Genomic DNA, 56096 nt, shown 5'->3' on the forward strand with positions numbered 1-56096 from the left:
CAGGATGACAGCAGGGGGGGCGGCGCGGGTGCGAGCCGGGCGGCTCGTGTTGCGTGCGCCGTCCGGGGGCGGACGCTTCGCCGCAGTCGTTGGGTCGAGGTCCTTCGCGCCGCCTGAGCGGCGCTCAGGATGACAGCAGGGCGGTCGGCGCGGGTGCGAGCCGGGCGGCTCGTGTTGCGTGCGGCGTCCGGGGGCGGACGCTTCGCCGCAGTCGTTGGGTCGAGGTCCTTCGCGCCGCCTGAGCGGCGCTCAGGATGACAGCAGGGCGGGCGGCGCTCAGGATGACAGCAGGGTGGTCGGCACGGGTGCGGACATGTGGCCCGGCCGCCCGGCGGCCCATCCGCCGCAGGCGCGCGCCCGTCAGGCCCGGGGGTGCGCGCGGTCGTAGGTTGCCTTCAGGTCCTCGTGCGAGAGGTGGGTGTAGATCTGGGTCGTGCTCAGGTTCTCGTGTCCGAGCAGCTCCTGCACGGAGCGCAGGTCGGCACCGTTCGAGAGCATGTGTGTGGCGAAGCTGTGGCGCAGGGCGTGGGGGCTGAGTTCGGGGTTCAGGCCGGCCGTCAGCGCGTGCCGCTTCAGGATGCGCCGCACGCTGCGTGGCGTCAGGCGCCGGCCGCCGCGGGCGTTGAGGAACAGCGCGTGGGAGTCGTTGCGGCGGGGCGTGTCGGGTGCGGCGGTGCCCAGGTAGGCGCCGATGGCCTCGACGGCGCAGCGGCCGACGGGCACGATGCGCTCCTTCTTGCCCTTGCCGCGTACGCGCACCAGGCCGTCGCCGGCGGCGACGTCGGCCAGGTCGAGGGCCGTCAGTTCGCCGACGCGCAGCCCGCCGCCGTAGAGCGTCTCGAGCATGGCCAGGTCGCGGCGGCCGGCCCAGGTGGCGGGATCGGGCGCGGCCAGGAGGCGTTCGACCTCGCTGATGGTCAGGAAGCGCGGCAGCCGCTGCTCGCGGCGCGGGGAGCGGAGGATGACCATCGGGTTGTCCTGGCGCAGGCCCTGCCGCTGGAGGAACTTGTGGAAGCTGCGCACTGCGGCGGTGCGGCGCGCGAGCGTGGCTCGGGCCAGGCCGCGCGCCTGCAGTCCGGCCATGAACGCGCGGACGTCCTGCAGGCCGACCTCGAGCATCGTGCGGCCGCGCCGGTCCATGAAGTCGGCGAACATCGCCAGGTCCGTGGCGTAGGCGCGGATGGTGTGGGGCGAGCAGCCGCGCTCGACCGCCAGGCGATGCAGGAAGTCGTCGATCAGTTCGTCCATGTCGGGCCTCGTCGGCCATGATAGGCGGGTGTGCGGGGCGGCTGCAAATACCGTCCCGGTCAGCGGGGGGCGTTCCGGCGCTTGACACGGGGGGCGGGCGGCGATAGGTTGGGCGCTCCGGCCGCCCGGGGACGGCGGCTCACGCAGGGGCGGGGAGACGATGGACATCGACGCACTGGAGGCCGGGCAGCTCATCACCGACGAGGTCTTCCTGGTCGCCGAAGCGCGGCTGCAGGTCGACCGGCGCGGGCAGCAGTACTACACCCTGACGCTGAACGCCGAGGGCGGCCGGCCGATCGAGGCCAAGGTCTGGTCCGACAGCATCGGGGCCGCCATCGAGGCCGGCCGGGGGCTGGAGGTGCTGGCCCGGATCGACGAGTTCCGCGGCAAGAAGCAGCTTAACGTCCAGCGCTACAAGGTGCTCGATGCGGCCGACTACGACCTGTCGGCGTTCGTGCGCACGGCCGACATCGACGCGGACGCGGCGTTCGAGACGCTGTTCGACTGGGAGCGCGAGGGGTATGTCGACCCGCTTCTGAAGCGCCTGATGGCCGAGTTCCACGGCAACGCGGCGTTCGCGGCCGAGTTCAAGACCTGTCCGGCGGCCAGCCACAACCACCACAACTACGCGGGCGGCCTGATCGAGCACACGCTGGAGGTCTGGCGGCTGGCCGAGGCCATCCTGGGCGCCGGGGTGGGTGCGTTCGACCGCGAGATGGTCCTGTGCGCCGCGGCGCTGCACGACGTCGGCAAGGTCCGCAGCTATCGGCTGGTGGCCGGCATCAGCCAGCGCACGGAGGTGGGGGAGCTGCTGGATCACATCTTCGTGAGCGCCTCGATGGTGAGCAACGTGTGGGACGCTGCCGTGCGGCCGGAGGTGCCGGCCGAACGGCAGGAGGCCGCCGCGCGGCGCAAGGGGTTGCTGCTGCACGCCGTCCTGAGCCATCACGGCAAGCGCGAATGGGGCGCGCCGGTGGTGCCGCGCACGCCGGAGGCGGTGCTGGTGCACTACTGCGACGTGATCAGCTCGACGATGCGCATGTGCTTCGACGCGCTGGGGAACGCGCCGGAAGGCGAGCCGTGGACGGACAACGTGTACATCATGGACCAGGCGCGCCGCCTGTTCGTGCCCCGCGATCCGGTCTGACGCACCCGTCGGGCTTCGCACTGCCGTCCCCGCATCCTCTGTACTGGAGACATCCATGAGCGATCGTGACGTTGTGCGGGAAGCCGTCGCCCGGATCCGTTCGGGGCCCGTGACGACGGGCGTCATCGGCCTGGGCTACGTGGGGCTGCCGCTGGCGCTGCTCTGCGCCCGGCGTCTGGGCACCGTGGTGGGGCTGGAAGCGGACCCCGAGCGCGTCGAGGCGGCCCGGGCGTGCCGGCCCTACATCGACGACGTGACGGCGGCCGAGCTGCAGGAGGCCGCCCGCGCGGGCTTTCGCGCGACCACCGACCCCGCCGAGCTGGCGGGGTGCGACGTGATCGTCATCTGCGTGCCCACGCCGCTGCGCAAGACGCGCGACCCGGACCTCTCGTACATCATCCAGAGCGTCGAGGCGGTGGCCGCCCACATGCGGCCCGGCAAGCTCATCGTGCTGGAGAGCACGTCGTATCCGGGCACGACCGACGAACTCGTCCGTCCCTACCTGGAGAAGGACGGGCTGACGGCGGGGCGGGACTTCTTCCTGGCCTTCAGCCCCGAGCGCATCAACCCGGGCCCGGCCTACCGGAAGTTCAACCTGGTCAACACGCCGAAGGTCGTCGGCGGCATCACCCCGGCGTGCACGGAGGTGGCCGCGGCCTTCTACGGGAAGATCGTGCAGACCGTCGTGCCCGTGTCGAACAGCCGCGCGGCGGAGATGGTGAAGCTGATCGAGAACACCTACCGCAGCGTCAACATCGCGCTGGCCAACGAACTGGCGCAGATGTGCAACGAACTGGGCGTGGACGTCTGGGAGGTCGTCGATGCCGCCCGGACGAAGCCGTACGGCTTTGAGGCCTTCTACCCGGGGCCCGGCCTGGGCGGGCACTGCATCCCCGTGGACCCCTTCTACCTGGCCTGGAAGGCGCGCCTGCACGGCATCGAACCGCGGTTCATCGACCTGGCCGGACGCGTCAACGCCGAGATGCCCCGCCACGTGGTGAGACTGGTCACCGACCTGCTGAACGAGGCCGCCCGACCCGTGCGCGACTCGCGCGTGCACGTGCTGGGCGTCGCCTATAAACCCGACGTGGCCGACACGCGCGAGTCGCCGGCCCTGCCCATCATGGAGTCGCTGAGGCGCAAGGGCGCGTGCCTGTCATACACCGACGCGCACGTGCCGTCCGTGCGGCTGGCCGGAGGCGAGGAACTGCGCTCGGTGCCGCTGGCCGACGCCGACCTGCCCGGGGCGGACCTGGTGCTCATCGTCACGGACCATGCGGACTTCCCGTGGGGCGAGATCGTGTCGCAGTCGCGGCGCATCCTGGACACGCGCAACGTGCTCAAGGACTTCCGCGAGCCGCACATCCGGAAGCTGTAGGGATACCCCGGGGACGCTTCCCGCCGTGGAGGGGCACGCTCCGTCGTGCCCGCTCCTGCAATCACCGGCCGCTCGCCATCCCCGGCCGCGACAGAGCGCGGCCCTCCACTTGCACGGACGGTTCACGCCGCTGGAGGGGCACGCTCCGTCGTGCCCGCTCTCGCAATCACCGGCCGCCTGCCATCCCCGGCCGCGACAGAGCGCGGCCCTCCACCGATCCCCGGCCGCGACAGAGCGCGGCCCTCCACTTGCACGGACGGTTCACGCCGCTGGAGGGGCACGCTCCGTCGTGCCCGCTCTCGCAATCACCGGCCGCCTGCCATCCCCGGCCGCGACGGAGCGCGGCCCTCCACTTGCACGGACGGTTCACGCCGTTGGAGGGGCACGCTCCGTCGTGCCCGCTCCACGCCACCGGGCGGGGGCGCCCGGCGCTACCCATTGGGGGGGGCGGCCATGCGCGGGCGGGCCGTCAGGACTGCTCGCCGGAGGGTGCCTCGGCGGCCAGGGCGTCGTACTTCGCCTGGATCGCCTTGAGGATGGGGACGTTGTAGAGCCACCAGGAGCAGGCGGGGATGCTGCGGACCTCGCCGGTGTCGACGTCCTCGTAGGCGAAGCCGGAGGCACAGCGGACCAGGCGGGCCGATTCGAGCGAGTGGGTCTCCTCGAAGGGCAGCACGATGACCCTGAGCGGGTCGCGCAGGTGCGTGTGCGCGCGCAGTTGGTCGGCCAGGGGCTTGCCGGCCAGCAGGCCGGTGAAGAGCCGCAGGAGCGCGAGCTTCGGCGAGCCCTGCATCACCCGGCGGGTGTCGCAGGATCGGTGCCACCAGCCGTTCATCGCCCGGAGCGCCCTGAGGCGGCCCGGGCGTTCGCCCAGCGTCTCGGCGACGTCCAGCGCGTCCCGGGCGGCCTCGGCCAGCGGCCTCTTGAGGAAGTGGCTGACGGGCCGGTAGCGTTCGCCGTCGCTGATCAGCAGGGTGGCGGACTCGCAGTTCGGGTGCACGCTCTGGAACGTCTCGCGGTGGCCGGCTCCGACGCTGGACAGGATGCCGGTGAACTCGTTCTGCATGCCCAGCGGCAGGAACTCCACCGGCTCGTCCAGCGCGGCGTCGACCATCTGTTCGACGTCCTCGATGGTGGTGACGGCCGTGGTCTCGTATCGGTCGTTGTCCCACGTCTCCGTCAGGGGCAGCAGGTAGAGGCCCTTGAGGTGGCTGCGGTGCTCGTGGCAGAAGGCGATCGTGTCGGCCATGTGCCGGTCGTTGATGCCGCGGGCGCAGCAGCACATGATGATGTTCTGTCGGCGCTTGCTGAAGCGGCGCATGTTCTCCAGGGCCTGGATCTTCTTGGCGGCGACGCTCGTGTTCTTGCGCATGCCCGCGTAGATCTCCGGCGCGCGTCCGTCGAACCCGAGCAGGATGGGCACGTCCTTCTCGCAGAGGCGGCGGCAGTAGTCCTCGTCGGCCAGCTTCAGCCCGTTGGTCACCACGAAGATGGTCAGGCCGAACGAGCGCCCGAGGTCGATCAGCTCGAACAGGTCGTCGCGGCAGGTCGGCTCGCCGCCGAAGAAGTGGACGACCGGCTTCGGCTCCCACTGCGACAGGCCCTTGAAGATGCGCTCGAAGTACTGTCGCGGGGGGTAGAACTCGAACCGCATCGACGGGACGTTCGCCACGCAGATCGGGCAGTTCATGTTGCAGCGGTTCGTCACGTCCAGGAACACCATGCGGGGCGAGCCGTGGGCGAAACAGGTGTCGCACGTCAGGCTGCAGGCGGGCACCCGGGCGGGGTCGAAGCGCGCCAGGCGCCGCTTCGCCTGCCAGGCATCCGCGTCGTTGCTCACCACCGCCTCGCTGTAGCCGCAGGTGGGACAGGTGCGGGCCAGGTAGACCTGCCCGTCGCGGATGACGTGTTCGACGGGCACGCGGGCACGGCACTTCTCGCAGACGCCGTAGTTCATGGGCGACCCCTGTATGTGCGACCCCGACCGGGGGGGGCGTGTTCTGTAGAGAAACGGCGGAACCCCCTATGGTAGTGCGGGAGGGCGGGCCGCCGCAAGGACAGGGCGGGCCGTGCGCGCCGGGCGTGGCTCAGGGCGGATCGGCCGGCGCCAGGAGGGTGCGCCATTCGGAGTCGGCGGCGGCCAGGTCGGCCGGCTCGCCGCCGCTGCGGAAGGTGGCCGTGCGGCCGGCGGCGACGCGGAGGTCCTGTCCGCCGGCGGAGACGTGTGCGGTGCCCTCAAAGACGGTGACGGTCAGCGTGTCCGGGTCGGGAGAGTGGAACTCCGCGCGGCCGCCCGCCAGCTCGGCGCGTGCCGGGGCCGTGCGGACCGACACGGCCGGGCCTCCGCCGGGGCATCGTACCAGGCAGCGGCCGGCATACAGGCTCACGCCCGTCGCGCCGTGCACTTGCAGGCGCCCGCCGGGTGCGAGGTGGATGCGCGCCTCGCCGTCCGCCGGCGCGATCTCTGCCAGCCCCTGCGGCCCGGTGCGGCAGACGGCACCGCGCCGCAGCCGCACGGCGGTCCCTGCCGCCAGGACGGCATCGTTCATCCGGACCTCGCCCCGAACGGCGGCCAGTTCGCCGACGGGCCAGAGGTGGAACCAGGCCAGCGCCACGGCGCCGGCCAGCAGGATGGCGCCCGTGAAGCCGAGGAACCCACGGAAGGCCGTCCGGCTGGGGGCCGCCGCCAGGCCGCCCAGGTCGTAGAGCACGATCAGGGTCACGGCCATCATCAGTTGCGTCACAAGGTCGGGCGGCGTCAGGATCGCTCCGACGATGAACGCCGTCAGGACGAACCCCTTGCGGCAGCGCTGCAGGGCGGCCGGTTCGAGCACGCCCCACCGGATCAGGTAGAAGATGATGACGGGCGTCTGGAACACGATGGCGAGCGCCACCGTGAGCGTGAACACGAGCGAGAGGTAGCTGCCGATCATCAGCACCGGCTCCGCCCAGCCGCCCGACAGGCTGATGAGGTAGCGCAGCGCGACGGGCAGGAATACGAAGTAACCGAAGCCGACGCCGGCGGCCAGGCAGAGGAGGCAGGCGGCCGCCAGCCGGACGCCCCGGCGGCGCTCATGCGGGAACAGGCCGGGGGCAATGAACGCCCAGAGCTGGTAGATGACGACGGGCGAGACGAGCACCAGGCCGAAGGCCATGCACGTCTTGATCTGCGCGATGAATGACTCGAAGTGGCTGCTGTACTTCAGCAACGTGTCGAGGTCCAGCGCCTGCATGGCCAGCACGTGCGGCCGTTGGACGATCAGCCAGATCCGGTGGCGGAACTTCCAGCAGAGGACGAACGCGGCCCCCACGGCGACCAGGCAGATGATGAGGCGGCGGCGGAGTTCCTCCAGATGCTCGCCGAGCGGCATGACGGCCATCCCGTCCTGGTCCCGTCTGCGCGGCGGCCGTTCCTGTTCTGGCATGCCCCTCTCACCCGTTCGCGACCCGCAGGGCATTATACAGAGGCCCCGACGGGGCGCCAAATGCGGCCGCAGGGCGGCCACCGTCGCACCCGCACACGGGTGGCGCGGCCGTCTCGGCCGCGGGTTGTGGTGCCCTGCGGGGGGTGTGTACAATCGCGGTCCGTCGGCGGTTCGCGTGGACGAGGGAGACGAGCATGGCGAGCGTGGACGAGAGGCTGAAGGAGCTGGGCCTGGAGTTGCCGCCGGCGGCTGCGCCGCTGGCGCAGTACGTGCCGGCGAAGCGGCTGGGGGAGGGGGTGTCGGTCGCGCAGGGGCGCGAGTGTGCGCGGCTGTGCGCGCTGAACGCACTGGCGGCCGTGAAGCAGGCGGCCGGGAGTCTGGAGTCCGTGGCGGAGGTGGTGCAGCTCCGGGGGTTCGTCCGCAGCGCGCCGGACTTCGGGGACCAGCCGGAGGTGGTCAACGCGGCGTCCGAGCTGATGGCGGCCCTGTTCGGCGAGGCGGGCCGGCACGTGCGTTCGGCGGTGGGCGTGAGCGCCCTGCCGCGGGGCGTGCCGGTGGAGCTGGAGCTGATCGTGCGGCTCAAGGCGTAGCGGCCCCCGGCCGGGGGCGGTCAGTATTCCTTGCGCCGGCGCGAGGACGGGATTCCGAGCACCTTTCGGTATTTGGAGACGGTGCGGCGGGCGATCTCGATGCCCTGCGCGGCCAGTTGGGCGGCCACCTGGTCGTCGCTGAGCGGGTTGGTCTTGTCTTCGTTCTCGATGATCTGCAGGAGCTTCTGGCGGACGACCTCCCAGGACTCGACCTCTCCATCGTTCTTCTCGACGCCGCCGGTGAAGAAGTGCTTGAGCGAGAAGACGCCGCGGGGCGTCTGGACGTGCTTGCCGGCCAGTGCGCGGCTGACGGTGGAGACGTGCACGCCGACGCGGTCGGCGATCTCCTGCATCCTCAGGGGCTTGAGGGCCATCGGGCCCTTGTCGAAGAATGCCTTCTGCTCTTCGACGATGGCGGAGGCGATGTTGTAGATCGTGCTGCGGCGCTGCTGGATGGCGTCGATGAGCCAGCGTGCGCCCTGGAGCTTGTCCTTCAGATAGGCCTGGGTGCGGGCGTCGAGGTCTTCGCGCTGGAGGCGCCGGGCGTAGTAGGCGGCGATGCGCAGGGGGGGCAGGTCGGCGTCTTCGAGCATGACGCGGTATTCGCCGTCCACGAGTTCCACGCGCAGATCGGGCACGACGTGGGGTGCGGTCTGCTCGCCGAAGAGGGCGCCGGGCATGGGGTTGAGGGCGCCGATCTGGTCGATGGCGTGCTTGAGTTCCTCCATGGTGCAGCCGAGGGCACGGACGATGCCGGGGTAGCGGTTCTTGAGGATGTCCTGGAAGTGCTCGGAGATGAGTTGCCGCAGGAGCGGGTAGTCGGGGGCGTGTTCGTCGAGCTGGAGGAGCAGGCACTCTTCGAGCGTCCGGGCGCCGACGCCGGGGGGCTCCAGGCCCTGGACGACGCGCAGGGCCTGGCGGGCCAGTTCGATGTCGACGGGCTCGTCCATCGACTCGACGATCTCCTCGAGGGGGTATTCCAGGTAGCCGCGCCAGTCCAGGTTGGCGATGATGTTCTCGCAGGCGGCGAGCACCTCGGGGGCGAGGTCCAGGTAGGTGATCTGGGACTGCAGGTGGTCGGCCAGGGTGATCTCGGGGGCGGGGGAGTTCTCGATGGCTGCGCGCTTGCCGTCTTCATCGTCGGCCGGGGAGCCGCGCACCCCCAGCTCCGTCGCCTCCCCTTCGGCCTGCCGGATGATCTCCTCGACGGCGTCGTAGTCTTCGTCTTCGAGGGGCTCGGGCTCGGTCTCGGGCTCCTCCTGGAGCGGTTCGACCACTTCGAGGTCCTCGACGGGGCCGTCTTCGGGCGCCTCGCCGTCGGCGGCGTCTTCCGGCCCGGCGACCTCCAGCAGGGGGTTCTCCAGCAGTTCCTGGTCGATGCGTTCGCGCAGTTCGAGCAGCGGGAGCTGGAGGATCTCAATGGACTGGATGATCTGCGGGGCGAGCTTGAGCCGCATCTCCTGGCGGGCCTGCAGGCTGGCTTCGAGTCTCATCGCTCGCTCACTGTGTCTATCGCAACGCTATCGGGGCATCTCGCGCCGCCCCGTCAGGGCATCGGTCAGCACGGCAGAGTCGGCGTATTCCAGGCGGCTGCCGCTGGGCAGGCCGCGGGCCGGGCGGGTGACGCGCACGCCGGTGCCTTCCAGGGCCTGGCGTACGTAGAGCGCGGTGGCCTCGCCCTCCATGTCGGGATCGGTGGCGACGATCACCTCCTTAACCTCGCCGCCGGCGACCCGCGTGCGCAGGCTGCGCACGGTCAGATCCTCGGGCTCAATGCCGTCCAGGGGGGCGAGCCGCCCGCAGAGCACGTGGTAGAGCCCTCTGTAACCACCGGTCTGCTCGATGGATACGACGTCGCGCGCGTCTTCCACGACGCAGAGCACGGAGCGGTCGCGGCGCGGATCCGAGCAGACGGGGCAGGGGTCGGTCTCGGCGAACTGGTGGCAGGTGGAGCACTGCCGGACGCGGTGCTTCACCTCCCGGATGGCGTCCGCCAGGGCGAGCGCCTCCTGGTCCGACGAGCGCAGCACGTGGTATGCCAGCCGTTCGGCCGTGCGTTCGCCAATGCCGGGCATCCGGCCCAGCAGGTCCATCAGCCGGGCGATGGACTCTGTGTAGCCCCGTGTCACCTGCCCGTCGCTCCCTCTCGCTCGGTCTCTCCGATGGTATTGTACCGGCCGCCCCCCGAGTTGGCAATCCGTCAGAGCAGCCCTTCGAGCCCCGGGATGCCCATGTTGCCGGCGACCTTGCCCCGTTCGGCCTCCTCGAGTTCCTGGGCCTTCTTGAGCCCCTGGCGGATGGCCGCCAGGACCATCTCCTGGAGGAACTCGGGGCCTTCCTCCTCGAAGACGGTCTGGTCAATCTTGACGTCCAGAGGCTCCCGGAGCCCGTTGAAGACGACCTTGACCATGCCGCCGCCGGCGGTGCCCTCGACGGCGCGTTCGCGGAGGTCTTCTTCCACCTCGCGCATGCGCCGCTGCATGTCCTTCATCTGCTTCTGGGCCTGTTTCATCAGACCGCCCAGATCGCCGAGACCTCCGAGTCCTCGCATGTCGTCTGCTCCGTTCTGCGGATAGTGCGCACTGCAAACAGCCGGGGCCGTCACTCCTCGGTTTCGTCCGGAGGCGGGGCCTGGTCCTCAACCTCCGGCCCGCCGTCGGGGGGGGCGGTCCGTTCCAGCCGCACCGGATTCAGCCCCAGGGCCTTTTCCCCTTCCAGGAACGCCGTGCGCAGCGGGCCCTCGGCCATGGCCTCGCGGGCCGTCTCCGGTGCGTCGGCGCAGCTCATCATCTCGCGGAACTTCCGGTCCGGCACCCCGGCCGGCGGCGCCGCCGAGAAAGGGGGCGGGGCGTCGTCCGGCGCTCCGGGCGGCTTGGCGGCCGCCCTGGCTCCGTTGTTCAGGCGTTCCTTCAGGCGCGCGATCGAGGCGGAGGCCCCTGAGCCGGCCGTTCCGGGCGCGTCGGCCGGGGGGCGGGCCGGCCGCCGCTGCGGGGGCGGGTCGGGGCGGCCGGCGTCGGTCGCCCCGGAGCCGGCGAGCCGTTCGACGGCCTCGGCCAGGGGCAGCAGGTCGGCCAGGCGCGCCATCTTGACCACGGCCAGTTCCAGCGCGATGCGTCCGGTCGTGTCGCGCCGCGCGCGCAGCCGGGCCTCGCGCAGGAGCTGCAGCATGTAGGTGAGCTGATCGGGCGAGAAGAGGTCCGCCTGGGCCTTGCGCGTCTCCGCGTCGGCCGCCGCGCCGGCCAGCATGGGGTCGTCGGGGCCGCAGTAGCAGGCCACGAGCAGGTCGCGCAGGTACTCGCTGAGCTGGTCGGCGAAGTCCTCCGGGGCGGTGCCTCCGAACAGGAGCGCGTGCAGAGCGCGCAGGGCGGCGGCCACGTCCTGGCGGGCGAAGGCGTCCACCATGCGGCTCAGCGCCTCGCGGTCGACCGCGCCGAGCACGCCGAGCACGTCCTGCATGCGCACGGTCTGGCCGGCGGCGGCCACCTGGTCCAGCGTGCCCAGGGCGTCGCGCATGGAGCCGCGCGCGGCGCGGGCGACGGCGGCCAGCGCGCCGGGCTCGGCCTGCAGGCCCTCGTCCGCGCAGACCTTCTCCAGCATGGTCACGATGCCGGCGTCGGGTATGCGGCGGAAGGTGAAGCGCTGGCAGCGGCTCGTGACCGTCTCGGGTATCTTCTGCGGGTCGGTGGTGGAGAAGATGAACTTGACGTGCGCGGGGGGCTCCTCGAGCGTCTTGAGCAGCGCGTTGAACGCCGGCTCGGTGAGCATGTGGACTTCGTCGATGTAGTAGACCTTGAAGCGGCCGTGCGCGGGGGCCAGGCGCACGTTCTGTCGCAGGCTGCGCACCTCGTCGATGCCGCGGTTGGAGGCGCCGTCGATCTCCATCACGTCCATGTCGTCGCCCGTGGCGATACGGCGGCAGGATTCGCATTCGCCGCAGGGGTCGGGCGTGGGGCCGTCCTTGCAGTTCAGCGCCATGGCCAGCAGGCGCGCGGCCGTCGTCTTGCCCACGCCGCGGGAGCCGCAGAAGAGGTAGGCCTGGGCGACGCGGCCCGTGCGGACGGCGTTGCGGAGGGTGGTGGTCACCGGCTCCTGCCCGATGACGTCCTCGAAGCGGCGCGGGCGGTACTTGCGGGCGAAGACCACGTACATGTCCGGGCCCCGGAACTCAGAGGGGAGAGGCCGCCGCGCACGCCGGGCGCCGGCCCGACAGCGCCGAAAGAAAGGGGCCGTGCGCTCCGCTCGAAGTCTGCTGCGCGGCAGTAACGCCAGGGCGACTCAGGGCAGGCGATCCCACGGCAGACGGGGTACTGCTTATGGCTGCTGGCTTCCGCCCCTGACCAGGTTCGCAGCCGCCCGACTCCATGGGACCCACCCCTCAACGCCGTCCCTGAGGTCCTTATCCAACACAGAGACAGAACTCCTCCCGGAGTGGTCAGCCCTGCTCAAGCGGTTTGCAGGTTACAGGGCACCGCTAGCGCCCCGCTTAGCACGGCCCCATCATGTTCAGTCCGCTGCGCCGTCGCGCTCCGCGAGGGCACACCGCGTAGCGTACCACAGACGGCCCCCCGGGGCAACCGAATCCCGTGCGGCTGCGCCGGGCTCGCACCGGCGCAGCCCGCCCTGCTGTCATCCTGCCCGAGCAGGGTCTCGTGGCTGATCTCATCGACCCTGCTCGACCGGCGCAGCCCGCCCTGCTGTCATCCTGAGCGCCGCTCAGGCGGCGCGAAGGACCTCGATCCGGCAACTGCGGCGACGCGTCCGCCTGCCGGACGCCGTACACAACACGCACCGCCGCCGGGCGTGCACCCGCGCCGCCGGCCGCACGGGGCGAGGTTCTTCGTCGCTCCGCTCCTCAGAATGACAAAGCTCGTGTGTGCCCGTCCGTGTGAGGCACCGCGGCCGCACCTGCACCCGCGCCGGCGGCCGCACGGGCGAGGTTCTTCGTCGCTCCGCTCCTCAGAATGACAGGAGGGGACGATGCCCGGCGCCCCGCCTTCCCAAGCGGCCGAGGGCGGCCATTTGATTTGACCGGCGGCCGCTCCTATACTCGCAGGCGATATCGGGTTCCACATTCTCGCTCCAGGGGATGTCTCCATGCTTGTGATCGCCGAACGCATCAACGCCACGCGACGCCGCATCGCCCGGGCCTTCGAAGAGCGCGACGCCCGACTGCTGGCGCGCGAAGTGCGCAGGCAGGCCCAGGCGGGGGCCGACTTCATCGACGTGAACGCCGGCAGCGATCCCGCTCGGGAGGTCGAGAACCTCTCGTGGGCCGTCGAGGTGGTGCAGGACTGCACCGAACTGCCCCTCTGCCTGGACTCGGCCAACGCCGACGCGTTGCGGGCCGCCGTGCGGCTCGTCCGCGGCGAGGTCGTCATGCTCAACTCCGTGACCGGCGAGCGCGAGAAGATGGCCCGGGTCCTGCCCCTGGCCGCCGAGTGCGGCGCCCGCCTCGTCGCCCTGGCCATGGACGACCACGGCCTGCCGGAGACGGCCGAGCGGCGCATGGAGGTCACCGCCTCCCTGGTCGAGGCGGCCGGGCAGCACGGCATCCCAGCCGACCGCCTCTACGTGGACCCCTGCATCCAGCCCGTCAGCACCAGCCCCGGCCAGGCCATGGAGGTGCTCTCGGCGGTGTTCCGGATCATGCAGGCGTTCCCGGGCGTCCACACGACCTGCGGGCTGTCCAACATCAGCTTCGGCCTGCCGGGGCGGGCGCTGGTCAACCGCACCTACCTGGCCTGCCTGATCATGGCCGGGCTGGACTCGGCGATCGTGGACCCGACGGCGGAGGGGCTGATGGACGCCGTTCGGGCGGCCGAGGCGCTGGCCGGCCGCGACGAGTTCTGCATGAACTACATCCGCGCCGCCCGTGAGGCCGGCGTGTGAGCCCGGGGCGGCGGGCGAATGCCGATGGATGAACAGGTCCTGATCGAGACGCCGCGCGGCCGGCTGGTGGGGATGCTCCACCGTCCGCCGGGGCCGGCGTCGGCCCCCGGCGTGGTGTTCTGCCACGCGTTCGGCGAGGAGCGCAAGTCCAGCGCGCTGGCCATGGCGCGGCTCGCGCGGGCGGTGGCGGCGACCGGGCGGCCCGTGCTGCGGTTCGACTACTACGGCTGCGGCGACAGCGAGGGGGCGTTCATCGAGTCCGACGCCGCCACCCGGCTGGACGACGTGCGGGCGGCGGTGCGGTTCCTTCAGCACGCCGGCGGCCGGGAGGAGTTCCTGTTGCTGGGCCTGCGGCTGGGCGGCACGCTGGCGGCCCGGGCGGCCGAGGAGGCGGCCGGATGCGCGGGCCTCGTGCTGGTCGAGCCCGTGGCCGACGGGCGTGCGTACTTCGACGGCCTGACGCGCCGCAGCCTCGTGCGCGGCATGCTGACGCGCGGGAGCGGCGGCGCCCCGGAGGGCGGGGCGCACCGGGAGGCGGCCGGCGAGGGCGATGTGCTGGACCTGGACGGTTTCGCCATGCGGCCGGCGGCCGCCCGTTCGCTGGGCGCGCTGGGGATACGGAGCGGGGAGGTGGCCTTCGGCGGCCCGGTGCTCGTCTGCCAGGTGCATTTCAGGGACGCGGCGCGGCCGGACATGGAGGGCGTCTGCGCGGCCTATCGCACGGCGGGCGCAGCAGTTACGTTTGAGCGCCTCGTGCTGCCGCCGTTCTGGAACCGCGTCGATGTCGCCGTGGCCCCCGAGCTGGACCGGGTCGTCTGCGCCTGGCTTTCCCACTGAGGCGGCCGGGTTCGGAGGCCTCGGCGGCGGGAGAGCGGGGCGGGGTCAGGTCATTCGCATGCGGGGGGCGCGCCGGCCGCCCGGGCGTGGCGCTCCTGCAGGTATTGGTCGATGGCGGCGGCGGCCCGCTTGCCGGCGCCCATGGCCTGGATGACCGTTGCGGCGCCCGTGACGATGTCGCCGCCGGCGTAGACGCCGGGCAGGCTGGTGGCGCCGGTCACCTCATCGGCCGCGATCGTGCCCCACTTCGTGACTTCGAGCCCGGGGGTCGTCTGCGGCACCAGCGGATGGGGCCGGTTGCCGAAGGCGACGATGACCATGTCGACGGGGATGTCGAACTCGCTGCCTTCGACCGGGAAGGGGCGGCGGCGTCCGTCGGGGCCGGGCTCGCCCAGTTCCATGCGCACGCAGCGCAGCCCGCAGACCCAGCCGTGCTCGTTGCCCAGGACCTCTACGCTGTTGGTGAGCCACATGAACTTGAGGCCCTCGTGTTCGGCGTGCTTGAGTTCCTCGGCGCGGGCGGGGGCCTCCTCGATGGTGCGGCGGTAGACGAGCGTGACCTGCCGGGCGCCGAGCCGCATGGCCGTGCGGGCCGCGTCCATGGCCACGTTGCCGCCGCCGAGCACGGCCACGCGTTCCTTGACCATGATGGGCGTGGCGTAGTCGGCGCTGTAGCCGCGCATGAGGTTGGAGCGGGTGAGGTACTCGTTGGCGCTCAGGACGCCGTTGAGGTTCTCGCCCGGCACGCCGGCGAAGATGGGCGTGCCGGCACCGGAGCCGATGAAGACGGCCTCGTAGCCCTCGCTGAACAACTCCTCTATGGTGGCCGTCTTGCCCACCACGAAGTTGCGTTCGATCCCCACGCCCATCTGGTGCAGCAGGTCGATCTCGGCGTGCACGATGTCCTTGGGCAGGCGGAACGCCGGGATGCCGTACATCAGCACGCCGCCGGGCTCGTGCAGGGCCTCCAGGATGGTCGGGGAGTAGCCGCGCCGGGCCAGCTCGCCGGCGGCCGTGAGGCCGGCGGGGCCGGAGCCGACGACGGCGACCTTGATGCCGCGGGATGGCGCCAGGGCGGGGACTTCGACGTGGCCGCCGTTGCGTTCGAAGTCGGCGGCGAAGCGTTCCAGGTTGCCGATGGCGACGGGATCGCCCTTGCGCCCGAGCACGCAGAGCGCCTCGCACTGGGTCTCCTGCGGGCAGACGCGGCCGCAGACGGCCGGCAGCGTGTTGTCTTCCTTCAGTTTGCGCGCGGCGCCCAGGAAGTCATCCTCGGCGATGAGTCGGACGAAGCCGGGGATGTCCACGCCGACCGGGCAGCCCTCGACGCACCGGGGCTTCCTGCACTGCAGGCAGCGGCGCGCCTCGAGCACGGCCTGCTCCGGCCGGAGCCCGAAGGGGACCTCCTCGAAGTTGCGCACGCGGCTCTCGGCCGGCTGCTCCGGCATGGGCTGGCGCGGGATCTCGGCGGACCGCGCGGCGTTGCGGCCGGCCTCGATCATGGCGTCCTGCAGGGCCGTGTGCTTCCGGTCGCAGGAGTGGGCGGATTCGTACCTCGGCAGGTTGCGCTTGTGCGGGTCGCCTTCATACTGCTTCAGGCGGTGGGCCAGCTCGGCGAAGTCGACCAGGTGGCCGTCGAACTCCGGGCCGTCCACGCAGGCGAACTTCGTCTGCCCGTCCACCGTCACGCGGCAGCCGCCGCACATGCCCGTGCCGTCCACCATGATGGGGTTGAGGCTCACGACGGTGCGGACGCCGTAGGGGCGTGTGACCTCGGCGACGGCGGCCATCATCGGGACCGGGCCGACGGCGTAGACGGCGTCGAGCGTCTCGCCGGAATCGAGCAGTTGCCTGAGCAGGTCGGTGGGGAAGCCGTGGTGGCCGACCGAGCCGTCGTCCGTGGCCAGCTTCAGGTCGGTGCAGACGCTCCCGATCTCGTCCCGGAGGATGAGCAGTTCGCTGGTGCGGGCGCTGAGGATGCCGGTCAGGCGGCGGGCATGGCGGCTGAGGGCGTCGGCGATGGGCCAGATGAGGGCGATGCCCACGCCGCCGCCGACGGCCACGGCGTGCTCGCAGGGCTCCATCTCCGTGGGCATGCCCAGCGGGCCGGCGATGTCCGGGATGCGGTCGCCGGGCTCCATGGCGGCCAGCTTGCGGGTGCTGGCCCCGACGGCCTGGAAGACGATGGTGATCGAGAGGGCGCGGGGGTCGGCGGCGGCGATCGTCAGGGGCACGCGCTCGCCCGTCTGGTCGGGGCGCACGATGACGAACTGGCCGACCTTGCGTGCGACGGCGATGCGGGGGGCTCGGATGGTGGTGCGGTAGATGTCGGGCGCGAGGCGGTCCTTGGCCAGGATTTCGAACATGGGGCTCTCCGATCGGCAGGGCGGCCGGCGGGCGGTACGGGGGTCTGTCGAAGAAAAGCGCCGGCAGGGCCCCTCCAAAGGGGAAGCCTGCCGAGCAGGCTCCAAACACCCCCTGCCAGCGCCTCGTACGATTCTCGGCACCGGCCCGGTGGCCGACGCCGACGTTTGTCCGGAGGATTGTAAACCAATCGGAACCCCGTGGCAAGCCCATAAAAGGGGGATCCGGCGCCAGGATGCCGGAGCCCCGTCGGGGCCGCAATCCTGATTTGCATGATCCGGCGCAAGCGGCTATAGTGATGCCGATCCCTTCGGCCTGGAGGAACCGCCGTCATGAAGCGCCTGACGCTCTGCTGCCTGGTGCTGGCGTGTTGCTGCGCGGCGTCCGCCGGAGCCGAGACGGTGCGGCTGAAGACGGGCCACGTCCTGACCGGCGACGTGCTGGCTCAGAAGGCCGAGTTCCTGGTGCTGGACATCGGCTACACGGTGCTGGAGGTGCCTCGCGACCAGATCGAGGCGGTGGAGGCGTCCGAGGAAGCGGCGGGGCCGGGGCCCGAGGCCGGCAAGACGGGCGTGCTCTACCGGACCGCCGCCCTGAAGCCCGGCACGGTGCGGGATCTGGTGGAGACGTTCGGCACCGGCGTCGTCAAGGTCCACACGCCGAGTGGGAGCGGCAGCGGCCTGATCATCAACGAGCTGGGCCATGTCATCACGAACGCCCATGTCATCGAAGGGGAGACCCGCGTCTCGGTGATCCTCTTCGCGCGCGAGGGCGGCTCGACGGCCCGCCGCACGGTCGAGGACGTGCAGATCGTGGCCGTCAACACGTCGGCCGACCTGGCGCTGCTGAAGATCGAGCCGCCGGACGACGTGGCGCTGACCCCGCTCTACTTCGGCAGCATCGACCGGGTGCGTGCCGGCGAGCCGGTGTTCGCCATCGGCAACCCGTTCGGGCTCGAGCGCAGCGTCAGCGAGGGGATCGTCAGCCACCGGGCGCGCCTTGTCGACGGCATGCTGCTTCTGCAGACGACCGCGCCGATCAACCCGGGCAACAGCGGCGGGCCGCTGCTGAACATGCGCGGTGAGGTCGTCGGCGTGACGAACATGAAGCTCACCGGCATGGCCGAAGGCCTGGGCTTCGCCGTGCCGATCCACTGTGTGCGGGACTTCCTGAAGTTCCGCGACGCCTACGCGTACGACAGGAACAACCCGAACACCGGGTACCACTACCTGAAGCCGCCGCATGCCGGCGGGGAAGGGGCGCGAAGCGATGAGGAGCAGCCGGAGCGTGAAGACGAGCAGGCGTAGTCGGCGTGCCCTTGCGTGGTCGGTCGCACTGGCGGCGGTGCTGGCCGTTGCCTGCGTGCGTGCGGCGGAACCGTTCGAGAACCTGATGCCCGAGGGCGTCATCGTCTGCGTCGCCGCGCGGGACGTGCCGGGCTCTGTCGAGTCGGTGAAGGCCTCTCCGCAGTGGGAACTCTGGTCCGAACCGGGCATGGAGTTCTTCCTGGGCGATGTCACCGAGGCGATCGAGGACATGCGCACCGAGCTGCTGGGCGACCTCGGCGTGTCTCCGGAGGAGTTGCTCGCCATGCTGGGCGGACAGGTGTGCGTGGGCGTGTACCCGCGCGGGGACGGCGACGCCCACTTCCTCCTGCTGGCCGACGTGAGCGGCAGCCCGGAGACGGCCGCCAGGCTGGTTCGCGAACTGGTGCGCAGGGAGCGCGTGAGCGGCGAATACGATGTGACCGAGGAGGAATTCCGCGGCCACACGATCCACCACGTGCAGCCCGTAGAGGACGAGACGGCCGAGGAGGAGGAACCCGAATGGTGGGAACCGGAGCCTCGCCGCGAGTACCCGGGCTACCTCGCCCTGAGCGACAACGTGCTGGCGAAGGCGTCCAGCCCGGACCGGTCGCTGCTGGAACGTCACCTCGTGCTGCGCGCCGGCGAGACGGCCGTGCCGAGCGTGGGCCGGTCGGACGATTACCGGCGCCTTCAGCCGCACGTGGGCGCGGACGCGGACGTGGTCGCATTCGTGGACATCCGGACGGCGGCAGGGCTCGAGGACGGCGAAGGCGCCTCCGTGCCGCCCGCGCTGGGCCTGGGGTTCGACGTGGATGCCGACGGGAGCGAGGCCGTGCAGGGACTGCTGCTGATGCCGCGTCCGCGCACGGGCTACGTGCGGGCCTTCATCCCGGAGGGCGGCTCGGTGCAGGTGCCCGCGTTCGCCGATGCCGACGGCGCCCTGATCGCGGCGCTGCACTTCAGCATGCCGGTGCTCTGGGAAGAGATCGTGGCGACGATGCAGCGGGACGCCCCCGAGGCGTACATGAACATGCAGCAGGGCCTGCAGGGCCTGCCCTTCAACCTGGAGAACGACATCATCAACGCGCTCGGCGACCGCGTGTTCTTCTACATGGCGTCGGCGGATGCCTGGGAAGAGCGCTCCATCCTGATGCCCATGGCCCTGGTGGCGCGACTGCGGGACGCAGCGGCCTTCGGCACCGCCTGGAAGCAGATCCTGGCCATGGTCCCCCCCATGTTCCGGGTGGAGACCGTCGAGTTCATGGGCGTGGAGATCCAGCAGTTCGGCATGGCGATGGCGGAACCCGGGATGCCCATGCCCCGGCCGTGCGTGGCGGTGACGGCCGACAAGGTGGTCCTGGCCAGCGGGCTCCAGGTGGTCAGGGACATCATCCGGAACGACGCGCGTTCGGCCGGCGCCGTGTCGGAGACGGAGGACTTCCGCCGGCTCGCCGGCCTGACGATGGAGGATCCCGACGCGGTGGTCTACGCCAACGGCCAGGCCATGGGCCGGCTGGTGAAGGGTCAGGTCGAGCGGCAGAAGCAGATGATGCGCGACATGGGCTTCGACGCGGAAGACGACGAGATGCCCGACGAGATGCCTTGGGACCTCCTGGACAAGTACTACACCAGCAGCATGCTGACGGCCCGATGGACGGACGACGGACTGCTGATCAAGGCCCGATCGCTTGCGCCCGCCGCCGGCCGGTAGGCGGCCGGCGGTCCGGTGGGGCCGCGGAGCCTCCGCGGCCCCGATCAACCTGACTGTTCCCCCGGAACGCGGGGCAGCGGCCCCGCAGGAGAGACCGTTCATGCCCCCGAAGCCGGTTGTGGACCTTGCCCGCGTGGACCTGGCCAGAGTCGTGGCCGGACCGGAGGAGATCCGGCGCCGCAACGCGCAACGCTACGAGATGGAGCACCTGGACGCCATCTGCCACATCGACCTGGAGGAGGGCGTCATCGTCGGCTACAAGGACGTGCGGGAGGATGAGTTCTGGGTGCGGGGCCATATCCCGGGCCGCCCGCTGCTGCCGGGCGTCATCATGTGCGAAGCGGCGGCGCAGCTCTGCAGCTACTACTACAAGGAGGCGGTGCCGGCGGACAGCTTCCTGGGCTTCGGGGGGCTGGAGGGCGTCAAGTTCCGCGCCGAGGTGGTGCCGGGCCAGCGGCTGATCCTGGCCGCCCGGAGTCGCGACCTCCGCCCGCGCCGCGCCGTGTTCGACTGCCAGGGCTTCGTCGACGGCCGCATGGTCTACGAAGGGACCATCATCGGCATGCCGATGTAGCCGCACCCGCCGGCGCCCGCCCGGCCCCCCCATGGAACACGCCCATGTCTGACCTGCTCTACGAGATCGGAACCGAGGAGATACCGGCCGGCTACCTGCAGCCCGCGCTGCGGCGGCTGGTGGACGAGTTCGCCGCCCTGCTGGCCGCCAACGGGCTGGAGGCCCGGAGCGTGCGCGGCGCCTGCACGCCCCGGCGGCTGACGCTGGCGGCCGGCGGCCTGCCGGAGGCGCAGGCGGCCCGGCGCACGAAGGTCGTCGGCCCGCCCGCCTCGGCGGCGTTCGACCGCGACGGGCGCCCGACGCCCGCCGCGCACGGCTTCGCGCGCAGCAAGGGCGTGCCCGTCGAGTCCCTGCAGATCGAACAGAGCCGCAAGGGGCCCTACGTGGCCGCCGTCGTGGAGGAGCCGGGCCGCCCGGCGGGCGAGGTCGTGCCGGGGCTCCTGGCGCAGGCGACGGCCGGGCTGCGCTTCCCCAAGTCGATGCGGTGGGAGTCGGGCGGGGCCACCTTCGCCCGGCCCATCCGCTGGCTGGTGGCGCTGCTGCGGCACGAGGTGCTGCCGCTGGAGATCGCCGGGGTCCATGCGGACCGCCGCACGCGCGGGCACCGGTTCCTGGCTCCGGGGGAGATCGAGCTGCGTGACGCCTCGTACGAGGACTACCGCGCCGCGCTCCGACGGGCGTACGTGATTGTGGACGACCGGGAGCGGCGGGACATCCTGAAGGGCAGGATCTCGGCCATCCTGGGTGCGCATGGCTCGGAACTGCGTGACGAGGCCCTGCTGGACGATGTGACGGGCATGGTCGAATGGCCGCACGCGGTCGAGGGCTCCTTCGACGATGCCTTCCTGGCCGTGCCCGCGCCCGTGCTGGTGGCGGCCATGAAGGGGCACCAGTACGACTTCCCCGTGTGGGGTGCGGACGGGCGGCTGCGGCCGCGCTTCGTCGCCGTCTCCGACCGCACGGAGGAGCACGACGACCTCGTGCGGGCCGGCAACGAGCGCGTGCTGCGCGCCCGGCTGGACGATGCGCGCTTCTTCTGGGAGCACGACCGCGGCCGGCCGCTGGACGAACTGGTTCCCCGGCTGGAGGGCGTGGTGTTCCTGGGCGGGCTCGGCACGAACCTCCAGCGTACGGAGCGGCTGGCCGGGCTCTCGGTGCGCATCGCGCAGCACCCGGGCGGCGGGGCGCCGGTCGAGCACGTGCAGCGCGCGGCCCGGCTGTGCAAGGCCGACCTGCTGACGGGCCTTGTCGGGGAGTTCCCGGCCCTGCAGGGCGTGGTGGGGGGGGAGATCGCGCGCGTGCAGGGCGAGCCGGAGCCGGTCGCGCGGGCCGTCGCCGAGCACTACCGGCCCGCCGGCCCCGACGATGCGCTGCCGGAGACGCCCGCCGGACGCGTCCTGGCGTTGGCCGACAAGCTGGACGTCATCGTCGGGTGCTTCGCCATCGGCCTGCTGCCCAGCGGCTCGCAGGACCCGTATGGCCTGCGCCGCGGTGCGCTGGGCATCCTGCGCATCCTGGAGCGGGACGTGGCCGTCCCGTACGAGGCGCTCCTCCGGATGGCGGTGGAGACGTACAGGGAGCACGGCGTCGAGACGTCCGAGGAGGCGCGGGCGGCGCTGGTCGCGTTCGTGCTGGAACGATTGGAGCAACTCGCGCGCGACCGCGGGTTCCGGCACGACTTCGTTGCGGCCGTCCGGGCGAGCGGCTGGCGGCGGGTCGACGACTTCTGGAGGCGCCTGGAGGCGCTTGTGGAGTGTGCGACGCGCCCCTGGTGGCCCGAGCTGGTGGAGCTGGTCGACCGCACCCACCGCATCACGTCCGACGACGGCGACGGGGCGGAGCTGCGCGAAGACCTGCTGAGCGAGCCCCTGGAGAGGCAACTGGCCGCCGCGCTGGCCGAGCACGCGGGCGGCATCCGGGAGCGCTTCGCGGCGGGCGACTACGTCGGCGGGGCCGAGGCGGGCTGCGCGGCGTTCGCCCGGCTCGTGCACGAGTTCTTCGACCAGGTGTTCATCAACGTCGAGGACCGGGCCGTGCGGGCCAACCGGAAGGCGCTCTGCCGCCGGGTCTGCACGCTCTTCTCGCACAACCTGGCCAACCTGTACTGGATCCAGACGACCGAGGGGCAGGGGGAGTCGGCTCAGTCCTCCGGGGGCTGCTGCGGGTAGACGATGACGCGGTCGTGGACCACGATGGCGATGTCGGTGAGGGCGTCGCCGGTGACGTCGGCGGCGACGATCTCGCGGGGCTCCACCGGGGGCGTGTCCGTCCGTTCGTAGATGGGGCCCTCGTAGACGCGGAAGCGCAGGGCGCGCTTCCAGTCGCCGTCCGGCGCCTGGGCGATCACCTCGATCTGGTGCTTCTGCACCTCTCGGAGCAGCAGTTCGTTGCGGCTGTCGCCCGTCAGGTCGGCGATCAGCGCCTCGGCGTAGGTGGTGTCCTTCTGGTCGGTCTCGTAGGCGGCCACTTCCTTCAGCTCGGGTGCGCCCTGCTCCAGGAACAGCACGCCCACCTTCTCCTGGCCCACCAGGAGGACCTCGGCGGTGCCGTCTCCGTCGGTGTCGGCGGTCGTCAGCCCGAGCAGTTCGAACGGCCCGATGTCGACGTCGCGGGCGACCTCGTAGAGGTCGTTCGCGCCGCGCCGGAGGATCGACAGGCGGCTCGACGCGGAATCGCACGCGAGGAGTTCGGCCTGCCCGTCGCCGTCCAGGTCGGCGGCGGCCAGGGCCGCGTAGGACGCGCGGGGGTTGGCGTGGCTGTACTGGTCGTCCACGTGCAGGTTCGTGCCGTCGTAGCGGACGGCGCGCACCAGGTTGCCCTTGCCCAGGAACAGGGCGGGCGCCTGGGGGCCGGAGGCGACGGCGGCGGGCTTCAGGTCGCGGAGCATGTGCCGGTAGAAGCCCGGCTGCTCGCTGACGTCCGTGAACAGGCCGTCGGGCCCCTGCATGAGCAGGGCGGGGGGGGCGTACTGGGGGAAGGCCAGCAGGTCGGCGGCGCCGTCGCCGTCCGCGTCGACGGCCACCAGGGCCGCCGGGGGCTCCTTGAACGTCTCGACGGGCTGGCGGCGCTTGACCTCGTAGCGGTCGGGCGTGCGCTCGAGGGTGACGATCTCCACGGGGCCCCGGTCGGCGCCTTCGGGCGGGGTGCCGCGCACGGCGCAGTAGACGAACGGGCCCGCGGCGGCCGGCCCGGCGCCCACGGCGATGCCGTGCGGCTCGCCGTTGACGGGGATCGGGGTCGGATAGGTCAGCCGGCCCGACTCGGCGTCGTAGCGGGAGACGCCCAGTATCCCCTCCTTGCGGCTGCCCACGAGGATCTCGGCCGGTCCGTTGCGTGGCTGGAACGCGGCGAGCGCCGAGGGCTCCTCGAGGGCCGGGAAGCTTTCCGGCGGGGCCATGCCGCCGCCCGCGCGGCTGAGCACGAGGCTCAGGCGCGCGGTGCTGGGGTTGCTGACGATCACGTCGGGCAGGCCGTCGCCGTTCACGTCGGCCACGACGGACGTACGGTTGCGGCTCTTCTCGTCGCGTGGGAAGGCGATCAGGTGCAGGTCGCCCGCCGGCGTGCCGGCCGGCCCGGCGTCGTCGTGCTCCACCGACCACCGGAGCACCTTGATGCGGTTCGTCGTGGACTCGACGACGACGATCTCGGGGGCGCCGTCGCCGGTGCAGTCGCCGACGGCCACGTGGCGCGGCGGCGGCATGCGGAAGCGGTATTCGGGCCCCGGCGTGCCGTCCGGCAGCGTGGGACGAACGCGCAGCGGGTAGCGCGTGCCCGGGGATCGGAAGACCATGTCCGGCCGGCCGTCGCGGTCGACGTCGCCCAGGACCAGTCCGAACGACCGTTCGATGGCCACCGGATAGTGCTGCGGCTCGGCCAGGCGGCCCTCGTCGTCCTGGAAGAACACCAGGAGGTCGTCCTGGGCCAGCAGGACCAGGTCGGCCCGCCCGTTGCCGTCCAGGTCGGCCTGCTCGAAGCCGCCGGCGAACTTGGACGGCAGGTCCGGAAGGAAGCTCTGTACGGTCTCCCAGCGGCCCTCGTCGTCGGGGCGGGTCACGAGCACCTCCATGTCGGCCGTCAGGTAGACGATGGCGGCCGGGGCGCCGGCGAAGGCCCCGACCTCGCAGCCGACGATGCTCTCGTTGAGCCGGATCTCGTCCTCGAACAGGAGCCTTTCGGGCGCCAGATCGTTCAAGCCGTCCGGCTCGAAGGCCTCCGGCGTCTCCCCCGGCTCCCACTGGCGCAGGATGTGCACCTTGCCGGCGCGGTCGTTGACCAGGACCAGGTCCGTGCGGCCGTCGCCGTTCATGTCGTGCGCGGCGAGCGCCCCGATGCCGTGTCCGCACGGGAAGAGGTGCGGCCCGGTGAATCGAAGGCGGGGGCCGCCCGCTCCCGGTGCGTCCGGGGCTTGCGGAGCCTGTGCTGCCGCACCGGCGGCGACGGCCGACGCGAGCAGGAGTGCGAGGACGATCGGCGCAGTCTTCATGCCGGAGCATCTCCCCCTGGGGAATCGGGACGGGCCAGCATCCGGGCCGCATTCTACCACCGGGCGCGCGGCGGCGCCAGCCGGTCGGCGGGGAGATTGGGCCGCCGATTTTGGCCGGGCGAAAACCGGGGGCCGGCGGGATGCCCGGGGGCGCTCAGAGGGGCTTTGGAGGCCCTCCGGAGCCGTCTGAGACGGGTGGCGGGGGGCGCCCGGCCGGCGGATTGAGGGCGCCCTCGGCCTTGTGGTAGAGTGGCGGCGTCCCCGGTACCGGTGTCGGGCCCCGCCCGGGACCGGCGTCGTTTGGGGAGCGATGGGACCATGGTCAAGCTTCTGTGGGACAGCGGCGAGTCGCGAGGGGCCGGCCCGGAGGTCTTCCGCCCGGAGGACTACCGGGACCTGCTTGCCCGCCTCTCGGCCCTGGCAGGGGTGAGACTGGCCTTCGAACGCGAACGAGAGGCCCGCAGCCCGGACAGGGCGCTGGCCCCCGTGCGGCTCGGCAGCACCCGCACCGGCTGGGTCGTGGCGGCCCGGGCGGACGGCCCGGCCGCCGCGGCGGCCGCCGAGGCGGTCGTCGAGGCGGCCGCCGAGGTGACCAGCCGGCTGTTGACGGCCGAGCGGGACGTCTCGGCCCTGGCCGCCGAGGTGGCCGATCACAGCGAGGAACTCAACTTCCTCTACGAGATGAACTTGCGCGTGGGCGGGCTGACGGACGAGGACGAGATCTGCCAGTACGTGGTCAAGGAGGCGGCCTATCTGCTGGACTGCGAGCGTGCCTCGCTGATGCTGGAGGACAGGGCCACCGGGGTGCTGAAGATCCGCGCCGGGGTGGGCCTGCCGGAGGACATACCCGAGGACCTGGCGGTTCAGCCGGGCCAGGGGATCAGCGGCAAGGTCTTCCAGAGCGGCACGAGCCTTTTCGTTCGGGACGGCGATCCCCTGCCGGCGGACTCCCTGCAGGTCGGCAACCTGCGCGACGCCAAGAGCTTCCTGAGCGTGCCGCTGAAGATCACCCCGCAGGAGGACGAACAGGAGCACATCCTGGGCGTGTTCAACCTGACCCGGAAGCGCCTGAGCGACCGGTTCACGGCCAGCGACCTGAAGCTGGTCAGGGCCGTGGCGGCCTCCGCCGCCATGCAGATCCACAACTGCCGCCTGATCGATGCCGAGCAGCGCCGCCGCGAGCTGGAGCACGAGCTGCAACTCGCCGCCGGCATCCAGTTGAGCCTGCTGCCGGAGGCCCCCCTTCGGTTCGGCGCCGTCAAAGTCGGCGGCCACTGCCGGCCCGCGCGGCACGTGGGCGGCGACCTGTTCGACTACTGGGTCCGGGGCGACCACCTCTGCCTGGTCATCGCCGACGTGTCCGGACACGACCTGGGCGCCGCGCTGATGGCCGCCGCGGTGCGGAGCGTCATGCGCAGCGAGTCGGCCCACAGGCGGTCCGTGGCCGGCCTGCTGGAGCAGGTGAACCGGGCGCTCTTCGACGACCTGGCCAACGCCGAGCTGCTCGTCAGCGCCTTCTACGCCGAGATCGACCGGGCGTCGGCCGTGATGACCTTCGGCCGCGCGGGTCATCCGAAGCCCCTGCGGCTGCAGTCGGGCCGGGCCGAGAACCTCGACACCGCGGGCACGCTGCTGGGCCTCTGCGAGGATGGGCAGTTCGAGGAGCGGGCCGTCCGGCTGACCCCCGGCGACGCGATCGTGCTGTACACCGATGGGCTGGCCGAGGCCCAGGACGCCGAAGGGCGGAGTTTCGGGCCGGAGGGCGTGGCGCGCGCCGCCCTGGAGAGCCTGGGCCGGCCGTCCGGGGACGTGGCCGCACACATCGTCGGGACGGCGGCCCGGCACTGCGAGCCGTCGCCGGGCTCGGACGACATGACGGCGCTGGTCGTGCAGTTCGGCGGCAAGCAGGAGGAGTGATCCATGAGGGACGAATCCATCCATCCTCTCCAGACCCGGTTCTTCTACGTCGGGTCGATCTTTGCGATCAGCCTCGGCCTGGCCTGCCTGATGTGGCGGTTCCGAGACGTGAACCTGATCCTGATCGCCTTCGGCCTGACCTGGGCGGTGCTGGTGACGGCGCTCACCTGGGAGGTGGTGACCCGCGCCGCGCGCCTGCAGGCCATGGTCCGGTCGCGCACCTACGCGCTGGAGCGGTCCAACGGCGACTGGGCGGCCCTGCTGGACCAGTGGAAGGCGTTCCACACCATCAGCAGCGAGATCAACCAGAAGACCGGGGCCGACGAGATTGCGCAGACCTTCGCCCACCGGCTGTGCACGAGCCTGCCCGGCGTGGACGGGGCCTGGGTCTGGCTGGAACCCGGCCTTCTGCCGGACGGCGGCGGCGGGGCATCGGCCGGCGAGGGGTTCGCACTGGCCGCCCGTTGCGGCCCGGACTTCGGCATGCCGGAGCCGCTGTGCGTCCTGCGTCCGGACAACCCCCTGACGAGCCGATGCTTCGAGGCGCCCGGCGTGACGATGGGCCATCACCTGGCCCTGCGGGCGCGCGCCTGGGGCTGGCCCTGGCTGGAGGCCGCGCGCATGGAGTCGTTCGCCGGCATGCGGCTGGAACTGGACGGCCGGCTGCTCGGCGTGCTGGGGCTGTTCAGCCGCCGTACCCTCACGGTGGAGTTCGTCAGCCGCCTGGACCTGAGCGTCAACCAGCTCACGGTGGCACTGGAGAAGGCCCGGCTGCTCCGGGAGGCGGCGGGCCGCGCCGACGAACTGGCCGCGATGGACGACGAACTGGGGCGCCTCGGCGCCATGAGGGACTGGCTGGTCTCGTCGGCCGGGCGCGACCTGCGCGGACCGCTGGCGAACATCCGCTCCATCGGCGAGATCCTGGAGCACTGTGAGGACCTGGCCGGGCAGGAACGGCGGGAGTTCGGCCGCGTGATCCGCCATGAGAGCGGGCAGGTCTGCGGGCTGCTGGCCGACATGGTGGACCTGGCCCGCATCGCGGCGGGCGACCTGGCCCTGGCGCCGCACACGCTGGACCTGGCCGGAGTGGTGGCCCGATGCTGCGAGTCGTTCGCCCCGGAGGCCGAGGAGCGCGGCATCGTGCTGGAGACGACCGTCTCCGGCGCCGTCCCGGCGCACGCCGACGGGCAGGCCGTCGGCCGCGTGCTGAACAACCTGCTGGCCAACGCCCTCAAGTTCACCCCCGGCGGGGGGCGCATCCGCGTTGCCCTGGACGTGCTGGGCGGCAGCGACGAGCCGCTGGACGCCGTGGTGAGGGTGAGCGACACGGGCGTGGGCATCGCGCCCGGCGAGCAGGCGCGCATCTTCGACCTGTTCGCGCAGGTCGCCGCCGAGTCGGGCGAGCGGCCGGCGGGTGCCGGGATCGGGCTGGCGATCTGCCGCGAGATCGTCGAGGCGTCCGGAGGCCGCATCTGGGTCGACAGTCGGCCCGGGGACGGCAGCACGTTCGCCTTCACGCTGCCCCTCGGGGCGGCCGCTGCGGCCGCCGCCCGGCGCGTGGCCTGAAGCCGCCCGGGCGTCCCGCGTATCGTCCGGCCCTGCGCCGCGCACGGGGGCGGCGCCGTCAGGGCCGCTCCTGCTCGCGCAGGCGGCGCACGATCTCCGTCAGGTGCGTCAGGGCCTCCAGGGGCGTCATCGCCTCGGGCTCCAGCGCCAACAGATCCTGCCGGATGCGGTCGTCCAGGGGCCGGAACAGGGGCATCTGGACCGGGCGCGGTCGGGGTCCTGGCCGGCGCGGCTGCGGGGCGAACCGGGGCTGATCGTTCGGTCCGACCGCGTTCTCCTCCAGGTGGGCCAGTATCTCCCGCGCCCGGTCCTGCACCTCGGGCGGGACGCCCGCCAGCCGGGCCACGTGGATGCCGTAGCTGCGGTCCGTGGCGCCGGGCACCACGCGGTGCAGGAAGACGACGTCCGTCTTCCATTCCCGCACGGCCACGTTCAGGTTGCGAACGCGCTCCAGCGTGTCGGCCAGTTGGGCCAGCTCATGGTAATGGGTGGCGAACAGCGTGCGCGCGCCCAGGTGGTTGTGGATGTACTCCGCGGCGGCCCAGGCGATGCTGACGCCGTCGAAGGTGCTGGTGCCGCGGCCCACCTCGTCCAGGATGATGAGGCTGCGCTCGGTGGCGTTGTTGAGGATGTTGGCGACCTCGACCATCTCGACCATGAAGGTGCTCTGGCCGCGGCGCTGTTCGTCGGTGGCGCCCACGCGGGTGAAGACGCGGTCGACCAGGCCCACCTCGGCCTGGCCGGCGGGCACGAACGATCCCATCTGGGCCATCAGCACGATCAGGGCCGCCTGGCGGATGTAGACGCTCTTGCCGGCCATGTTCGGGCCGGTGATCACGAGCAGGCGGGCGCGTTCGGGGTCGAACTCCAGGTCGTTCGGCACGAACTCCTCGTCCAGCATCTGCTCCAGCACCGGATGGCGTCCGTCCCGGACGCGCAGCGCGAGCCCCTCGTCGATCCGCGGGCGCACGTAGCCGGCCTCGGCCGCGACGGCGGCCAGGGAGAGCGCCACGTCGAGCGCCGCCAGGGCCTCGGCCGTGGCCTGGAGCCGCGCCGTGTGCTCGGCCACCTGGCGGCGCACGTCCTGGAACAGGTCGTATTCGAGCTGCCGGGCGCGCTCCCCGGCCGTCAGAACGGCCGATTCGCGTTCCTTGAGTTCCGGCGTGATGTAGCGTTCGGCGTTCTTCAGCGTCTGCTTGCGCACGTAGTCGGCCGGCACCTTCTCCTTGTGTGCGTTCGTGACCTCGATGTAGTAGCCGAAGACCTTGTTGAAGCCCACCTTGAGCGACGGGATGCCGGTGCGCTGCGTCTCGTCGGCCTCGAACCGCGCGATCCAGTCGCGGCCCTGGCGGGCGGTCGCCCGCAGGTCGTCCAGTTCGGGGTGGTAGCCGTCCTGGATCAGGTCGCCGTCGGTCAGCGTCGTCGGCGGATCGGGGCGGATGGCGGCTGCGATCAGGCTCTCGGCCTCCGGCACGGGGTCCATGGCCCCGCGCAACTCCGCCAGCAGGTCCGCCGTGCAGGGCGCCAGCAGCGTCGCCACCTGTGGGATCCGCATCAGCGAGCGGCGCAGGCCCACCAGGTCGCGCGCGTTGGCGCGGCCGCAGCAGACCCTGGCGGTCAGGCGTTCGATGTCGTAGATGCCCTCCAGCGTCCCGGCCAGTTGCGCACGCAGGGGGCCGGCGGCGAACAGCTCTTGCACGGCCTCCAGGCGGCGCTCGATCAGGGCGGGGTCGCGCAGCGGCGTCAGGATGCGCCGGCGCATCAGGCGGCTCCCCATCGGCGTGCGGGTGCGGTCCAGCACGCCCAGCAGGCTGCCGTCGCGGCCGCCGCCGCGCATCGGCTCGACCAGCTCCAGCGCGCGCTGGGTGGTGGCGTCCAGCACGAGGTAGCGGTCGGGGAGGAACCGTTCGATCCTGCGGACCTGCCCCACGGCGGCGCGCTGGGTCTCCTGCAGGTAGACGAGGACCGCGCCGGCGGCGCCCAGCCCGGGCCCGAGGTCGTCGCACCCGAACCCCTGCAGCGTCGCCGTGCCGAAGTGCTCGTTCAGGCGGCGGCGGCCCTCCTCGCGGCCGAACTGCCAGGGCGCCAGGCGCGTCACCAGGCAGCCCTCGGGCAGGCAGGGCAGGGCGGGGTGCCCGCCGGAGTCCTCGTCCCTCGATGCCTCCGAGAGGAGGCATTCGGCCGGTCGGACACGCGCCAGGCTGTCGGCCAGGCGGCCGACGGGTACCTCCTCGACCTCGAACCGGCCGGTCGAGAGGTCGACCCAGGCGACGCCCGCCTCGGCGTCCGAGAGCGCCACGGCGGCCAGGTAGTTGTTCGAGCGGCTGTCCAGGATGTGCTCTTCGGTCAGCGTGCCCGCAGTGATGATGCGCGTCACGTCGCGGTCGACCAGGCCGCGCGCCTCGGCGGGGTCCTGCACCTGCTCGCAGACGGCCACGCGGTGCCCGGCGCGGATGAGGCGCCGGATGTAGCCGTCGGCGGCGTGGTGGGGGAAGCCGGCCATCGGCACGGCGCCGGCCCCCTTGTCGCGACTGGTGAGCGCCAGGCCCAGGTCGCGCGCGCAGGTCCGGGCGTCCTCGAAGAAAACCTCGTAGAAATCGCCCATGCGGAACAGCAGAACGGCGTCCTGGTGCTTCCTCTTGAAGGCCAGATACTGCTGCATGACCGGCGTGTGGGGAGACTTGGCCATCGACCGCCTGCTCAAGGGGGGCACGGACGGCGACAGGATACGGGCTGTCCCCGGCGTTGTCAATTCGGGAGCCTGGGCCGCACACGGACGCACACGGACGCACACGGACGGGCACCGACGGGCACGGACAGCGGGGCCGCCGTCAGCGCCTGAGCCAGAAGAAGGCCGCCGCCCCCGCCAGCGCGGCGAGGACGGCCAGGGCCAGGAGGACGCGGCGGGCCGTGGCCCCCGGCGATGCGGGGTGCACCCGGCGGCCGCAGGAGGGGCACTGGGCGCTGCGGAGAGCCGTGTACGTCATGAACTCCTCCCGGCAGTGCGGGCAGGTGGCCGTGCGGCCGCGGGTTCGTTTGGGGTCCTTCCCGCGCATGGTGGCGTGAATCCCTTTGACAAGTGGGCACGCTTGCCCTATAGTAGGTGGTTCGTCCCTCCCGGGGCAAGGGGAATTGTATCCCGACGCTTTTTCCGGACTCCGTCGATGAAGACGCGCTTTGCGCACAAAGAGGACTACAAGGACAACCGCCGCTGGTTGCACGTCGATGCCAGCGACCAGGTGTTGGGCCGCCTGGCCACCCGCGTGGCCGTGGCGCTGATGGGCAAGGACCGCCCGGATTACACGCCCAACGTGGATACCGGCGCCTACGTGGTGGTGACCAGTGCCGAGCGGGTGCGCCTGACAGGGCGGAAGATGGATCAGAAGGTCTACCGCCATCATTCCGGCTACCCCGGCGGGCTCAAGGAAGTGTCCGTGGCCGAGGTGCTCCGGAAGCACCCCGAACGCGTCATCAAGGAGGCCGTGCGCCGCATGCTCCCCAAGAGCAAGCTCGGCGACGCCATGCTGACGAAGCTGAAGGTGTATGCGGGGCCCGACCATCCGCATACCTACCACAAGCCCCAGGAACTCCCGCTGTGAGCGTGACGGGGCAGCGCCCCGAAGGAACGCCAGAACTCGAGGTGAGCAGGACGAATGGCTGACGATTACATCTGGGGAACCGGCCGGCGCAAGAGCGCCGTCGCCAGGGTGCGCATCCGACCCGGCACCGGCGTGATCCGCGTGAACGGACGTGACGTGGAGGATTACTTCCCGCGCGAGGGGCATCAGTTGGCCATCAGGGAGCCTCTGCGCGTCACGCACAACCAGGGGCGCTATGACGTGTGGATCGGCGCCCGGGGCGGCGGACTCACCGGCCAGGCCGAAGCCGCGCAACTCGGCGTGGCCCGCGCGCTCCTGGTCAGCGATGCGTCCCTGCGCGAGGTGCTGAAGGGGGGCGGCCTCCTGACGCGCGACAGCCGCAGGGTCGAGCGCAAGAAGTACGGAAAGCGCGGCGCGCGGCGGTCCCCGCAGTTCAGCAAGCGCTGATACGGCCGCAAGCCGAAGACGAAGACAAGGGCGCCCGCCGCATGCCTCGTGCCTGCGGCGGGCGCTTTTTCGCGGCCCCCGGGCGAGGACGCCCGGGGCTACGCATCGTCCAGTTCGGCCATCAGCTCCGGCGGCAGGTTGAAGTTGGAGTAGACGGCCGTCACGTCCTCGTCGTTCTCCAGGTCCTCCATCATCTTGAGCACCTTGCGGCCGTCATCGACGCTCAGGTCGACGTAGGACTGCGGGACCATGGTGACCTCGGCCGACTCCACCTCCAGGCCGGCCTCCCGCAGGGCGTCGCGGACGGCGTGCAGGGAGCGGGCGTCGCAGCTCACCTCATAGTCGTCCCCGGCCTGTTGGAAGTCGTCCGCCCCGGCCTCAATGGCGATCTCGAACAACTCCTCTTCGGACCGCCCGCCGGCGGCCAGCAGGATGAGGCCCCGGGTCTCGAACGACCACGACACGCTGCCGCCGGCCGCGAGTTGACCGGCGTGGTCCCCGAATATCTTCCGCATGTTCGGCGTGGTGCGGTTGCGGTTGTCGGTCAGCGCGTCCACCATGACGGCGGCGCCGCCCGGCCCGTAGCCCTCGAAGCGCACGGCCTCGAGCTGGCTCCCTTCGAGTTCTCCGGCGCCCTTCAGGATGGCGCGCTCGATGTTGTCCTTCGGCATGTTGACGGCCTTGGCCGCCTCGATGGCGTACTTCAGGTCCAGGTTCATGTCCGCGTCCTTGCCGCCGTGGCGCACGGCGGTCATGATCTGCTTGGCGACGCGGCTGAACGTCTTGCCGCGCCGGGCGTCTTCCTTCGCCTTCTTGTGCTTGATTCCGGCCCAATGGGAATGCCCAGACATTTGTTCCTGCTCCGGTCGGGACGATGCGGGATGTGCGCGACGAACGCCGGGAGGGTCAGGCACCGGGGGGCGGAGGCTTGCGCCGGCGCCGGCGGGCGGGACGGCACGCGCGCCGCGGCACGGGATGGCGGAGGATGTCGATCATGATTCGGCCGTCTTGCGAGGGGAATATACCTCGATTATACGGCATGGCGCGCGCCGTGCCAAGCCCGGCGCGCGGCCGTGCCAAGCCCGGCGCGCAGCCGTGCCAAGCCCGGCGCGCGGCTGGCATCCCGGGTCGGCGCCCCCCTATAATGAGGTCCGAGGCCACGGTTGGGGGGCCCTCGGTCTCCGAAAGGGGTGTCCGTGAAGACCTGCCGGGTGACGATCGCCGATACCGACGGCGTGCTGCTGGACCGGGCCGAGGTGGCCCTGGGGAGCCTGCAGCGCCTGCGCGGCCTGATGGGGCGCCGAGCCCTGCCGCCGGGCGAGGGCCTGCTGATCCCGCACTGCAGCTCCGTGCACACCTTCTTCATGCGCTTCCCGATCGACGTGGTCTACCTGTGGCGGGACAACCGCGTCCTGAAGATCGTCCACGCGATGCGGTGCTGTCGCGTCTCGGCCTGCTGGTCGGCGCGGTCCGTGCTGGAGATGCCGGCGGGCTGGGCAGAGGCACACGACCTGCGCGCCGGAAGGACCCTGACGTTCCACGACATCGCACCGTGACGGCCACGCGGGGCGACGCGTCGGCTGGAGGGGCACGCTCCGTCGTGCCCGCTCCTGCAATGACCGGCCGCCTGCCATCCCCGGCCGCGACGGAGCGCGGCCCTCCATTTGCACGGACGGTTCACGCCGTTGGAGGGGCACGCTCCGTCGTGCCCGATCCTGCAATCACCGGCCGCTCGCCATCCCCGGCCGCGACGGAGCGCGGCCCTCCACTTGCACGGCCGGTTCACGCCGTTGGAGGGGCACGCTCCGTCGTGCCCGCTCCTGCAATCACCGGCGGCCTGCCATCCCCGGCCGCGACGGAGCGCGGCCCTCCACTTGCACGGACGGTTCACGCCGTTGGAGGGGCACGCTCCGTCGTGCCCGCTCCTGCAATCACCGGCCGCTCGCCATCCCCGGCCGCGACGGAGCGCGGCCCTCCACCGACTCCCGGCCGCGACGGAGCGCGGCCCTCCACCGACTCCCGGCCGCGACGGAGCGCGGCCCTCCACTTGCATGCACGCCGCCGCCGGGCAGGTAGCGCGGCTACTTGCCCCAGTTCTCCGGGCGGAGGCTGCGGACGGCCGCGCCCGCGCGCCACATCTCCGAGTTCTTGATCTTGTCCAGCTCGACGCGCAGCTTCTGCTGGTAGTCGGGGCGGCTGTTGCTCTCCAGGACGATGCGCGTCTCGGTGCCGTTCTTGACGCTCTCGTAGAGCTTCTTGAAGACGGGGGCGACGGCGTCGCGGAAGCGGTCCTTCCAGTCGAGCGCGCCGCGCTGCGCGGTGGCGCTGCAGTTGGCGTACATCCAGTCCATGCCGTTCTCGGCCACCAGGCGGATGAGGCTCTGGGTGAGTTCCTCGACCGTCTCGTTGAATGCCTCGCTCGGCGTGTGGCCGTGGGCGCGCAGGACGTTGTACTGCGCCTCCATGACGCCGGCCAGGGCGCCCATCAGGATGCCGCGTTCGCCCGTCAGGTCGCTCCACACCTCGTGCTCGAAGCTGGTGGGGAACAGGTAGCCGGAGCCGATGGCGATGCCGACGGCCAGGCAGCGCTCCTCGGCGCGGCCGGTGGCGTCCTGATGGACGGCGTAGCTGGAGTTGATGCCGCTGCCGTCCAGGAAGTTGCGGCGCACGGACGTTCCGGATCCCTTCGGGGCGACCAGGATCACGTCGACGTCCTCGGGCGGCACGACGCCGGTCTGCTCGCCGTAGACGATCGAGAAGCCGTGCGAGAAGTAGAGGGCGTCGCCGGCCTTGAGGCAGCCCTTCAGCGCGGGCCAGACGATCTTCTGCGCGGCGTCGTTGAGGAGATACTGGACGATCGTGGCCTTCCGGGCGGCCTCCTCGATGGGGAAGAGGGTCTTGCCGGGCTCCCAGCCGTCGGCGACGGCCCGGTCCCAGTCCGCCTTGAAGTCGGGCGACTGGCCGATGATCACGTTGAATCCGTTGTCGCGCATGTTCAGCGACTGGGCGGGGCCCTGCACGCCGTAGCCGATGACGGCGATCACTTCGTCCTTGAGTACCTCGCGGGCCTTCTCCAGTGGGAACTCGTCGCGGGTCACCACGTCCTCGACCACGCCGCCGAAGTCTATCTTCGCCATGTCGGTGCTCCTTAGCTCAATGGAGGATCGCGCGTTCACGCGCCCACACGGCGATCGGCCGCGGGACGGGTCTCAGAGCGACATTCTGCCCTGTCCCGGCCCGTTTTTCAAGGATACGGAGGCCCCGGGTCTCCGCGATTGCGGCGGCGGCGGCGATGTGGTCTAATCGCCGGAACCGCCGGCCGCGGCGGGCATCATCGGGGAGTGCGAAGGGACCGAGATGAAGATCGGCTATCTGGACTGCTTCAGCGGCATCAGCGGGGACATGTGCCTGGGTGCGCTCGTGGATGCGGGCGTGCCCCTGGAGGCCATCGCCGAGGCGCTCGGGACGCTGCACCTGCACGGGTACTCGCTGGAGGCGCACACCGTGCACCGGGCGGGGATGCGGGCGACCAAGGTCGACGTGGTGCTGGAGCACGACCACCACGGCGACCACGGCCACCATCACCACCACCCGCACCGCGGCCTCAGCGACGTGCTGGCCATCATCGAGGGCGGCGCGCTGCCGGACAGGGTGGTGGCCGACAGCTCGGCGGTGTTCCGCGCGCTGGCCGAGGCGGAGGCGTTCGTGCACGGCTCGGACCCGGAGCAGGTGCACTTCCATGAGGTGGGCGCCGTGGACGCGATCTGCGACATCGTGGGCACCGCGGTGGGGCTGCACGTGCTGGGGCTGGAGGCGATCAGGTTCTCGACCGTCAGCCTGGGCGGAGGTACCGTCCGGGCGGCCCACGGCGTGCTGCCCGTGCCCGCGCCGGCCACGGCCGAGCTGCTCAGGGGCCTTCCGACCGCCGGCGGGCCTGTGGACTTCGAGCTGGCCACGCCGACCGGCGCCGCCATCCTGAAGGCCCTGGGCGAGCCCTCGCCGCGCTGGCCGGCCATGACCGTGGAACGGATCGGCTGCGGCGCCGGCGGGCGCGACCTGCAGGAACTGCCCAACGTGCTGCGGCTCGCCGTGGGGACGGCGGCGGAGGGCGGCGGCTTCGCGGCGGACATCGTCTGGGTGCTGGAGGCCAACCTGGACAACATGACGGGCGAGGAGGTCGGCTACTGCACGGAGCGGCTGCTGGCTGCGGGCGCGCTCGACGTCTTCACCGTGCCCGTGCAGATGAAGAAGAACCGCCCCGGGGTCGTCCTGACCGTCCTGTGCGCCCCCGAGAAGCTGCAGGAGATGCAGGCGCTGGTGCTGAGGCATTCGGCGACGCTGGGCGTGCGGTGCGCCCTGCACCACCGCGCGAAGCTGCGCCGCCAGGTCCGCTCCGTGACCACGCCGTGGGGCGAGGTGCGCGTCAAGGAGGGGTATGTGGACGGCCGCCGGGTGCACTGTGAGCCGGAGTACGAGGACTGCCGGCGAATCGCGGACGAACGCGACCTGCCGTTGCGGCAGGTCCGGCGTGCGGCGCTGCAGGCCGCCGACGCCTGAGCGGCGCGCCGGCCGGGGGTGAGGGGCCTCGGTCAGGCGGCCCCGGCCGGATCGGGGGCGGGCGGCTTGGGTTCAGCGTCCTCCCCGGCTTCCTCCACGGCGCGACCGTAGCGCAGGGACAGTCCGACCAGGCACAGCCCCCCCAGGCCGATTCCATAGGTGTAGAACAGGACGCGGCTGATGAGTGTCACGGCGGCCGCTTCCCCCGGGGAGATGCCGAAGGCTGCGCAGAGCGCGATCATGGCCGTCTCCATGACGCCCGCGCCCCCCGGCGAGACCGAGATGTCGCCGATGAACGTCGAGATCGTGACGATGGCGACCACCCGCAGGTACCCGGTATCCGCGCCGAGCCCGCGAAACAGCATGTAGTGCGCCAGGCAGAACAGCAGCCACGCGACTGCCGAGAGCAGGAAGGCCGTGAGCAGGGCGGTCGTGCTGCCGGCCATTCGGGCGATGGGTGCGGAGATGTTCCGCACCTTCCGCGTTAGGTACTCCTCGAATTCCGCGCACGTGGCGAACCGGAGGCGCAGGATGCCCATGGGGCGGCTGCGGTAGAGCAGCGGCAGCAGCCGGCGCAGGGCCAGAACCGCACCCTTGACGACCTGCCGGCGCAGGATCACCAGCGTCACAGCGGCGGCCACGACCAGGAGGACGCCGACCTCCATGGCGAGCTTCGAGTAGAGCCCGATGCCGACGAACAGCACCACGAAGTTGACCGTCGCCATCAGGAAGAGCAGGAAGACGGCGCCGTTGCTGATCTTGTCGGCCAGAATGGTGCCCAGGTGTGCGGTCTTCTCCCCGCCGAAGGCGCGGCTCATGTAGTAGGCGCGGATCGGTTCGCCGCCCACGCGCGCCCCGGGTGTGACGACGTTGCCGAAGACGCCGGCCATGTAGATGGGCAGAAGGGCCGCGACGCTGCGGCGGTCGCTCCGGGGCATCAACTGCTGCCAGCGCAGGCACCAGAGCAGGAACATGGCCATGAAGAGGGCGGCGGCCGAGCCGACGGCGGTCCACTCCATGCGACCCGCCGCCTCCAGGATGCGGCCGAAACCGATGTGCCGCAGCACGAGGAACAGAAGGCACAGCACCAGCGGCACGGCCAGGGCCTTCAGGGCGTGGAGGAATGTGCGCGCGGTGTTCATCTTCTGCCTGCCCTCCCTGCATGGCTGAGGCCCGCGGAGCAGACGGACGCGCGCGGATGCACACGGACGGACACGGACGCACACGGACGGACACGGACGCACGCGGATGCACACGGGCGCACGCGGGCGCACACGGACGCACGCGGATGCACACGGACGCACGCGGACATCGCCGCCCGGCGGTGCGGGCGCAGTGGAAGCGCGCGAAGGAACATGACGTCGGCCACCTCAGCGTCGCAGGCGGGCGATCGCCGCTGCGTGGTAGACGGTCGCCCAGGTCAGTTGGAGCTTGTCGCAGAGCCGGATGCGGCTGGGGGCGTCTTCGTAGGAGCAGGGCACGGGCACCTCGGCGATTCGGAAGTCGCGTCTGCGGGCGCGGGCCAGCCGGGCGAACAGGAGCATGGACGAGTGCTCGAAGGCGTAGCGTCCGGCCTCGGGCAGGTGCCGCGCCAGGTACGCCGCCGTCTCCCGCGAGTAGACGCGGTAGCCGCTCTGCACGTCGCCGATCGGCACGCCGGCCAGCAGGGCATAGGGGGCGCTGGCCAGCAGGTTCGCCGCGCGCCGGACGGCCGGCATGTGGTCCTGATGCCGGCGGCCGACGACGAGGTCGTAGGGCCCGATCAGGCCGCAGAGCCGGGGCAGGAGGGCGGGGTCGTTCTGCATGTCGGCGTCGAGCACGGCCACCGCGTTCCAGTGCGTGTGGCGCGCGGCCGCCTGCAGTCCGTGCACGACGCCCGCCTGTTTGCCGAGGTTGACCTCGTGGTGGACGGCCTGCACACGGGGATCACACGCCAGACGGTCGAGGATCGCGCCGGTCGAGTCGGTGGAGCCGTCGTTGACGACGACCACGAGGCCCAGGCCGCAGGCCAGGGCCGCCTCCACGCACCGGGCGAGGTGCCGCTCCTCGTTGTAGGCGGGGAAGACGGCGGCGACGTGGGCCATGGCCCGCTCGGCGCGCTGCCCTGTCCGCTGCTCCACCCGTATCCGCATCGTCCCCCCGGCGTCGTGTTGCCTGTGCGACGGTCTGCTGCGGCATTATACCAGGGGGGCCGGGGGCGGGGAAGGGCGTTCGCGGCCCCCGGACAGGCGCTCAGAGCCGGTCGAGGATCTGGGACCGGTTGCGGTCCTGCCACCGGTAGAAATCGGCGCGCCGGAGCCGGGCGGCAGCCGCTTCGTCGACGATGGCCACGGTGTCCGGGTGCATCTGGAGGGCCGAGGCCGGCACCTGGCTCGTGAGGGGGCCCTCGATGGCGGCGGCGACGGCTTCGGCCTTTCCGGCGCCGCCGGCCAGCAGGATGCACCTGCGGGCGTCCAGGATCGAGGCGATGCCCATGGTGACGGCAAAGCGGGGGACCTCCTCGGGGCCGGCGAAGTAACGGGCATTGTCCTCGATCGTCTCGGGGGCCAGGGCCGCTACGTGGGTGCGGGACCCCAGCGAGGTGCCGGGCTCGTTGAAGCCGATGTGGCCGTCGCGCCCGATGCCCAGGACCTGCAGATCGATGCCGCCGGCCTGCCGGATCGCCTCCTCGTATGCGGCGCAATGGGCCCGCAGGGGTTGGGCCAGGCCGTCGGGGACGTGGGTGTTCTGCGGCTTGACGTTGATGTGGTCGAAGAGCCGGTCGTTCATGAAGGCGCGATAGCTCTGCGGGTGGTCCGGCCCGAGGCCGACGTATTCGTCCAGGTTGAACGTGACGACGGGGGCGAAGTCGAGCCCATCGTTCGTGTGGGCGTCGATCAGGCGGGCGTAGAGCCCCTCGGGAGAGCTGCCGGTGGCGAGGCCCAGGACCGCGTCGGGCTTCTGACGGAGCGCGGCGATGACGATCTCGGCCGCCCGGGCGCTCATCTCCTCGTAGTCGCGGACAAGGATGACGTCCATCGGCACGATTCCTCGCAACGGGTCAACGGCACGGAGGCGTCCGGTCGGTTGGCCTTCGGGGGAAACACGGCGGCGCCCCGGCCAGGGGGGCGCCGCCGTCCGTCCTGCGCAGACCAGACCATGCGGCGCAAGGCCGCATCGGCACTCAGCGATACGGAGGGAAGCTGCTCTCGTAGAGCGAACTCTTCTCGTCCAGTCCGAGGGTCCAGTCGACGTCGTCGACCATGCTGTCGATGTCCCGCCTCATGGAGTAGTTGCGGTATCGGTTCCGTTCCAGCGTGCAGCCGAGCGAACCGACGACCATTATCAAGCAGAGGACTACGCCGACCCAGCGGGTGATCATCTGTCTCGTCTCCCTCACAATGAACCGTGCCCCGGACGGGCTGCCAAGACTATAGTCATTCGCCTGGCCGTTGTCAACCCGGCAGGACCTTCCGGCGCCGCCAGGGCATCTCAGGCCCATGCGTGCAGAGGGGCGGCGAACCCCCGGGGGCGCTGTGCAGCCCCCCCGGGAGGTCCGCGACGTCGGGAAGATCATTCAACGCGCTCGCCCTGTGCCTCGAGTGCGCGGCGGCGTTCTTCCTCTTCCGCCTGCTTCGCGGCCTGCTGCTCCGGCGTGAGCTGAGGTTCTGCGGACTCGACGCCGGCCGCAGGCGTCCCCGCCCCGCCGGCAGGAGCACCCTCGTCCTTGCCACCGAAGAGCAGGATGGCACCCACAATGATGACGATGACAACGACAATCCCGATCCCCACGCGCTTGTCCACGATCAACCTCCAGAGACTTGATCCTGAAACCTCCCGGCCGGAGCCCTCTCGCTCCCCCTGGTACCGGGGGGGGTCCGCATACGAAAGCATTATAGCGGGGTCTCGGCAGGCGCGCAAGTCCTGTTCGGCTCACAGTGCGGAGGGCAGTTGTGGCTTGACTCCCGGTCCTGAGCGATTAGAATGCGGCAGCGTGGTGGGGGCGTTGCGGCCTCCGATGATTCGGACGAACGGCATCTGCGGGAGTGACCGATGGAGCGACTGGATGAGGCGATCGGCGTGATCGGAGGCTCGGGGCTGTGCGGCATGGAGGGTCTGGAGCCGATCGAGGAGGTGGAGGTGGCCACCCCGTTCGGCGCGCCGTCCGATCACTACATTGTTGGGAAGATCGAGGGCCGTCTCGTCGTCTTCCTGGCCCGGCACGGCCGCACGCACCGGCTGCTGCCGCACGAGCTGAACTACCGGGCCAACCTGTTCGGGTTCAAGAAGCTCGGCGTGCAGCGCATCGTCTCGGTCTCGGCCGTGGGCAGCCTCAAGGAGGACATCCATCCGCTGCACATTGTTGTGCCGGATCAGTTCTTCGACAGGACGCGCCACCGCGCGGACACGTTCTTCGGCGACGGGGTGGTGGTGCACGTGGGATTCGGGGACCCGGTATGCCCTCAACTGCACGGCGCGCTCTGCCACGCGGCGGCGGCCAGCGGAGCGACGGTCTGGCCGGGGGGCACCTACGTGTGCATGGAGGGGCCGGCGTTTTCCACGCGGGCGGAGTCGCAGGTCTATCGGTCCTGGGGTGCCAGCGTGATCGGCATGACGAACCTGCCGGAGGCCAAGCTTGCCCGCGAGGCGGAGATGTGTTACGCTACGCTGGCTCTCGTGACCGATTTCGACTGCTGGCACGAGGCCGAGGAGGCTGTCACGCAGCAGGACGTTCTGCAGAACATGCAGGCGAATGTCGCCACTGCACAGAGGACGCTGCGTGCGCTGGTCGCGTCTCTCGGGCGGGAGCGGTCCTGCGCATGCGGGGACGCGCTCCGCAGTGCGTTCGCCAGGCCGCCCGGGCAGGCGCCTGCGGCCGCGCGGGAGAGACTGGACATCATCATCGGCAAGTACTTACAATAGCCGGTCAGCAGCCACACGCACACGCGAACTGTGGGAGAAGCGCAGAGATGCCAGACGAGATCGTCATCAAGTGCGACAACTGTGGGCATAAGCTGGTCACCGAGAGCCGGTTCATCGGCAAGAAGGGCAAGTGCCCCAAGTGCGGCGCCACCATCCGTCTTCGGCAGCCCGGCGCGGCCTCGTCCGGAAGCGGGGAGCAGCAGGTGGTTGTCGAAGAAGTGGAGACGCGCAAGGACGCCCTGCTGCGGGTCAAGAAGCAGAACGACGTTGCCATCGTCGGCTTCGCCACCTCCCGCATCCTCGACCAGTCGAACGTGCAGCAGCTCGGCGAGGAATTCGACGCGCTCATCGACCAGTTCAAGCTGCGCAAGATCGTCGTCAACTTCTCCGGCGTCACCTACATGAGCAGCGCCGTGATGGGCAAGCTGGTCGGGCTGCTCAAGAAGTCCAAGGCCTCCGGCGGGCGCCTGATCCTCTGTGCGATCGAGGACAGCATCTTCGAGATCTTCGAGATCATGCGATTCGACAAGATGTTCGAGATCAGCAAGACCGAGGACAAGGCCGTTCTTGAACTGACGGGCTGAGTGGAATGGCTGTCAGCCGTGCATCGGACGGCGAGAAGGCCCTGAAGGCTTTCGGCTGGCAGGCCGTCGCCCTGAATGTCCCTCCCGACTGGGAACTCGCCTACACGCGGGGATCCCGCGAAACCGGCCGCGTCCGCCTCACCGACGGCGAATCCGTGCGGCTGGAACTCGACTGGCGCACCGACCGCGGCGTCGCCTCCCCGGCGGCCGTGGCGGGCCTGTTCCTGGCCAAGCAGGCCCGCAAGGCGCGCAGGAACGGCACGGCCTTCGACGTGCAGCGCGGCCTGAACCTCGCCCACCCGCCCGGCATGGACGTCGAGTGCTATCGCTGCGTCGGCCCGCGGCAGGTGCTCGCCATGGTCAGCCGCTGCCGCGAATGCCGCCGGCTCGTGCACCTCCAGATCCTCGGCGCGCGGGACGACTCCCTGCGGAGCCTGGCCCGGCGCGTCTTCTCCTCGCTGCGCGACCATCCCGACGAGGGCGTGTGCCGGTGGAGCATCTTCGACGTGCGGCTGCAGACTCCCGAGCGGCTCCGCCTGGCCGAGAGCAGCCTGCAGAGCGGCCGCATCCGGCTGAGCTTCGCCCGGGGGCCGAGCCGACTGGAGTTCACGCGCGTCAGCCTGGCGGACGTGCTTCTGGCCCGGCAGAGCCTGGCCGACTGGTTCCGGACCATGCACGCACGCCGGCTGCGGCGGCGCCGTTTCGTGGTGGAGGAGGCCCCCGTGCGCGGCCACGCCGGCCTGCGGGTGCACGGCCGGCGCCGGCTCCTGCTGGACCCGGGCCGGCCGGTGGGGCGCGGGCGCGTCCTGCGGGCCGCGTGCTGGCACTGCGAGGAGACGAACCGGCTGTTCCTGTGCGCGTTCGACGGGCTTGCGCGGGACCTCGCGTGGTTCGAGCCGGCGGTCGAGGCGTTCGAGTGCTGCGACGGCGGGGAGGCGACGAGATGAGGCCATTCGGGCGCCCGCGGTCGGCCGGTCGGCCGCTGAGCCGTGCGCTGTCCCTGTCGGCCCGGCCGGTGCTGAACCGTCTGGTCAAGGTGGACCGCGACCGGGAGGGGCACGTGATCCTCCAGGTGCCCCGTGCGGACAACTCCCTGGTGCGGAGCGTCACGCGCTGGTTCCGGCTGCCGCCGTACAAGCCGATTGCACTTGACGAACTCGGGACGTTCGTCATAGAACTATGCGACGGGCGCCGCACGGTGCGGGATTTGGTTGATATGTTTGCGAAAAGGTATAAACTCAACCGGCGGGAGGCGGAAGTGGGGATGACGACGTTCCTGCGGACGCTCGCCCGCCGATCGATCATCGCACTGGTCATCGAGGGCGAGGACGTGCCGGCTCCCTGAGGCGGCGACCGTTCGGTTAGCTTGCGGAGGTCATCTGTGGCACAGCCCGGGCACGGCGGCGGACAGAAGATCGGCCGGCAGATCGTCCTGCCGTTCAGCAAAGCGTTCGAGATCGCCTGGAAGGGCATCAAGATCCGCATCTGGCGCTCGATGATCACCATGAGCGGCATCATCCTGGCCATCGCGTTCCTCATGTCCGTCTGGACCGGCGGCGTCTTCGAGCGGGCGCTGCATGCCGTTCCGGAGAGCCATCCGCTGCACTCGCTCGTGCAGGGCGCCCTGGAGGCCGAGGCGATGGCCGGCGGCGGCGTGCGCCTGCACTGCGTCGTGGCGGAGGAGCGCGCCGGCGGCAGCGTGGAGGCGATCACGCCCGGCGGCAGCCTCGAGACGTTCCTGAACGCCACCGAGGCGTTCCGGGCCGAGAGCGTGTCGGCGGAGGCCGAGGCGCTGGCCGAGGTGCTGGACCGGGAGACGGCCGACGTCAGCGCGCTGATCCTTGTGGGGCTGCCGCCCGGCCTGGCGGACGCACAGGCGGCGTCCCTGCTGGAGCGGTTCGTGCGCGACGGCGGCTTCCTGCTCGTCTATGGCGCCGGGGGCGTGTCCGACGCGGCCGAGAGCCCCCTGGCCGGACTCCTGCCGGCCACCCCCGCGGGCGGCGTCCGGTCCTTTGACGAAGGGAGCCTGACGCGCGGCCCCCAGGCCGTGCAGGTGCAGTGGGCGACGCATCCGGCGGCCCGGTTCGTCGAGGCCCGGGCCAGGTCGGGCGCCGTCGCCATGGCCGTGGCGCGGGACGGCGGAGACGAGGTGGCCTGGAGCTGGGACCTCGGCAAGGGGCAGGTGGCCTGGTACTCGGTGGATGGCGCCTCGGCGGCCGACCCCGACGTGCTCTCCTGGTTTGTCCGCGGGCAGGGCGCCGAAGGCGCCGACGAGACGGTGCAGGTCGCCGGCAGCCTGATGAACCGGCTGATCGCGCGCGGGGCGGGCAGTCGCGGCCAGACGCACGACATGCGCGGCGTCTGGCTCGTCACCCTGAGCCTGATGGTGTGTGTGGTCGGCATCACCAACGCCATGCTGATGAGCGTTACCGAACGGTTCCGCGAGATCGGCACCATGAAGTGCCTCGGCGCGCTGGACCGGTTCGTCGTGAAGCTCTTCCTGATCGAGTCGTCCCTCCAGGGCGTCGTGGGCTCGCTGATCGGGGCCTTCATCGGCTTCGTGCTGGCGTTTCTGCGCGCGCTGCTCACCTACCGCGTCACGGACCTGGAGACGGGCGAGACCTTCTGGCTGACGCTGCACTTCTTCCCCATCGGGTCCGTTCTGGTCTGGCTGGTGATCGCCCTGGCCGTGGGGATCGTTCTGAGCATTGTCGCCGCCATTTACCCGGCCATCCGTGCGGCGCGGATGGAGCCGGTGCAGGCCATGCGGGTCGAGGCGTAGCGCGCACGCGCCGCCGTGCTTCGGCCGCCATGAGGTGCAAGCGAGGAGGATGGAGCCTTGGCAGATACCGCAGCCGCCCGAACCGACGTCGAGCAGCAGACCGTCGTGCGCACCGTGGACGTGCGCAAGATCTACCGCATGGGCAAGGTCGAGGTGCACGCCCTCAAGGGCATCACGCTGGACATCCAGGTCGGTGAGTACATCAGCATCATGGGCCCCAGCGGCAGCGGCAAGACGACGCTGTTCAACATGGTCGGGGCGCTGGACAAGCCCAGCAGCGGCCAGGTCTACATCGACGAGGTCGACGTGGCCCAGCTGGACGCCTACGAACTCGCCTGGCTCCGCTGCCGGAAGATCGGCTACATCTTCCAGACGTTCAACCTCATCCCCGTCATGTCGGCGCTGGAAAACGTCACGCTGCCGATGACCTTCGCCGGCCTGACCACCGACGAGGCGCGCGACAAGGGCATGGACCTGCTCGACCAGGTCGGGCTGGCCGAGCGCTACGACCACAAGCCCTTCGAGCTGTCCGGCGGGCAGCAGCAGCGCGTTGCGATCGCCCGCGCCATGGCCAACTCGCCCAGCATCATCCTGGCCGACGAGCCCACCGGCAACCTGGACCTGGCCACGGGCAAGGAGATCATCCAGCTCCTCGGCGAGATGAACGCACACCAGAACGTGACGATCATCACGGCGACGCACGACATCAAGATGCTCAGCGCCTCCGACCGCATCATCTGGGTGCGCGACGGCACGCTGGCGAAGATCGAACGCCGCGAGGACCTGGACATCCAGGTGGGGTCCATCGAAGGCGATGCCGAGGGCGGCGTGGAGGCCTCCCTGCGCGGGACCGAAGAGGACGAACAGGACGCCGGCTGAGGACGGCCCCGGCGCCTCAGTGCGCCCTGCAGACGAGCGCGCCCGGGTAGTAGTGCTGCAGGATCTCCTGCCACGTGTGGCCGGCGCGCGCCATCCCCCGCGCGCCCCACTGGCACAGGCCCACCCCGTGGCCGTAGCCGCGCCCCTGGAGCGAGAACACCCCGTCCCGCGCCGTCACCCGGAAGCGGAGGCTGCGCATGCGGTTGCCGCCCAGGGCGCGGCGCAGCGCCCCCGCGTCCAGCTTCACCTCGTCGTTGATGAGCACGAACCGCGCGTAGCCGTCCGGCTCGGTCTCGAGGGGCCGTAGGGTGCGGACCTCCGCGACGTCCGGCCGGTCGAGCCGGCGGGCCAGATCGGCGCCGGTCACCTCCAGGCTCCACTCATACCAGCGCGTGCCCCGGCACCACGGGCACTCGACGCCCCGCAGCGGCGGCAGGGCGTCCAGTGCGAAGACCCGTTCGACGGCAACCGTCCGGCCGCCGCACGTGCTCTGGAAGTAGGCGGGGAGGGGGCGGTCGTCGTAGGCCAGCACGATGCCTGCGGTCAACTCGGTGGCCAGGCGGGCCGGGCGCGATTCGGCCTCCCGGCCGCGGTAGGCCATGTCCGCCGGCACCATGTGGCCGCGGGCGTCCAGCGTGTACAGCATGAACGTGCGGGCCGCCACGGCCTGGGCCATCAGGGCCTCCATCGGCCAGCGGGCATACAGTTCCCGGCCGACCACACCGGCGATGTACTGCTCCGGCGGGAGCACGTTGACCGCGCGGACGCAGTCCCCGGGGCGGACCGTCAGGACCAGGTGCCCGCGATAGGCGTCTTCGCCCAGGACGAACCCGTCGTCGTTCGGCCGCAGTTGCGCCTCCCCTTCGGGGACGGCCAGGTCGTTCAGGTGCAGGACCTCGCCCGAGGCGGTCACCCGCCAGGGCCCCTCGCCCATGTCCAGGAAGCGCTCGCCGGGCGCGTACCAGCTCGCGCCGCCGGGGCACGAGAGGCGCAGAGACGGCGACGCCGAGACGATGACCACCGGGACCGTCTCCGGGTACACGATCGAGGCCGGTGCGGCGGGCATGGGCGGCACCACGGGCAGGGGGCGCCAGAACTGCCACCCGTACAGGCCCACGAAGGCCAGCAGGCCCAGGGCGGCGGCCGCTGCGGCGAGGCCCGGGCCGGGGCCGCGCCGGCGCGGCGGGCGGGGGGCGGCCTCGAGGGGCGTCTGTTCGTCCATGCGGCGCTCCTGGTCACGAGACCTCGGGCGTGTCGGCGGCGGGCCCCTGGCCGCGGTAGACGTGCAGGGCCGTGTCGCGGAACCGTTCCCATTCGCTGAAGACGCAGCCGCAGTAGTTCTGCAGGTAGAGGCGCATCCGGCGGGCGCGTTCGTGGCCGCGCTCGGCCAGCGGGCGCCAGTCCTGCGCCAGGAAGGCCACGCCGTGGGTCCGGGCGCACTCCTCGCCGATCGCGCGGATGACGGAATGGTCCTGGTGGGTGCTGGACAGCAGCGTGGTGGCAAATGCCTCGTAGCCGCCGCGGGCCGCCGTCTCGGCCGTGCGCGCCAGCCGCAGGCGGTAGCAGTCGGCGCAGCGTTCGGCCGCCGGGGCCGCCCAGCGCACGGCCGCCAGCCAGTCGGGCAGCCCGTAGTCCTCCTGGTAGGTCACCGGCAGCGGCAGTCGCTCCTGGAGCACCTTGAGTGCCTTCAGGCGCCGGCGGAACTCGATGAACGGGTGGATGTTCGGGTTGCTGAAGAACCCGTGGACCCGGTGGCCGTTGCGCGCCAGCTCCTCGGCCGGCTCGATGGCGCATGCGGCGCAGCAGACGTGGAGGAGCACTCTCATGGCGTCCTTCCCGTGGCTCGGGGCCTGAGCGCGGGCGCAGCGCTTCAGAACAGCGATGCCTGCCCTTCGGGCCCGGGGCCGTCGGCGCCGCAGGCCTCCAGGCCGGCCGGCGTGATGGCGCGCCCCCGGGCCGTGCGTTCCAGCAGGCCCTGGCGGATCAGGAACGGCTCGTAGACGTCCTCGATCGTGTCTTCCTGTTCGCCGACGACGGCGGCGATGGTCTTGAGCCCGACGGGGCGGCCGGAGCTGCGCGCCAGGAGCGCCAGGATACGGCGGTCCATCTCGGCCAGTCCGCGGTCGTCGACGCCGAGCCGTCGCAGGCCGTCCTCGGCGATCTGCGGCGTGATGACGCCGCTTCCGGCCGCCTGGGCGACGTCGCGGATGCGGCGCAGGAACCGGTTGGTGATGCGGGGCGTGCCGCGGGAGCACTCGGCGATGCGGCGGGCGGCCTGCGGCTGCAGGCCGATGCCGAGGATTCGTGCGCTCTTGGCGGCGACCTCCATGAGTTCGTCGGTGGTGTAGAAGTCGAGCCGTTCGGAGATCTGGAAGCGGCTGCGCAGCGGCGGGGCCAGGAGCCCCTCGCGCGTGGTGGCGCCGATGAGCGTGAAGGGGCGCAGGTCCAGGCGGATCGACCGGCCATGCGGTCCCGGGTCGATGATGATGGTGATGAAGAAGTCCTCCATCGCCGTGTAGAGATACTCCTCGACGCGCACGTCGAGGCGGTGGATCTCGTCGATGAACAGGACGTCGCCCCTGCGCAGGCCGGTCAGGAGGCCCACCAGGTCGCGGGGCTTGCTGAGGGCCGGGCCGCTGGTGGACCGCAGGCTGACGCCGAGTTCGTTGGCGATGATGTAGGCGAGGGTCGTCTTGCCCAGTCCGGGCGGGCCGCAGAAGAGGATGTGGTCGAGCGGCTCGGCGCGCATGCGGGCGGCCTCGATCCACGTCCGCAGGTTGTCGACCGTGCCGGGGCGGCCGACGAAGTCGGCGAACGACGCGGGGCGCAGGACGCTCTCGATCGTCTGCTCGTCGTCCTGGGGAAGGCCGGAGTAGATGTCCTGCTCGTTCATCGTTCCCGATCCGTGCGCGGCCGGTCGAAGGTGCACCGCAGGAGGCGTCAGTGGCCGAGGGCATCCTGCACGAGCTGCTGGCGGTCGGCGTCGGGGCCGAGCCGGGCCACGGCGGCGCGCACGGCCTGCCGGGCATCGGCCTCGGGTTCCCCGAGCGCCACGAGTGCCTGCACGGCGTCCCGTGCGGCCTGGCTGCCGGCTTCCTCGGCGGCCACGGGCAGCCGTTCGATCCGTTCGCGCAGTTCCACGATGAGGCGCGAGGCCGTCTTGGCGCCGATCCCCTTCACGGTGCTCTTGAGCGCGTCCGCGTTGCCGTCCAGGATGTAGCGCTTGAACTGGCCGGGCTCGCAACTGCTCAGCACACGCAGCGCGACGGCCGGGCCGATGCGGCTGACCGGCAGCAGCATGCGGAACAGCTCCCGCTCCAGCTCGGTGGCGAAGCCGAACAGGCACAGCTCGTCCTCACGCACCAGCAGGTGGGTCAGCAGGACGGCACGGCCGCCCTCGGGGGGCAGGGCCTCGTAGGTGGACAGAGGGATTCGCGCGACCAGCCCGACGCCGCCCACGTCGATCGTCGCGGCCGTCGGGCTCTTGACGACGAGGCGGCCCTGGAGGCGGTCGATCATCCGTTCACTCGCTCCGGAGTTCCAGGCCGAGCGACTCCAGTTTCAGCACGATCTCGTTGAGGCTCGTGGCGCCGAAGTTGGGCACGCCCACCAGGTCGGCCTCGCTCAGGCGCACCAGGTCGCCGATCGTGGCCACCCCGAGGCGCTCCAGGCATCGACGGCAGCGGGTGGACAGCTCGAGCGTCTCGACCGAGGCGGTCAGGGCGTCGCTCTCGTCGTCGTCCTCTTCGCGGGGGGCTTCCTGGCCGAGCTGGAGGTCGTAGCGGGCCATCAACTGCTCGATCTCCTCCAGGCTCGTGTCGCCGAAGTTCTTTTCGCTCAGCAGCTCCTCGCGCGTGACCTTCGTCAGGGCGCCCAGCGTCTTGATGTCCCGACGGTCCAGGCACGTGCGGCTCCGCGCGCTCAGCTCGAACGCGGAGAGTTCCATGTTGAACAACTCCTCCATGCGGCGCATGTCGCGCGTCTTGGCGGCGTCGACGAACATGGTCAGCGACGACTCGGCGTCCTTCAGGTAGAGCTGCGCCTGCTTGTGCCGAGGGTCGATGGCGAGCACGCGCTTGTAGCAGTCGATCGCGCGGTCGTACTCGTTGTGGTCCTCGCTCAGGATGCCCAGGTTGATCAGCGCGCCGACGTATGTCGGGCGCAGGTCGGCGCAGCGGCCGTACAGCTCCATGGCCCGCCTGTCGTCGCCGTTCAGGTCGGCGTTCCGGGCCAGCCGGAACAGGCTCCGGGCATGCTCGGGGTCCAGGTCGAGCGCGGATTCGTACAGCCGCATGGCCTCGGCGTAGTCTCCGTCGGCCTCCGCCAACAGGCCGCGGGCATACAGCAGGGCGGCGGTCGGTTCGGCCTTGGCGTGCTTCTTCAGGATGTCGACGGCCGCCTGCGGCTGCTGCAGGTCGCAGTAGGCTTCGACCAGGAGCACGTCGATCGCCGGGTCCTGGCCGGCCTCGGCCTGGAGCAGGTCCACGCCTTCCTGCGTGCGGCCCATGGCCAGCAGTGCGCGGCCCAGGAAGTGGGCGGCGTTCTTGCGGCTGCGCACGGGGCGCAACCGCTCGGCGGCCTCCGCGTAGCGTCCGCGGGCCAGCAGCAGGATCCCCAGCTTCTCGCTGAGGTCTCTCTGCTCGTCGTCGGAGACCTGGTCCCGGTCCGCCTCCATCTGCCGGATGCGCCGGTCCGCCTGATCGACCGTGGCGTAGCTGTCGTAGACGCAGGTGACCAGTTGGTCGTAGTTGTCCCTGGTCAGCGGGGCGGCCAGCAGTTCGTCAAGTTGCTTCGCAAGTGTCGTTGCCATAGACTCTTCAGCACGATCATTGGGGGAGAGCGGCTGCGGCGGAACGGCACACCCTGCCTGCAGTTCACCGTCCCTGGCAGGCTAACAGGAAGTTTGAACCCTGTCAAGGGATTTGGTATCCTGCCCCCGCCGCAGGAGGGGGCGCCGGCCCCAAGCTGGAAAGGAACTCAGTTCCGTGGCGCAAGTGCATATCACCGAGGGAATCTCGGCCGGCGACGGCCGGCCGTTGCTCGTCATCGCCGGGCCGTGTGTCATCGAGGGGCGCTGCCTCTGTCTGCGGGTCGCCTCCCATCTGAAGGCGCTCTGCGAACAGATCAAGCTGCCGTTCGTCTTCAAGGCGTCGTTCGACAAGGCCAACCGCAGCAGCATCTCCTCGTTCCGAGGAGTCGGCATGGAGGACGGCCTCAGCATCCTGGCCGAGGTCAAGGAGAAGGTGGGCGTGCCCGTCGTGACCGACATCCACCTGCCGGAGCAGGCCGCCCCGGTGGCCGAGGTCGTCGACATGCTCCAGATCCCCGCCTTCCTGTGCCGTCAGACGGACCTGCTGATCGCCGCCGCGCGCGCCGGTCGGCCCGTCCTCATCAAGAAGGGCCAGTTCATCGCCCCGGAGGACATGGGGCGCGCCGCCGAGAAGGTCCGGTCCATGGGCAACGCGGACGTCCTTCTGTGCGAGCGCGGCGCCGTCTTCGGCTACCACGACCTGGTGGCCGACATGCGCTCGATCGTCCGCATGAAGGCCCTCGGCTATCCCGTCGCGTTCGACGTCACCCATTCCACCCAGCGCCCCGGCGCGGCCGGCACCGCCAGCGGGGGTGAGCGCGAGATGGCGATGCCGCTCGGATCGGCCGCCGTGGCGGCCGGGGCCGACGCCGTGTTCATCGAGACGCACCCGCAGCCCGACGAGGCCCTGTCCGACGCCGCCAGCATGGTGCCGCTGGAGTCGATGGAGCTTCTGCTCAAGAGGCTCCAGGCCGTCGCCGCAGCGGTGGGGAAGCCGTGATGGCCGGCATCGGCCTGCTCGGGGGCTCGTTCGACCCCGTCCACTGCGCGCACGTGGCCCTGGCTGAGCGCGCGCGCGACCGGCTTGCCCTCGACTGCGTCCGGCTGGTGCCCGCACGCCGCAACCCCCACAAGCCCGTCCGGCCGGTCGCCTCGGACGCTCACCGCGTACGGATGCTCGAACTGGCCGTCGAGGGCCGGCGCGGCCTGCGCGTCAGCACGGCGGAACTCGACCGCCAGGGGCCGTCCTACACGCTCATCACGGTGCAGGAACTGCGCCGCGAGGTGGGCGTCGATGCGCCGATCTACCTGCTGCTGGGCGCCGACAGCGTCGGCGACCTGGCGCGCTGGTGGCGGGCCGACGAACTGGTGGCCCAGGCCCTGGTCGTGCCCTTCGACCGGCCCGGCTGCCGGCTCGACGAGGTGCTGGAGGGCTTGGTGCCGCGCTTCGGAAGGGCGTGGGTGGCGGCGGCGCGGGCCCGGCGGATCGACGGGCCGCCCATGGAGGTCTCCTCCACGCAGGTCCGGGAGCGGCTGCGGGCCGGCCTGTCCGTCGTGGGGCTGGTGCCCGAGGCCGTCGCACGCTACATCGCCGAACAGGGCCTCTACGCCTGAAGGGGGGGCGCTACGGCGTCTCGTCGTCGTCCCAGGCCAATTCCTCCCGCCAGCGGTGGCGCACGGCCTGCTTGCGCGTGCTGCGGGACTGGCGGCGCTGCTTCTTCGCGACCTGCTCCTGGGGCTGTTCCACGTCCGTTGCGCGGGGCACCTCGATCTCCTCGATGCCCTCGACGATCCGCACGTAGCTGTGGTAGCGCTCCGCGTCCAGCTCGCCGCTCTCGACGGCCGCCTTCACGGCGCAGTGCGGTTCGTGCATGTGGACGCAGTCGGGCATGCGGCAGTCGGCGGAGAGTTCCCAGATGTGCGGGAAGAACTGGGCGACCTCGACCTTCCGGATGTCCCAGAGCGTGAACTCCCGGATGCCCGGCGTGTCCACCACGTAGCCGCCGAAGGACAGCTTGAGCAGCGAGGCGTAGGTGGTGACGTGGCGGCCCTTGGTGGTCACCGGGCCCGTACGGAGCTTCAGGCCCGGCTGGAGGGCATTCAGCAGGGAGGACTTGCCCACGCCGCTGTGGCCGGCGAAGACCGTGCTCCGGTCGCGGAGGGCCGCCCGCAGACCGTCCAGGCCGCGGCGCTGCAGGGCGCTCGTGCGCAGGACGCGGTAGCCGAGCGACTCGTACATGCCGGCCACGTCTTCGTACTCGGCGGGATCGTCCGCCTGGTCGGTCTTGTTGATGCAGAGGATCGGTTCGAGCCGCCCGGTCTCGCCGGCGATGATGTATCGGTCGATGATGCCCGGCGTCAGCGGCGGGACGCGTACGGACGTGACGATGAGCAACTGGTCCACGTTGGCGACGATCACGTGTTCGGTGTGCTGCCCGCGCGGCGAGGTGCGAGAGAGCTTCGTGCGGCGCGGAAGCACCTGCTCCACCACCCCTTCGCCGCCCCCGACGGCGGTGAGGATGACCCGGTCCCCGACGGCCAGCGGCTTCGACTCCCCCGTGTCGTTGTCGACCAGGCGGCCGCGCACCTTGCACTCATAGACGGCGTCCCCCGCGTCCACCTCGCACAGTGCGGACCGGATCCGGATGACCGTTCCTTCCATGGACCCTCGAAGGCTGTCGTTACGTCTGCGGTTCGGCGCCGCAGAGGCGCGTGAACATGCGGTCCAGGGCCAGGCGCATCTGCGCGTTGGCCCCGATCATCTCGATCGTCTCCACGACGGTGTCGGCGAGGTCCAGGTAATCGTCCGCGTCGCCGGCGGCGGCGGCCCGTTGCCGCATCGCCCCCTCCCGGTCCCGGTTCACCAGTGGGCAGTCGTCCTCCGGCGCGGCGGCCAGGACGGCCAGGTCGCGGTAGTAGACGGCCAGGCACTCCAGCAGGTCCTGCAGGGAGTCGCGCGCGGAGCCCGCGCCGGCCTCTTTGGCGAGGTCGGCCAGCCAGTCGGCCAGTTCCAGGTTGTCCTCGGGCGCGGCCGAGGCCAGCCGGTCCAGCAACTCCCGGTTCCGTTCGTGGAGCCCTTCGCGGGCGGACCGCAGGGCCAGGCCGGGGGCGCCCCAGCATCGGCCGGCCAGCCAGTGGGCGTCGTCGTCGGCGTAGCCCTCCTCGGTGAGCCGGCGGCTCAGCGCCGCCTGGGGCAGGTTGGCGAATCGCACCAGGCGGCAGCGGCTGATGATGGTCTCGGGGACGCGCCGGAGGCTCGAGGCGATCAGGATGAACACGCAGCGGCCGGGCGGCTCCTCCAGCAGCTTCAGGAACGCGTTCGCGGCCTCGTCGGTCATGCGCTCGGCATCGTTGACGACGAACACGCGCCGGTCCGCCCGAACCGGCCGAAGCCCGGCCGTGTGCTGCAGGTCGCGCACGACCTGCAACGGCAGCGACTGGCGGCCCTCCGGCAGGCCCACCTGCGTGTAGTCCGGGTGTGCGTTGCCTGCCAGCAGGCGGCAGTCGGCGCCGGTCGAGTCCGGGCAGAGCAGGGCGGCGGCCAGCCGGCGCGCCATCTCCAGGCGCCCCGTCCCGGCGGACCCGAGGAAGAGCAGCGCGTGCGGCAGCCGGCCGCTTTTCAGCAGGCCGGCCAACTGGCGCCCGGCCCGCTCCTGGCCCTCGATGGATTCGAACCCCATAGGTCCCCGCGTGCTACTGCTCGACGAGCGCCATCACCTGGCCGGCCTTCACCTTCTCGCCCTCGCCGGCCAGAATCGACGTGATCCTGCCGCTGACGGGCGCCGGCACGGTGAACGCCGCCTTGTCCGTGACCATCTCCACCATGTCCTCGCCCTCGACCATCTCCTCGCCCTCGTTGACGTACCAGAAGGACACCTCGGCGTCCTCCGGCGCCTCGTCGCCCAGCGGGGGCAGCTTCACTTCAATCGGCATCGCGTGTCTCCGTTCCCGTTCCGTTGATCCTGTCGTTCACCAGATCCCGTGCCATGGCGGCCGCCCCGTAGCTGCTGCGGACGAACGGCCCGCTCGCCACGGCGGCAAAGCCCATCCGCAGCGCCTGCGCCTCCAGGGCGGCGAAGCGTTCCGGCGGCACGAACTCCGCCACCGGGCAGTGGGCCGGCGACGGCGCCAGGTACTGCCCCAGCGTCAGCGCCGTGCAGCCGGCGCCGCACAGGTCGCCCAGGACGGCCGAGACCTCCTGCGGCGTCTCGCCCAGGCCGAGCATCAGCCCGCTCTTCGTGGCCGGCACGGCGGGGTGCTCGGCCGCCTGCGCCAGCACGCGGAGCGAGCGGCGGTAGTCCGCTTCCGGGCGCACGCGGGCGTAAAGGCGCGGCACGGTCTCGACGTTATGATTGAAGACTTCGGGCGCGGCGTCAAGCACCCGGGCCAGATCCGCCGCGTTTCCGGCGAAGTCCGGCGTCAGGACCTCTACGGTCGCCTCCGTGCCCTCGTGCAGGGCCCGGATCGTCTCGGCGAAGTGCCCGGCGCCGCCGTCGGGCAGGTCGTCGCGCGTCACGCTGGTGACCACCACGTGGCGCAGCCCCAGCCGGCGCACGGCCTCGGCCAGCCGCCGGGGCTCCCGGGCTTCCACGGGGGAGGGCGCGCCCCGGGCGACCGCGCAGAACGTGCAGCCCCGCGTGCAGACCGTGCCGAGGATCATGAACGTGGCCGTGCCCCGTGCGAAGCACTCGCCGATGTTGGGGCAGCGGGCCTGCCGGCAGACGGTCTCCAGGTGCAGCTCATCCAGCATGTCCAGCACGGGCCGCATCTGCTGCTCGGGCGGCAGGCGCTTGCGCAGCCAGGGGGGGAACCTGCGCGTGGGGGTGCTCATGGAGTCTCCCGTGCGCCGGCCGCCGGCGCCGGCGTCATCTCGAAGTGTTCCGCGAAGGTCTCGGCAGCCCGCAACGCAACGTCCGCAAGCGCCGGCACCGTGCCGGTCTCCCGCGCCAGCGACGTCATCGTCACGCCCCTGAGGCCGCACGGGACGATCAGGTCGAACTGCGACAGGTCGGTCGTCACGTTCAGCGCCACCCCGTGGTAGGCCACCCAGTGCCGGACGGCGATGCCGATGGAGGCGATCTTGCGGTCCTCCACCCAGAC

51 protein-coding genes and 1 other RNA gene (1 of these 52 running past the window's edge) are annotated in these 56096 nt (G+C 71.3%); 23 read left to right on the forward strand and 29 right to left on the reverse strand.

Annotation, left to right across the window (positions count from 1 at the left end; all coding sequences use genetic code 11):
- Positions 1–360: 360 nt before the first annotated feature.
- Positions 361–1248 carry a tyrosine recombinase XerC gene (gene xerC / locus GXY85_04190; protein NLW50030.1) on the reverse strand — a complete coding sequence of 296 codons (888 nt, stop codon included), beginning with the start codon at positions 1246–1248 and terminating at the stop codon, positions 361–363.
- A gap of 160 nt (positions 1249–1408) precedes the next feature.
- Between xerC and GXY85_04195 the strand changes: the two genes are divergently transcribed.
- Positions 1409–2395, forward strand: coding sequence for an HD domain-containing protein (locus GXY85_04195; GenBank protein ID NLW50031.1), 987 nt, complete (start codon positions 1409–1411; stop codon positions 2393–2395).
- A 55-nt stretch (positions 2396–2450) separates the two neighbouring features.
- Positions 2451–3773: a nucleotide sugar dehydrogenase gene (locus GXY85_04200; protein NLW50032.1), complete on the forward strand. Its 1323-nt coding sequence runs from the start codon at positions 2451–2453 to the stop codon at positions 3771–3773.
- A 469-nt stretch (positions 3774–4242) separates the two neighbouring features.
- Here the strand turns inward: GXY85_04200 and GXY85_04205 are convergent, their stop codons facing one another.
- Both GXY85_04205 and tatC read right to left on the reverse strand, forming a co-directional pair.
- A complete protein-coding gene (locus GXY85_04205) occupies positions 4243–5730 on the reverse strand; it encodes a radical SAM protein (GenBank protein NLW50033.1) in 1488 nt (495 codons plus the stop codon).
- A 130-nt stretch (positions 5731–5860) separates the two neighbouring features.
- On the reverse strand, positions 5861–7198 hold the full coding sequence (gene tatC, locus GXY85_04210) for a twin-arginine translocase subunit TatC (GenBank protein ID NLW50034.1): 1338 nt from the start codon (positions 7196–7198) through the stop codon (positions 5861–5863).
- A 194-nt stretch (positions 7199–7392) separates the two neighbouring features.
- Here tatC and GXY85_04215 point away from each other — a divergent pair, with 194 nt between their 5' ends.
- Positions 7393–7788 (forward strand): RidA family protein, encoded by a 396-nt coding sequence (locus tag GXY85_04215; protein ID NLW50035.1) that lies wholly within the window; start codon positions 7393–7395, stop codon positions 7786–7788.
- 20 nt (positions 7789–7808) lie between these two features.
- Here GXY85_04215 and rpoN read toward each other — a convergent pair whose 3' ends face one another.
- The 5 genes from rpoN to ffs form a co-directional block, all read right to left on the reverse strand.
- Complete coding sequence (gene rpoN / locus GXY85_04220) at positions 7809–9281, reverse strand: RNA polymerase factor sigma-54 (GenBank protein ID NLW50036.1); 1473 nt, start codon at positions 9279–9281, stop codon at positions 7809–7811.
- A gap of 27 nt (positions 9282–9308) precedes the next feature.
- The gene (gene recR / locus GXY85_04225) at positions 9309–9881 is read right to left on the reverse strand and encodes a recombination protein RecR (GenBank protein NLW50037.1); all 573 of its coding nucleotides are present in this window, start codon (positions 9879–9881) and stop codon (positions 9309–9311) included.
- A gap of 107 nt (positions 9882–9988) precedes the next feature.
- Positions 9989–10339: a YbaB/EbfC family nucleoid-associated protein gene (locus GXY85_04230; protein ID NLW50038.1), complete on the reverse strand. Its 351-nt coding sequence runs from the start codon at positions 10337–10339 to the stop codon at positions 9989–9991.
- Between the two features lie 50 nt (positions 10340–10389).
- The gene (gene dnaX / locus GXY85_04235; protein NLW50039.1) at positions 10390–11937 is read right to left on the reverse strand and encodes a DNA polymerase III subunit gamma/tau; all 1548 of its coding nucleotides are present in this window, start codon (positions 11935–11937) and stop codon (positions 10390–10392) included.
- A gap of 77 nt (positions 11938–12014) precedes the next feature.
- An RNA gene (ffs, locus tag GXY85_04240) (signal recognition particle sRNA large type) lies at positions 12015–12280 on the reverse strand.
- Positions 12281–12882: 602 nt separating this feature from the next.
- On the opposite strand from ffs, the gene GXY85_04245 reads away from it, so the two are divergent.
- Together GXY85_04245 and GXY85_04250 are read left to right on the forward strand one after the other, a co-directional pair.
- Positions 12883–13677, forward strand: coding sequence for a dihydropteroate synthase (locus GXY85_04245; GenBank protein NLW50040.1), 795 nt, complete (start codon positions 12883–12885; stop codon positions 13675–13677).
- Positions 13678–13701: 24 nt separating this feature from the next.
- The gene (locus tag GXY85_04250) at positions 13702–14514 is read left to right on the forward strand and encodes an alpha/beta fold hydrolase (protein ID NLW50041.1); all 813 of its coding nucleotides are present in this window, start codon (positions 13702–13704) and stop codon (positions 14512–14514) included.
- Positions 14515–14564: 50 nt separating this feature from the next.
- Here the strand turns inward: GXY85_04250 and gltA are convergent, their stop codons facing one another.
- Complete coding sequence (gltA, locus tag GXY85_04255; protein NLW50042.1) at positions 14565–16880, reverse strand: NADPH-dependent glutamate synthase; 2316 nt, start codon at positions 16878–16880, stop codon at positions 14565–14567.
- A 465-nt stretch (positions 16881–17345) separates the two neighbouring features.
- Here gltA and GXY85_04260 point away from each other — a divergent pair, with 465 nt between their 5' ends.
- From GXY85_04260 to GXY85_04275, 4 genes are all read left to right on the forward strand, one after another.
- Positions 17346–18185 carry a trypsin-like serine protease gene (locus GXY85_04260; protein NLW50043.1) on the forward strand — a complete coding sequence of 280 codons (840 nt, stop codon included), beginning with the start codon at positions 17346–17348 and terminating at the stop codon, positions 18183–18185.
- Positions 18166–19896 carry a hypothetical protein gene (locus GXY85_04265; protein ID NLW50044.1) on the forward strand — a complete coding sequence of 577 codons (1731 nt, stop codon included), beginning with the start codon at positions 18166–18168 and terminating at the stop codon, positions 19894–19896. The genes GXY85_04260 and GXY85_04265 overlap by 20 nt, the downstream gene beginning before the upstream one ends.
- A gap of 100 nt (positions 19897–19996) precedes the next feature.
- Positions 19997–20470 carry a beta-hydroxyacyl-ACP dehydratase gene (locus tag GXY85_04270; GenBank protein NLW50045.1) on the forward strand — a complete coding sequence of 158 codons (474 nt, stop codon included), beginning with the start codon at positions 19997–19999 and terminating at the stop codon, positions 20468–20470.
- Positions 20471–20514: 44 nt separating this feature from the next.
- Entirely contained in the window at positions 20515–22638 is a 2124-nt protein-coding gene (locus tag GXY85_04275; GenBank protein ID NLW50046.1) for a glycine--tRNA ligase subunit beta, read from the forward strand.
- Here the strand turns inward: GXY85_04275 and GXY85_04280 are convergent.
- Positions 22611–24953, reverse strand: coding sequence for a VCBS repeat-containing protein (locus GXY85_04280; protein NLW50047.1), 2343 nt, complete (start codon positions 24951–24953; stop codon positions 22611–22613). The genes GXY85_04275 and GXY85_04280 overlap by 28 nt on opposite strands.
- A 318-nt stretch (positions 24954–25271) precedes the next feature.
- Here GXY85_04280 and GXY85_04285 point away from each other — a divergent pair, with 318 nt between their 5' ends.
- Both GXY85_04285 and GXY85_04290 read left to right on the forward strand, forming a co-directional pair.
- The gene (locus GXY85_04285) at positions 25272–26870 is read left to right on the forward strand and encodes a SpoIIE family protein phosphatase (protein ID NLW50048.1); all 1599 of its coding nucleotides are present in this window, start codon (positions 25272–25274) and stop codon (positions 26868–26870) included.
- Positions 26871–26873: 3 nt separating this feature from the next.
- Positions 26874–28436: a HAMP domain-containing histidine kinase gene (locus GXY85_04290; protein NLW50049.1), complete on the forward strand. Its 1563-nt coding sequence runs from the start codon at positions 26874–26876 to the stop codon at positions 28434–28436.
- Between the two features lie 58 nt (positions 28437–28494).
- On the opposite strand, the gene mutS is transcribed toward GXY85_04290, so the two are convergent.
- Both mutS and GXY85_04300 read right to left on the reverse strand, forming a co-directional pair.
- On the reverse strand, positions 28495–31125 hold the full coding sequence (gene mutS, locus GXY85_04295; GenBank protein NLW50050.1) for a DNA mismatch repair protein MutS: 2631 nt from the start codon (positions 31123–31125) through the stop codon (positions 28495–28497).
- 142 nt (positions 31126–31267) lie between these two features.
- Positions 31268–31423 carry a hypothetical protein gene (locus GXY85_04300; GenBank protein ID NLW50051.1) on the reverse strand — a complete coding sequence of 52 codons (156 nt, stop codon included), beginning with the start codon at positions 31421–31423 and terminating at the stop codon, positions 31268–31270.
- 177 nt (positions 31424–31600) lie between these two features.
- Here GXY85_04300 and rplM point away from each other — a divergent pair, with 177 nt between their 5' ends.
- Both rplM and rpsI read left to right on the forward strand, forming a co-directional pair.
- A complete protein-coding gene (gene rplM, locus GXY85_04305; protein ID NLW50052.1) occupies positions 31601–32035 on the forward strand; it encodes a 50S ribosomal protein L13 in 435 nt (144 codons plus the stop codon).
- A 54-nt stretch (positions 32036–32089) separates the two neighbouring features.
- Entirely contained in the window at positions 32090–32482 is a 393-nt protein-coding gene (gene rpsI / locus GXY85_04310) for a 30S ribosomal protein S9 (protein NLW50053.1), read from the forward strand.
- 98 nt (positions 32483–32580) lie between these two features.
- Here rpsI and GXY85_04315 read toward each other — a convergent pair whose 3' ends face one another.
- Positions 32581–33333 carry a YebC/PmpR family DNA-binding transcriptional regulator gene (locus GXY85_04315; protein NLW50054.1) on the reverse strand — a complete coding sequence of 251 codons (753 nt, stop codon included), beginning with the start codon at positions 33331–33333 and terminating at the stop codon, positions 32581–32583.
- Between the two features lie 441 nt (positions 33334–33774).
- On the opposite strand from GXY85_04315, the gene GXY85_04320 reads away from it, so the two are divergent.
- Positions 33775–34038, forward strand: a complete 264-nt coding sequence (locus tag GXY85_04320) for a DUF192 domain-containing protein (protein NLW50055.1) — start codon at positions 33775–33777, stop codon at positions 34036–34038.
- 525 nt (positions 34039–34563) lie between these two features.
- On the opposite strand, the gene ilvC is transcribed toward GXY85_04320, so the two are convergent.
- Positions 34564–35619: a ketol-acid reductoisomerase gene (gene ilvC / locus GXY85_04325; GenBank protein ID NLW50056.1), complete on the reverse strand. Its 1056-nt coding sequence runs from the start codon at positions 35617–35619 to the stop codon at positions 34564–34566.
- A 220-nt stretch (positions 35620–35839) separates the two neighbouring features.
- On the opposite strand from ilvC, the gene larC reads away from it, so the two are divergent.
- Positions 35840–37039, forward strand: coding sequence for a nickel pincer cofactor biosynthesis protein LarC (gene larC / locus GXY85_04330; GenBank protein ID NLW50057.1), 1200 nt, complete (start codon positions 35840–35842; stop codon positions 37037–37039).
- 32 nt (positions 37040–37071) lie between these two features.
- Here the strand turns inward: larC and GXY85_04335 are convergent, their stop codons facing one another.
- The 5 genes from GXY85_04335 to GXY85_04355 form a co-directional block, all read right to left on the reverse strand.
- On the reverse strand, positions 37072–38181 hold the full coding sequence (locus GXY85_04335; protein ID NLW50058.1) for a flippase-like domain-containing protein: 1110 nt from the start codon (positions 38179–38181) through the stop codon (positions 37072–37074).
- Positions 38182–38409: 228 nt separating this feature from the next.
- The gene (locus GXY85_04340) at positions 38410–39171 is read right to left on the reverse strand and encodes a glycosyltransferase family 2 protein (GenBank protein NLW50059.1); all 762 of its coding nucleotides are present in this window, start codon (positions 39169–39171) and stop codon (positions 38410–38412) included.
- 100 nt (positions 39172–39271) lie between these two features.
- Complete coding sequence (gene nagB / locus GXY85_04345) at positions 39272–40057, reverse strand: glucosamine-6-phosphate deaminase (protein NLW50060.1); 786 nt, start codon at positions 40055–40057, stop codon at positions 39272–39274.
- Between the two features lie 145 nt (positions 40058–40202).
- Positions 40203–40400 carry a hypothetical protein gene (locus tag GXY85_04350; protein ID NLW50061.1) on the reverse strand — a complete coding sequence of 66 codons (198 nt, stop codon included), beginning with the start codon at positions 40398–40400 and terminating at the stop codon, positions 40203–40205.
- A 191-nt stretch (positions 40401–40591) separates the two neighbouring features.
- Positions 40592–40822 (reverse strand): hypothetical protein, encoded by a 231-nt coding sequence (locus tag GXY85_04355; GenBank protein ID NLW50062.1) that lies wholly within the window; start codon positions 40820–40822, stop codon positions 40592–40594.
- Between the two features lie 249 nt (positions 40823–41071).
- Between GXY85_04355 and mtnP the strand changes: the two genes are divergently transcribed.
- The 6 genes from mtnP (at position 41072) to GXY85_04385 (ending at position 46186) form a co-directional block, all read left to right on the forward strand.
- Positions 41072–41941 carry an S-methyl-5'-thioadenosine phosphorylase gene (gene mtnP / locus GXY85_04360; GenBank protein NLW50063.1) on the forward strand — a complete coding sequence of 290 codons (870 nt, stop codon included), beginning with the start codon at positions 41072–41074 and terminating at the stop codon, positions 41939–41941.
- Positions 41942–41988: 47 nt separating this feature from the next.
- Complete coding sequence (locus tag GXY85_04365; GenBank protein ID NLW50064.1) at positions 41989–42525, forward strand: anti-sigma factor antagonist; 537 nt, start codon at positions 41989–41991, stop codon at positions 42523–42525.
- Between the two features lie 5 nt (positions 42526–42530).
- Positions 42531–43472: a hypothetical protein gene (locus GXY85_04370; protein NLW50065.1), complete on the forward strand. Its 942-nt coding sequence runs from the start codon at positions 42531–42533 to the stop codon at positions 43470–43472.
- Entirely contained in the window at positions 43469–43870 is a 402-nt protein-coding gene (locus GXY85_04375) for a PqqD family protein (protein ID NLW50066.1), read from the forward strand. Before GXY85_04370 ends, GXY85_04375 begins: the two co-directional genes overlap by 4 nt.
- 774 nt (positions 43871–44644) lie before the next feature.
- The gene (locus tag GXY85_04380; GenBank protein NLW50067.1) at positions 44645–45307 is read left to right on the forward strand and encodes an ABC transporter permease; all 663 of its coding nucleotides are present in this window, start codon (positions 44645–44647) and stop codon (positions 45305–45307) included.
- Between the two features lie 138 nt (positions 45308–45445).
- Positions 45446–46186, forward strand: a complete 741-nt coding sequence (locus GXY85_04385; GenBank protein ID NLW50068.1) for an ABC transporter ATP-binding protein — start codon at positions 45446–45448, stop codon at positions 46184–46186.
- Between the two features lie 16 nt (positions 46187–46202).
- On the opposite strand, the gene GXY85_04390 is transcribed toward GXY85_04385, so the two are convergent.
- From GXY85_04390 to GXY85_04410, 5 genes are read right to left on the reverse strand one after another with little or no spacing between them, the layout of a single operon-like run.
- Complete coding sequence (locus tag GXY85_04390; protein NLW50069.1) at positions 46203–47408, reverse strand: SpoIID/LytB domain-containing protein; 1206 nt, start codon at positions 47406–47408, stop codon at positions 46203–46205.
- A 13-nt stretch (positions 47409–47421) separates the two neighbouring features.
- Positions 47422–48012 (reverse strand): epoxyqueuosine reductase QueH, encoded by a 591-nt coding sequence (locus tag GXY85_04395; protein NLW50070.1) that lies wholly within the window; start codon positions 48010–48012, stop codon positions 47422–47424.
- Between the two features lie 44 nt (positions 48013–48056).
- Positions 48057–49079: a Holliday junction branch migration DNA helicase RuvB gene (gene ruvB / locus GXY85_04400; GenBank protein ID NLW50071.1), complete on the reverse strand. Its 1023-nt coding sequence runs from the start codon at positions 49077–49079 to the stop codon at positions 48057–48059.
- Positions 49080–49126: 47 nt separating this feature from the next.
- Positions 49127–49705: a Holliday junction branch migration protein RuvA gene (locus tag GXY85_04405; GenBank protein NLW50072.1), complete on the reverse strand. Its 579-nt coding sequence runs from the start codon at positions 49703–49705 to the stop codon at positions 49127–49129.
- Positions 49706–49709: 4 nt separating this feature from the next.
- A complete protein-coding gene (locus GXY85_04410; GenBank protein NLW50073.1) occupies positions 49710–50996 on the reverse strand; it encodes a tetratricopeptide repeat protein in 1287 nt (428 codons plus the stop codon).
- A gap of 175 nt (positions 50997–51171) precedes the next feature.
- On the opposite strand from GXY85_04410, the gene kdsA reads away from it, so the two are divergent.
- Positions 51172–51996 carry a 3-deoxy-8-phosphooctulonate synthase gene (gene kdsA / locus GXY85_04415; protein ID NLW50074.1) on the forward strand — a complete coding sequence of 275 codons (825 nt, stop codon included), beginning with the start codon at positions 51172–51174 and terminating at the stop codon, positions 51994–51996.
- Positions 51996–52610, forward strand: coding sequence for a nicotinate (nicotinamide) nucleotide adenylyltransferase (nadD, locus tag GXY85_04420; protein NLW50075.1), 615 nt, complete (start codon positions 51996–51998; stop codon positions 52608–52610). Before kdsA ends, nadD begins: the two co-directional genes overlap by 1 nt.
- 10 nt (positions 52611–52620) lie before the next feature.
- Here the strand turns inward: nadD and rsgA are convergent, their stop codons facing one another.
- The 5 genes in view from rsgA to lipB are tightly spaced (at most 19 nt apart) and all read right to left on the reverse strand, a layout consistent with a single transcriptional unit that may run on beyond the window.
- Positions 52621–53658, reverse strand: coding sequence for a ribosome small subunit-dependent GTPase A (gene rsgA, locus GXY85_04425; GenBank protein ID NLW50076.1), 1038 nt, complete (start codon positions 53656–53658; stop codon positions 52621–52623).
- 19 nt (positions 53659–53677) lie between these two features.
- Positions 53678–54676 carry a DNA polymerase III subunit delta' gene (locus GXY85_04430; protein ID NLW50077.1) on the reverse strand — a complete coding sequence of 333 codons (999 nt, stop codon included), beginning with the start codon at positions 54674–54676 and terminating at the stop codon, positions 53678–53680.
- A gap of 13 nt (positions 54677–54689) precedes the next feature.
- On the reverse strand, positions 54690–54929 hold the full coding sequence (locus tag GXY85_04435) for a biotin/lipoyl-binding protein (protein NLW50078.1): 240 nt from the start codon (positions 54927–54929) through the stop codon (positions 54690–54692).
- Positions 54919–55827 carry a lipoyl synthase gene (gene lipA, locus GXY85_04440; GenBank protein ID NLW50079.1) on the reverse strand — a complete coding sequence of 303 codons (909 nt, stop codon included), beginning with the start codon at positions 55825–55827 and terminating at the stop codon, positions 54919–54921. The genes GXY85_04435 and lipA overlap by 11 nt, the downstream gene beginning before the upstream one ends.
- Positions 55824–56096: the final stretch of a lipoyl(octanoyl) transferase LipB gene (lipB, locus tag GXY85_04445; GenBank protein NLW50080.1), read on the reverse strand. Its footprint extends 417 nt past the window's final position; only the last 273 of its 690 coding nucleotides appear in the window; the start codon falls outside the window, past its right edge — the gene reads right to left on this strand; its stop codon occupies positions 55824–55826. Before lipB ends, lipA begins: the two co-directional genes overlap by 4 nt.

The organism is Candidatus Brocadiaceae bacterium (genome assembly GCA_012728835.1).
Lineage (GTDB): Bacteria > Planctomycetota > Brocadiia > SM23-32 > SM23-32 > JAAYEJ01.

Coding starts and splice junctions, on each gene's coding strand:
- xerC (NLW50030.1), bottom strand. CDS start 1,248: ATGGACGAACTGATCGACGACTTCCTGCATCGCCTGGCGGTCGAGCGC.
- GXY85_04195 (NLW50031.1), top strand. CDS start 1,409: ATGGACATCGACGCACTGGAGGCCGGGCAGCTCATCACCGACGAGGTC.
- GXY85_04200 (NLW50032.1), top strand. CDS start 2,451: ATGAGCGATCGTGACGTTGTGCGGGAAGCCGTCGCCCGGATCCGTTCG.
- GXY85_04205 (NLW50033.1), bottom strand. CDS start 5,730: ATGAACTACGGCGTCTGCGAGAAGTGCCGTGCCCGCGTGCCCGTCGAA.
- tatC (NLW50034.1), bottom strand. CDS start 7,198: ATGCCAGAACAGGAACGGCCGCCGCGCAGACGGGACCAGGACGGGATG.
- GXY85_04215 (NLW50035.1), top strand. CDS start 7,393: ATGGCGAGCGTGGACGAGAGGCTGAAGGAGCTGGGCCTGGAGTTGCCG.
- rpoN (NLW50036.1), bottom strand. CDS start 9,281: ATGAGACTCGAAGCCAGCCTGCAGGCCCGCCAGGAGATGCGGCTCAAG.
- recR (NLW50037.1), bottom strand. CDS start 9,881: ATGGACCTGCTGGGCCGGATGCCCGGCATTGGCGAACGCACGGCCGAA.
- GXY85_04230 (NLW50038.1), bottom strand. CDS start 10,339: ATGCGAGGACTCGGAGGTCTCGGCGATCTGGGCGGTCTGATGAAACAG.
- dnaX (NLW50039.1), bottom strand. CDS start 11,937: ATGTACGTGGTCTTCGCCCGCAAGTACCGCCCGCGCCGCTTCGAGGAC.
- GXY85_04245 (NLW50040.1), top strand. CDS start 12,883: ATGCTTGTGATCGCCGAACGCATCAACGCCACGCGACGCCGCATCGCC.
- GXY85_04250 (NLW50041.1), top strand. CDS start 13,702: ATGGATGAACAGGTCCTGATCGAGACGCCGCGCGGCCGGCTGGTGGGG.
- gltA (NLW50042.1), bottom strand. CDS start 16,880: ATGTTCGAAATCCTGGCCAAGGACCGCCTCGCGCCCGACATCTACCGC.
- GXY85_04270 (NLW50045.1), top strand. CDS start 19,997: ATGCCCCCGAAGCCGGTTGTGGACCTTGCCCGCGTGGACCTGGCCAGA.
- GXY85_04275 (NLW50046.1), top strand. CDS start 20,515: ATGTCTGACCTGCTCTACGAGATCGGAACCGAGGAGATACCGGCCGGC.
- GXY85_04280 (NLW50047.1), bottom strand. CDS start 24,953: ATGAAGACTGCGCCGATCGTCCTCGCACTCCTGCTCGCGTCGGCCGTC.
- GXY85_04285 (NLW50048.1), top strand. CDS start 25,272: ATGGTCAAGCTTCTGTGGGACAGCGGCGAGTCGCGAGGGGCCGGCCCG.
- GXY85_04290 (NLW50049.1), top strand. CDS start 26,874: ATGAGGGACGAATCCATCCATCCTCTCCAGACCCGGTTCTTCTACGTC.
- mutS (NLW50050.1), bottom strand. CDS start 31,125: ATGGCCAAGTCTCCCCACACGCCGGTCATGCAGCAGTATCTGGCCTTC.
- GXY85_04300 (NLW50051.1), bottom strand. CDS start 31,423: ATGACGTACACGGCTCTCCGCAGCGCCCAGTGCCCCTCCTGCGGCCGC.
- rplM (NLW50052.1), top strand. CDS start 31,601: ATGAAGACGCGCTTTGCGCACAAAGAGGACTACAAGGACAACCGCCGC.
- rpsI (NLW50053.1), top strand. CDS start 32,090: ATGGCTGACGATTACATCTGGGGAACCGGCCGGCGCAAGAGCGCCGTC.
- GXY85_04315 (NLW50054.1), bottom strand. CDS start 33,333: ATGTCTGGGCATTCCCATTGGGCCGGAATCAAGCACAAGAAGGCGAAG.
- GXY85_04320 (NLW50055.1), top strand. CDS start 33,775: ATGGGGCGCCGAGCCCTGCCGCCGGGCGAGGGCCTGCTGATCCCGCAC.
- ilvC (NLW50056.1), bottom strand. CDS start 35,619: ATGGCGAAGATAGACTTCGGCGGCGTGGTCGAGGACGTGGTGACCCGC.
- larC (NLW50057.1), top strand. CDS start 35,840: ATGAAGATCGGCTATCTGGACTGCTTCAGCGGCATCAGCGGGGACATG.
- GXY85_04335 (NLW50058.1), bottom strand. CDS start 38,181: ATGAACACCGCGCGCACATTCCTCCACGCCCTGAAGGCCCTGGCCGTG.
- GXY85_04340 (NLW50059.1), bottom strand. CDS start 39,171: ATGCGGATACGGGTGGAGCAGCGGACAGGGCAGCGCGCCGAGCGGGCC.
- nagB (NLW50060.1), bottom strand. CDS start 40,057: ATGGACGTCATCCTTGTCCGCGACTACGAGGAGATGAGCGCCCGGGCG.
- GXY85_04350 (NLW50061.1), bottom strand. CDS start 40,400: ATGATCACCCGCTGGGTCGGCGTAGTCCTCTGCTTGATAATGGTCGTC.
- mtnP (NLW50063.1), top strand. CDS start 41,072: ATGGAGCGACTGGATGAGGCGATCGGCGTGATCGGAGGCTCGGGGCTG.
- GXY85_04365 (NLW50064.1), top strand. CDS start 41,989: ATGCCAGACGAGATCGTCATCAAGTGCGACAACTGTGGGCATAAGCTG.
- GXY85_04370 (NLW50065.1), top strand. CDS start 42,531: ATGGCTGTCAGCCGTGCATCGGACGGCGAGAAGGCCCTGAAGGCTTTC.
- GXY85_04375 (NLW50066.1), top strand. CDS start 43,469: ATGAGGCCATTCGGGCGCCCGCGGTCGGCCGGTCGGCCGCTGAGCCGT.
- GXY85_04380 (NLW50067.1), top strand. CDS start 44,645: ATGGCCGTGGCGCGGGACGGCGGAGACGAGGTGGCCTGGAGCTGGGAC.
- GXY85_04385 (NLW50068.1), top strand. CDS start 45,446: ATGGGCAAGGTCGAGGTGCACGCCCTCAAGGGCATCACGCTGGACATC.
- GXY85_04390 (NLW50069.1), bottom strand. CDS start 47,408: ATGGACGAACAGACGCCCCTCGAGGCCGCCCCCCGCCCGCCGCGCCGG.
- GXY85_04395 (NLW50070.1), bottom strand. CDS start 48,012: ATGAGAGTGCTCCTCCACGTCTGCTGCGCCGCATGCGCCATCGAGCCG.
- ruvB (NLW50071.1), bottom strand. CDS start 49,079: ATGAACGAGCAGGACATCTACTCCGGCCTTCCCCAGGACGACGAGCAG.
- GXY85_04405 (NLW50072.1), bottom strand. CDS start 49,705: ATGATCGACCGCCTCCAGGGCCGCCTCGTCGTCAAGAGCCCGACGGCC.
- GXY85_04410 (NLW50073.1), bottom strand. CDS start 50,996: ATGGCAACGACACTTGCGAAGCAACTTGACGAACTGCTGGCCGCCCCG.
- nadD (NLW50075.1), top strand. CDS start 51,996: ATGGCCGGCATCGGCCTGCTCGGGGGCTCGTTCGACCCCGTCCACTGC.
- rsgA (NLW50076.1), bottom strand. CDS start 53,658: ATGGAAGGAACGGTCATCCGGATCCGGTCCGCACTGTGCGAGGTGGAC.
- GXY85_04430 (NLW50077.1), bottom strand. CDS start 54,676: ATGGGGTTCGAATCCATCGAGGGCCAGGAGCGGGCCGGGCGCCAGTTG.
- GXY85_04435 (NLW50078.1), bottom strand. CDS start 54,929: ATGCCGATTGAAGTGAAGCTGCCCCCGCTGGGCGACGAGGCGCCGGAG.
- lipA (NLW50079.1), bottom strand. CDS start 55,827: ATGAGCACCCCCACGCGCAGGTTCCCCCCCTGGCTGCGCAAGCGCCTG.